Genomic DNA, 57,671 nt, shown 5'->3' with positions numbered 1-57,671 from the left:
AGGTATGCCGACCGGCCCCGGGCCCGGACGGGCGCGGAGCGGCGGCGACAGGTTCAGCGGTGCCTGAGGACGTGCGGCGGAGCGAGGGGAGGGTGATGCGGTGTGGTGGAGGTGAAGTCACGCGAGGAACAGTGCTCGAACGCCCTCAGAACAGGCGTGAGCAGGGAGAAATCCGGACAGCAGAGGGTCAGCTCAACAGGAAGAGGACCACACGCGACCGAAGTCGATGTGGGAGCGGGTGACCAGCCACTGCTGCGAATACATGGGGCCAGTGGAACAGGCATCCGGGTGCGCGTCAACTGACGTGAGACATACGGCTCAGAGTGTGGACAGGCTTGACAGCGCGCCGTGTTCACCGCTTATCTCGGAGGCGGACCGGCGCTGAGGGGCCCGGTCCGTGTGTGGTTCGTGGTGTGAAGGTACGCCCCGTGTTCGATCTCAGCATCCACGGAGCCCTCGCATGCCCCCGCAGACCGATCTGCTGCCTCCCTCGTCCTCCGCGCCACCACCCGTCAAGAACGACGGCGACGACGCGGTTCCCCGCATCGTCCCCGTACGCCGAACGGGCCGCTGGACAGCGGCTGTTGCCGTGCTCGTCCTGCTCGCGCTGGCGCTGAACTCGGTCATCCGCAACGAGGCCTTCGAGTGGGACGTCGTCATCTCCTACTTCGCCACCGCCTCCGTCCTGCGCGGGCTCTGGCTCACCCTGTGGCTCACCGCCGTCGTCATGGTGCTCGGCTTCGCGCTCGGAGCGCTCCTCGCCGTGCTCCGCCTCTCCGGCAACCCCGTTCTGCAGGCGGTCAGTTGGGGGTACGTCTGGCTCTTCCGGTCCACGCCGATCCTGGTCCAGCTGCTGTTCTGGTTCAACATCGGCGCCCTGTACCCGCAGATCCTCGGCGTCTCCACCGTCACCCTCCTCGGCCCGGTCACCGTCGCCGTCGTCGGACTGACCCTGCACGAGGCCGCGTACGCCGCCGAGGTCGTCCGCGGCGGCATCCTCTCCGTGGAGCGCGGCCAGATCGAAGCCGCGCAGTCCCTCGGGCTCGGGCCCTGGCGGCGCTTCCGGCGGATCGTGCTGCCGCAGGCGATGCGCTCCATCGTCCCGCCGGCCGGGAACATGCTGATCGGCACGCTCAAAGGCACCTCGATCGTCAGCATCATCGCCGTGCAGGACCTGCTCTACTCCGTCCAGCTCGTCTACCACCGCACCTACCAGGTCATCCCGCTGCTCCTCGTCGCCACCCTCTGGTACGCGCTCGTCACCTCGCTGCTGAGCATCGGCCAGCGCTATGTGGAGCGCTACTACGCGCGCGGCACGGCGGGTGCCCGATGAGCGCCGTGCCCACGCTCGTGGTGATAGGCGGCGGCCCGCGCGGCACCGGCGTCATCGAGCGCATCGCCGCCAACGCCCGTGAGCTGTACGGAGATCTGCCCCTGGACCTCCACCTCGTCGACCCCTATCCGGCCGGTGGCGGGCGGATCTGGCGGCCGGACCAGTCGCCGCTGCTCTGGATGAACTCCATGGCCGAGGACGTCACCATGTTCACCGACGAGACGGTGGAGCTGGCCGGGCCGGTCGTCGCCGGACCGGCCCTGCACGCCTGGGCCGAGGGCGTCCGCGTCGGGCGCGTCACGCCGGACGCCGAGCCCGCCGTCCTGGCAGAGATCCACGGCCTCACCGGCCAGGACTTCCCCAGCCGGCGGCTCCAGAGCGCCTACCTCCGCTGGACCTACCGGCGCGCCCTGGCCGCCCTGCCACCCTCCGTCACCGTCCACGAGCACCGCACCACCGCCCTCGCCGTCACCGGCCCGCGCGGCTCCCGCCAGCGCGTGAGGCTGAAGGACCGCACCGAACCGCTCCTCGCCGACCTCGTCGTCCTGACCGTCGGCCACCTGGACGCACAACAGGAGCCGGAACAAGCCGAGTTGAGCGACTTCGCGGCGCGGCACGGACTGCTCCACCTGCCGCCCGACTTCACCGCCGACACCGACCTCACCGCGCTGCCCGCCGGCGAACCGGTCATCGTCCGCGGCTTCGGCCTCGCCTTCGTCGACCTGATGGTCCTGCTCACCGAGGGCCGCGGCGGCCGCCACGAGAACGGCGTCTACGTGCCGTCAGGGCAGGAGCCCGTGCTGTACGTCGGATCGCGGCGCGGCGTCCCGTACCACTCGAAGATCGGCTACCCCTGGACCGGCGAACGCCCTCCGCTGCCGCGCTACTTGACGCTCACCTGGGCCGATGGGCTGCTGAGCCGGACCGGGCCGCTCGACTTCCGGCGGGATGTCTGGCCGCTGGTCGCCAAGGAGCTCGGCCACGCCCACTACCACCGGCTGTTCACCGCCCACCCCGAGCGCACCACCCTGGACCCCGAGGTCTTCGACGCGAAGTACGCCGCCGCCGACCCCGGCAGCGCCGAGCTGGCCGACCTCGTCGCCGGTGCCGTACCCGACCCCGCCGACCGGCTCGACCTGGACGCGCTCGACCGGCCGCTGGACGGTGTGACGTACGAGAGCGGCGAGGCGCTCCAGGACGGGCTGCGCGACTACATCACCGCCGACCTGACACGCCGCCACGACCCGGAACACAGCACGGACCTCGCGGTCTTCCTCGGACTGCTCTCCGCCTACGCGCAGCTCATCCGGCTCGGTGACATCGGCACCTGGTGGCACGGCTTCTTCAGCTACCTCGCCTCCGGCCCGCCAGGACCCCGCCTGGAACAGCTCCTCGCGCTCTCCCGGGCCGGCGTCGTCCGCTTCCTCGGCGCCTCCATCACCGTGGAGGCCGACGAGGAACGCGGCGTCTTCCGGGCCTCCTCCGCCACCGTGCCCGGCGAGCACACCGAAGCCCGCGCACTGGTCGAGGCTCGCCTGCCGGACCCCTCGCTCCGCCACACCGCCAGCCCGCTGCTGCGCACCCTGTACGAGGGCGGGGCCGCCGTCACCGACACCGGGCTGCTCTCCGTGGACCCGGCGGACAGCCGCGTCGTCGACCGCGAGGGCCGCCCGCACCCGCGCCGCTTCGCGCTCGGCCCGTTCACCACGGCCCGCAACAGCGGCGCCTTCACCCGGCCCCGTACCGGCGGACCCGCCTTCCGGCAGAACGACGCCACCGCCCGCGCCGCCCTCACCTTCCTGCGTGACCTCTCCTGTCGCGGCCGCCTGGCCTCCTGAACCCGCCGCAGACCTTCCCGCAACCCCGCTCCCAAGGAACCCCGCCATGTCGCTGAACAGCGATCCACCCATCGATCCATCCGCCGGAACGCCCGACGGCCCGGCCACGAAGAAGGCCGGCCCCGGAGCCGACCACGGAGAGCTGACCGTCGTCCCGGCCCGCCACCCCTGGCGCTGGGTCGCCGTCGCCGTGACCGCGGTCCTGGTCGCCCAGTTCATCAACGGGCTGGTCACCAACCCCGGTTGGGAATGGGACGTCTTCGCACAGTTCTTCACCGCGCCGGTCATCCTCAAGGCCATCTGGCTCACGCTGCAACTGACCTTCTATGGCACGGTCCTCGGCTTCGCGCTCGGTATCGTGCTGGCGTTCATGCGGCTGTCGGCCAGCCCGTTCCTGCGGACGGTCGCGTACGGCTACATCTGGGCGTTCCGCTCGATCCCGCTCGTCGTGCAGCTGCTGTTCTGGTTCAACCTGGCGTATCTGTACAAGGAGTTGCAGTTCGGCATCCCGTTCGGGCCGGGCTTCTTCACCTTCGACACGATGAACCTGGTCGGCGCGGTCAGCGCGGCCGTCCTCGGCTTGGCGCTGCACCAGGCGGCGTACGCGGCGGAGATCGTACGCGGTGGCGTACTGGCCGTCGGCAGCGGCCAGTTGGAGGCGGCGGCCGCCCTCGGCATCCCCAAACTCCGGCAGCTGCGCCGGATCGTGCTGCCGCAGGCGATGCGCTCGATCCTGCCCGACGCGGCCAACGAGATCATCTCGCTCTTCAAGGGCACCTCGATCGTCTCCGTCATGGCGATCGGCGAACTCTTCTACCAGGTCCAGGTCGTCTACGGCCGCAGCGGCCGGGTCGTCCCGCTGCTGATGGTCGCCACCGCCTGGTACATCCTCCTGACCACCGCCCTCTCGATCATCCAGTACTACGTCGAACGTCACTACGCGAAGGGGGCCGTGCGATGAGCGCAACCGGCGAAGCCATGGTCGAGATCCGCTCCGTACACAAGAACTTCGGCTCGCTGGAGGTGCTGCGCGGCGTCGACCTGTCCGTGCGGCCCGGCGAGGTCACCGTCATCCTCGGCCCCTCCGGCTCCGGCAAGTCCACGCTCCTGCGGACCATCAACCACCTGGAGAAGGTCGACCAGGGCTGGATCAGCGTCGACGGCACCCTCGTCGGCTACCGCAGGGACGGCAATAAGCTCTACGAACTCCGCGAGCGCGAGGTGCTGCGCCAGCGCACCAAGATCGGGTTCGTCTTCCAGAACTTCAACCTCTTCCCCCACCTCACCGTGGTGGAGAACATCATCGAGGCGCCCGTCTCCGCCCTGCGCCGGCCCCGCAAGGAGGCCGTCGCGGCGGCGGAGAAGCTGCTCGCCAGGGTCGGCCTCGCCGACAAGGCCGCCGCCTATCCGGCGCAGCTCTCCGGCGGCCAGCAGCAGCGCGTCGCCATCGCCCGCGCCCTGGCGCTGGAGCCGAGGCTGCTGCTCTTCGACGAGCCGACGTCCGCGCTGGACCCGGAGCTCGTCGGTGAAGTCCTCGACGTCATCAAGGACTTGGCGCACGGTGGCACCACGATGATCGTCGTCACCCATGAGATCGGCTTCGCCCGTGAGGTCGCCGACACCGTCGTCTTCATGGACGAGGGCCGGATCGTCGAACAGGGCCCGCCCTCCGACGTCCTGGACCACCCCACCCAGGAACGCACCCGAGCGTTCCTCTCGAAGGTTCTCTGAACCGCCTTCATGTCCCTTTCATCCGCACCATCCACAAGGAGTACGTACGTGTCCGTCCGCCGCAGCATCACCCTCGCCATCGCCACGCTCACCGCCACCGGACTGCTCACCGCCTGCGGCAACTCCGACGCCTCCACCGACGTGGCCGCGTCCAAGGACAAGAAGGACACCGGGATCAACACCAGTCCCGACCAGGACCGCCTCAGAGGCAAGAAGGTCGACGCCATCGCCGACCTCGTCCCCGAGGAGATCCGCAAGCGCGGCACGCTGAAGGTCGGGGCGAGCGCGGACGCCGTGCCGCCGCTCGGCTTCTACGCGACCGACGACAAGACCCGGATCGGCTCCGAGATCGACATCGCCACCCTGGTCGTCGACACCCTCGGCCTGAAGCCGGAGTTCGAGCAGGTCTCCTGGGAGAACCTCTTCGTCGGCCTGGACAGCTCCAAGTTCGACGCGGTCCTCTCCAACGTCACCGTGACCGAGGAGCGCAAGGAGAAGTACGACTTCGCCGCCTACCGGCTCGACAACCTCGCCTTCGAGGCGAAGAAGGGATCCGGCTGGAAGGTGAGCGGCCCGGCCGACGTCGCCGGCAAGACGATCTCGGTCTCCTCCGGCACCAACCAGGAGAAGATCCTCGTCGAGTGGAGCGAGGAGAACGTCAAGGCCGGGCGGAAGCCGGTGGAGATCAAGTACTTCCAGAAGGAGAACGACTACTACCTGCCGCTCCAGTCGGGCCGCATCGACGCCCACCTCGGCCCGAGCCCGTCCGCCGCCTTCCACGTGGCGACGGCCGGCCAGAGCGAGATCGCCGGACAGATCTCCGGCGCCGGCGGCGGCCTCCAGGGCAAGATCGCCGCGACCACCAAGAAGGACAGCGGCCTGGTCAAGGCCTACGCCGCCGCGATCGACCACATCATCGAGGACGGCTCGTACGGCAAGGTCCTGGAGCGCTGGGGGCTGACCGGCGAGGCCGTGGAGAAGTCCGAGATCAACCCGCCCGGCCTGCCCAAGACCAAGAGCTGACCCGCCTGGCGGCGCCTTGCCGGCCGGTGCCGTGGACCCGGCCCTGACCGACGAGGCGCCCGCCGGGGTCTCGCGGGACCGGCACCGTCCGGCCGGTCCCGCGAGACCCGGCCGGTCTTCCGCTCAGGGGTCTCAGGGTGTCTCCGGTCCGACCGGAGCGCACCCGCGCCGCCGATGACCGCCGGAGGTCTCCTGCCGGTGGCCCTCGCGCCGCCGATGACCGCCGGAGGTCTCCTGCCGGTCCGGTCCGGTCCGGGCCCGCTGCCCCGGCCGGCAGGACACCTCCGGCGCGAGGCCCCCGCCCCACCCGTCGACCCGAGAGGTCCCGCCATGTCCGCCCGTACACCCCTCCACCTGGCCGCCGAGATCGGCGGCCCGCCGCACTACGACGCCGGCCACTACCTCCGCCTCGCCACGCTCGCCGAGGACGGCGCCCTCGACTACGTCACCCTCGGCGACTCCTTCGCCCGCCCCGGCCTCGACGCGCTCGCCGTCCTCGCCCGCGTCGCGCCCGCCACCGACCGCATCGGCCTCGTCCCGACCGTCACCACCACCCACACCGAGCCCTTCCACGTCTCCTCGGCCCTCGCCTCCCTGGACTGGGTCAGCAACGGACGCGCCGGCTGGCACGTGGAGGTGTCCACCACCGAGGCGGAGGCCCGGCTCTTCGGCCGCCGCTCCGCCGCCCCGCCCGCCGCGCTCTGGCAGGAGGCCGGCGAGGTGGCCGACGTCTCCGCCCGGCTCTGGGACAGCTGGGAGGACGACGCGGAGATCCGGGACACCGCGACCGGACGCTTCATCGACCGGGACAAGCTGCACTACGTCGACTTCACGGGCGCCACCTTCATGGTGAAGGGCCCCGCCATCGTGCCGCGCCCGCCGCAGGGCCGCCCCGTCACCGTCATCGACGCCGTCGGCGCGCCCGCGAAGGAGGCGGCCGCCCGGCACGCGGACGTCGTCCACATCCGGGCCACCACCCCCGAGCAGGCGGCAGCGCTCCGGGACGAGCTGCGCGCCAAGGCGGCCGCCCACGGGCGCGACCCCGACACGCTGCGGGTCCTCGTCGCGCTCACCGTCGACCTCGGCGACGTCGAGAGCGCTCCCGAACCCGGGCTGGAGAGCGGCCCCCAACTCGCCGCACGCGGAACCTACTTCCGGGGCGGCCCGGTCGACCTCGCCGACCTGGTCGCCCAGTGGCACCGCTCCGGCGCGGCCGACGGCTTCCACCTCACGCCCATCACCCCCGAGCGCGACCTCGAAAGGATCGTCAACGGCACCGTGGCCCTCCTCCAGCACCGCAGCCTCTTCCGCACCTTCCACCCCGGCGGAACCCTGCGCGAACACCTGGGCCTCGCCCGGCCCGCCAGCCGCTACGCGCGCACCGAAGCCGCATCGGCCTCGCCAGCCTCGTCGGCCTCGCCAGCCTCGTCGGCCCCGTCGGTCTCGTCGAAGGAGGCCTGACCATGCCCCGCACCATGCATCTGGCCGCGCACTTCCCGGGCGTCAACGCCACCACCGTGTGGGCCGACCCCCGCTCCCGCAGCCAGATCGACTTCTCGTCCTTCGTCCATCTGGCCAGGACGGCGGAGCGCGGCAAGTTCGACTTCTTCTTCCTCGCCGAGGGGCTGCGGCTGCGCGAGCACAACGGGCGCGTCCACGACCTGGACGTGGTCGGCCGCCCCGAGTCGCTGACCGTGCTCAACGCGCTGGCCGCCGTCACCGAGCGGCTCGGCCTCGCCGCCACCGTGAACGCCACCTTCAACGAGCCCTACGAACTGGCCCGCCGCCTCGCCACCCTCGACCACCTCAGCGCGGGGCGCGCCGCCTGGAACGTGGTGACCTCCTCCGACGCCTTCACCGGGGAGAACTTCCGCCGGGGCGGCTACCTGGACCGCGCCGACCGGTACACGCGAGCCGCCGAATTCGTCGCCACCGCCCGCGAGTTGTGGGACTCCTGGACGCCCGGCGGCGAGTCCCGGCCCTTCGCGCACGAGGGCGAACAGTTCACGATCTCCGGCGAGTTCACCGTACCCCGCTCCCCGCAGGGCCACCCGGTGGTCATCCAGGCCGGGGATTCCAGCGAGGGCCGGGAGTTCGCCGCGTCGGCCGCCGACATCATCTTCACCCGGCACGGCACCTTGGAGGCGGGCCGGGACTTCTACGCCGACGTCAAGGCCCGGCTCGCCGCGTACGGACGTGAGCCCGACGACCTCAAGATCATGCCCGGCGTCACCGTGGTGATCGGCGACACCGACGCCGAGGCGCAGGAGCGCGCGTACGAGATCCGGCGCCAACAGGTCTCGCCGCAGAACGCGATCCTCGCCGCCGAGCAGCTCTGGGGCCGCGACCTCTCCGCGTACGATCCCGACGGCCCGCTCCCGGAGGTCGACCCGGTCCTCGACTCGGGCCTGGTCAAGGGGCGGGTCCTGCACGGTGACCCGGTCGGCACCGTCGCCCGGTGGCGTGCGATCTCCGAGGCCAAAGGGCTCTCCCTGCGGCAGACGGTCATCGAGACGACCACCCGGCAGTCGTTCATCGGCTCGCCACGGACGGTCGCGGCGGAGCTGACCGCGTTCGTCGACGAGCGGGCGGCCGACGGCTTCATCCTCGTACCGCATCTCACCCCGGGCGGCCTGGACGACTTCGTCGACCGGGTCGTCCCGCTCCTCCAGGAGAGCGGAGCATTCCGCTCCGAATACTCCGGCTCCACGCTGCGGTCGCACCTCGGCCTCGCGGAGCCGGTGTGGAAAGGTTGATCGCATGAGCACGGACGCACAGCAGCACCAGCAGGCCGGAGACCCGGACGCCGCACAGGAGTGGCAGCGGTGGCACGAGGAGCGCGTCCTCGCGGTCGCCGCCCCCTACGGCCCGCTCTCCCTGATCGGAACCCACTGGCTCTCCGACCACGCGGACGGTCGAATTCCGGCCGTCCCGGGCCGGTGGCGCGAGGGCGGTGACGAGGTGGTGCTGACCGCCACCGCCGAGGACGGCATCGTTGTCGACGGCAAGCCGCTGACCGGCGAGGTCCGCCTCTCCGCCGACCGCGGCCCCATCGACGACTCCCGGGTGGCGCAGGGGGTTCGGCGGCTGGTGGTGCTCCGCCGCGAAGGGCTCTGGGCGGTACGGGACTTCGACCCGGACTCACCATCGCGGCACGCCTTCTCGACCATCGACGCGACCCCGTACGACCCGGACTGGGCGCTGCCGGGGACCTTCCGGCCGTACGGCGAGGAGCGGGCCGTACGGGTGCCCAACGCCGACGGGGTCGAGCGGGGTCTCGGGCTCGGCGGGGAGATCGCCTTCACGGTGGCCGGGGACGAGCACACGCTCCAGGTGGCGGTCGAGCCGGACGGCTCGCTGTGGGCCGTCTTCGCCGACGCCACCAGCGGGAACGGCAGCTACCGCTTCCGCTTCCTGCGCCCCGGTCCGCCCGCCGCCGACGGCAGCGTGGACGTCGACTTCAACCGCGCGCTGCTGCCGCCGTGCGCCTTCGCCGATCACTTCATCTGCCCCTTCCCGCCCCCGGGCAACACCCTCACCGTGGAGGTCCCGGCGGGGGAGCGGAACCGCCTGGACGCCTGAGCCGCGAACCCCGTACGGCCACCCCGGCCCCCGGCAGCCCGAGCGCTGCCGGGGGCCGGGGTGCGGGTGGGGCGTGGGTGGCCGAAAGGCATGCTTGCGTCTCCTGTCCGGACGCCTCGATACTCCCGTCAGCGATTGTCAGGGGCACGGCAACTCCGGAATCCGGACAGGCCCCCGACTGCGCCTCACGGGCCCGCCACCCCACAGGAGGGCCCCCGATTCCCCTCGGAGGAACCCGAAGTGAGGATCAAGCGCACCAACCCCCGCCACAACCAGGCGAGACGCGTCCGTACCACGGCCGTCCTCGCCGGACTCGCCGCCGTCGCGGCGTTCACCGTCCCCACCGCCAGTGCCGAACCCACCGGAACGTTCAGCGCCACCCAGCTGTCCTCCGCGAGCGACGCCGTGCTCGGCGCCGACATCGCGGGCACCGCCTGGAACATCGACCCGAAGACCAACCGCCTCCTGGTCACCGTGGACAGCACGGTCACCCAGGCGGAGATCGCGAAGATCAAGAAGGCCGCGGGCGCCAACGCCTCCGCCCTGAAGATCGAGCGCACGCCCGGCACGTTCAACAAGCTGATCTCCGGCGGCGACGCGATCTACTCCAACACCGGACGCTGCTCGCTCGGCTTCAACGTCCGCAGCGGCTCCACCTATTACTTCCTGACCGCCGGACACTGCACCAACGGCACGGGCACCTGGTACGCCAACTCCGCCCGCACCACCGTGCTCGGCAACGCCTCCGGCTCCAGCTTCCCGAACAACGACTACGGCATCGTGCGCTACACGAACAACAGCATCCCCAAGGACGGCACGGTCGGCGGCCAGGACATCACCAGCGCCGCAAACGCCACCGTCGGGATGGCCGTCACCCGCCGCGGCTCCACCACCGGCACCCGCAGCGGATCGGTCACCGGCCTCAACGCCACGGTCAACTACGGCGGCGGCGACGTCGTGTACGGCATGATCCGCACCAACGTCTGCGCCGAGCCCGGCGACTCCGGCGGCCCGCTCTACTCCGGCACCCGGGCGATCGGTCTTACCTCCGGCGGCAGCGGCAACTGCTCCTCCGGCGGTACGACCTTCTTCCAGCCGGTCGTCGAGGCCCTGAACGCGTACGGCGTCAGCGTCTACTGACCGGCCCACCGGGCCACCCGACCGGCGCACCAGGTCCCCCTGCCGAGGTACCGGTCACGCCCGGCGCTGTCCGTACATACGAGCCCCCGTCCGGAATTCCGGACGGGGGCTCCCGCGCGCCCCCCGGCTCTTGAGAGGATGGCGCCACGACCGGTCGCACGGGTAGCGCCGACACCAGGGGGTCCCAGGTCCGTGAATCGCATCGGCATCACCGGTCACCGCTCCATCCCCGACGAAGCCCGGACCCATGTCCTCGCCGGTCTGCGCGCGGCCCTGTGCGGACTCGACGGCGCCACCGAGGCGCTCTCCAGCCTGGCCGTCGGCGCGGACCAGCTCTTCGCCGGCCTCGCACTCGACTGCGGCGCCAAGCTGACGGTGGTCATCCCCAGCGGCGACTACGAGGCCTGCTTCGAGTCCACCGCCGACCTGGACCGCTACCGCCTCCTCAAGTCCCGCGCCGCACAGGAGGTCCGGCTCGGCTTCCCGCACTCCACCGACGAGGCGTACTACGCGGCCGGCGCCTACATCGCCGACCACTGCGACCTGCTGCTCGCCGTCTGGGACGGCCGCCCGGCCCGGGGCCTCGGCGGCACCGGCGACATCGTCGACTACGCCCGTACGCTGGGCCGCCCGGTCACCGTCATCTGGCGGGACGGCGTGGAGCGCGGCTGACGGGCTACTCAGGTGCGGCGCCGACGACGGCCGCTCAGGTGCGGTGCCGCACCAGCCAGTCCGTGTGCTCCGGCGAGACGATCCGCTCGGTCTCGAAGACCGCCACCGGCCACTGCCGCTCGGTGAGCGTGGTCTCCATCGCCGCCTGCATCGACTCCAGGTCGTCCTCCACCAAGGAGTGCGCGGAGATCAGCGGATGGTGGCGGCGCAGCTCGTTCCAGGCGAGACAGGCCGCGCCCGCCGCCGAGAGCACCCCGGTCAGCCCGAGCGAGCGCCCCGCCCCGAAGATCTGCGCCACGCTCAGCGCCAGCGCCGGCAGGGTCAGCGCCACGATCGCGCCGGACCAGACGAGAGCCCCGCGCCGGGAGACCAGCCGCCGTCTGCGGTACCACCGCCGCTGCTCGATCAGCCGGTCCCGTACATACGTCTCCTTGCGTACGGTGAAGGCCTTGTCCCGTAACTCCCGCATGGATTCCGTGATGACCGACCCGTCGGCGTCCGTCATCTCCTCGCGCGGATCGGCCCAGCCCACCTTCCTCAGCTCCTGGAGCCCTTCCTCCAGCCGGTTGGCGAAGAGCGCCTCGGGGTGGTGGGTCGCACTCTCGAAAGGCGAGCCGTGGACCGCGTAACGCCAGCAGAGGGACTTGATGAACTCCGCAGCGGAGCGGTTGAGTTGCCAGTGCGACTTTGCTTTCCGCCGGGAGCCGAGGTAGGTCGTGAACAGGACACCCAGATACGCCAACACCGCCGCCCCGTAGAGCAGTCGGACGGCGAGACCGTCGTCGGCGTGCCACGGGAGCGCCGCGGGCACCGAGCCGGCCACGAGCAGCGCCAGCTGGACGCGGGTGGTGTTCACGGCCTCGCGCTGCCGGGACACGGCGATGGCGTCCGTACGGTGGAAGAGTGCGGGCAGGTCGGCGTTCCTGAAGACCATGCTCTGAAGAGGTCCGGGAATCGCCGTCATGTTCACTCCCGTATCCCATGTAGTCGGGGCTCCGTTGTCGGAATGAAAGATTCCGAACCATTTGGAGCAGTCCCGTATGTCACTCGGCTTACGAGGGTGCGACACGAGTTGCACACCTAGGTCATGAGAGTAAAGTCGTGCCGCCAGGCACTGCAATGGTGCACCTGCCGGTGTTGCCCCCCTGACCGGAACGAGCCCCCCTAGGACGGCCGTGAAGACCTATGCATCATCCCCTCTCTTCGCTGATGCGAAGAAGAGCCGTGTGCCGCTCGCCAAGATCGACCTTTCCGGTGGCTCCGCCGCTCGGAAACTTGCGCGAGTGATCCCCACGGCCGACGGCCGCACCTCCCGGATTTCCACCTTCAACTCGGCTCTCTGAAGCGCTCCGCACGGTCGGATTCCGGTGCGGAACACTGCACTAGACTGAGGGAATGACAGGACCCGCGGTCCCCTTCCGCGAAATCGTTCTGAAGGTTCACAGCAGATGCGATCTGGCCTGTGACCATTGTTATGTCTACGAACATGCTGATCAGAGCTGGCGAACCCGCCCCAAGGCAATCTCTGACCATGTCGTTTCCCGGACGGCTCGACGCCTGGCCGAACACGCCAGGACCCACGCCCTGCCCTCCGTGACAGTGATCCTGCACGGAGGGGAGCCCCTGCTCGCCGGACCGGCCCGACTGCGCCGCGTCTGCGAGGAGTTCACCTCGGCCCTCGCGGGCATCGCCGAGCTGGATCTGCGGATCCACACCAACGGCCTCCAGCTGAGCCCCCGTTACCTCGACCTCTTCGACGAGTTCGACGTCAAGGTGGGCATCTCCCTCGACGGCGACCGCGCCGCCAACGACCGCCACCGCCGCTACGCCGACGGACGCAGCAGCCACCCGCTGGTCCTCAAGGCCGTGGAGCTGCTCCGGCAGGAGCGCTACCGCCATCTCGACCTCGGCCTCCTCTGCACGGTCGACATCGCCAACGACCCGGTCGCGGTCCTCGACGCGCTCACCGGACTCGAACCGCCGCTCATCGACTTCCTCCTCCCGCACGCCACCTGGGACGAGCCCCCGCCGCGCCCCGACGGATCTCCCACCGCCTACGCCGAGTGGCTCCTCACCGTCTTCGACCGCTGGCAGGAGCAGGGCCGCCCGGTGCCGGTCCGCCTCTTCTCCTCGGTGCTCTCCACCCTGAGCGGCGGCCCCAGCCTCACCGAGTCCCTCGGGCTCGCCCCCACGGACCTGGTCGTCGTCGAGACCGACGGCCAGCTGGAGCAGGTGGACTCCCTCAAGAGCGCCTACGAAGGCGCCGCGGCCACCGGGTTCGACGTCTTCACCCACAGCTTCGACGAGGTCGCGGCCCACCCCGGCGTCCGGGCCCGCCAGCTCGGCCTGGCCGGGGTCAGCGAGACCTGCCGCCGCTGCCCCGTCGTACGCTCGTGCGGCGGCGGCCTCTACACCCACCGCTACCGCCCGGCGAACGGGTTTGACAACCCGTCCGTCTACTGCGCCGACCTGGCCGCGCTGATCCGGGGCATCGAGGACCGTACGGCCGCCGCCACCGAGTCGCCCGCCGTCCGCGACCCGGACGAACTACTCGCCGCCCAGCAGGATCTGACCCGCACCCTGCTCGCCGCCCTCCACGACGGCCTCGGCGGCAGCGGCGGGGAGGTCTGGGAGTCGGCGTGGGCGCTCGCCGCCGAGCTGGAGGCGGACCCGGCCGGGCAGGAGGGCCTGGACCTGGTCCTCGCCCACCCCTACACCCGCACCTGGCTGCTCGACGCGCTGGAGGCGGTACGGGCCGGCCGGCCGGTGCACGGTCCTCCGGTGGAGCGGCTCGCCGCCACGGTGGCCGCCGCCGCCGTGCACGCCGGGCTCGACCTGGCCGTCCCGGTGGTCTACCGCGACGGCCGCCTCTTCCTGCCGACGCTCGGCGAGGTCCGGATCGGCGGGGCGGAGGAGACGGGCACGGCGGTGGTGCGGGCCGAGGGGGAGGGGTTCGCCGTCCGTGCCGAAGGCGGCTCGGTGCTGCACATCGCGCGCGGAGCCGGGGAGAGCTCGCAGTGGTCGCCGGTACGCCGTCTCGCGGCGGCCGGGCCCGTACGCGTGGCCGACGGACCCGGACCCGGACCCGGACCCGGTCCCGTACACGTACTGGACGATCTCGATCCGTACCGCTCCTGCTTCGACACGCCCGCCGCCGAGCGCTTCTCCCCGCAGGCCGCCGACGCCTGGTCGGTCTCTCTCGCCGCCGCCTGGGAGCTGCTGGCGGCGGCCGTTCCGGAGCAGGCGGCCGAGGCGGCGGCCGTGCTCACCACCTTCACGCCGCTCACCACCTTCACGCCGCTCGCCGACGGCCCGCCGGTCCGGGCCGGGCGCCATGGGTACGGGGCGCTCGGCATCGCGGCCGCCGGTGATGCCCAGGCCCTGGCGATGGCTCTGCTGCGCGGGTTCCGGCGGGCGAAACTGCGGGCGCTGGCCGAGGTCGCGGACCTGTACGCCTCGGACGGTTCCTGGGATCATCGGATGCCCTGGCAGGAGGAGGGGGAAGAACCCGTTCCGTTCTCCCGGCTGCTGTCGGAAACGTACGAACGGGTCGGGCTCGGCCTCTTCGCACCTCAGTTCCTCGCCGGGGTCCCGCAAGCGCTCGACCTGATCGAAGAGGCGGCCGAAACGACCGTCGACGGAAAACAATTGCTCGCCGCGATGCGTAAAGAGATCAACGGTACACACGGGACATCCGGGAGGAACGGTTGCAAGACCGCTACGGAGTCCGCCGCAGTGCGGTGAACACGGGAACGGTTGACTGAAAAGTAGCGTTCAATGACCGAACGGCAGGGGGGTGGAGCGGAGTCCGCTCCGGAATGATGAATTCGCTCGCATTCCTTTCCTACTCCTCGGGTGCGAGTGCTCACACAGGACGGGGGTCGTGTGCACGCATCGACGCAGCAGCGAGCGGCGGACCATCGGCCGTACTTCTTTCTGAGTTACGCCCACACGCCGGGCCACGGCAGCGGAACGGACCCCGATATGTGGGTCGAGCGCCTTTTCCGTGATCTCTGCGGCCATGTGCTGGCCATGACGGATCTGCCCGCCGGTGCGTCCCCCGGCTTCATGGACCGCGAGATACGCTCCGGCGAGGGCTGGTCGGAGCGGCTCGGCGAAACGCTCGCCACCTGCCGGGTCTTCGTCCCGCTGTTCTCACCGCGCTACTTCGCCAGCGAGATGTGCGGCAAGGAGTGGCACGCCTTCGAGCAGCGGGCCATCCACCACCGGGCCCGCTCCAACCAGCCCGCCGAGGCGATCGTCCCGGCCCTGTGGGTGCCGGTGCCGCCGAGCCAACTGCCGGGCTCCGCCGAGCGGTTACAGTTCAACCACCGTGACTTCGGCGACCGGTACGTCACCGACGGCCTCTACGGCCTGATCAAGCTCAGACTCTTCGCCCAGGAGTACGAACGGGCCGTCTACGAACTGGCCAAGCGCATCGTTCGGGTCGCCGACACCGTCCGCATCGACACCGGCAGACCCGTCGACTACCGCCTCGCGCCCAGCGCCTTCGGCTCCCCGAGCAGCGGGGTCGGCGCTCCCCGGCCGATGCGGATCACCATCGCCGCGCCCACCCGCCACGACCTGCCCGACGGGCGCATCGGCGACTACTACGGCGACCACCCGCAGGACTGGAACCCCTACCACCCGGCCGCCGCCCGCCCGCTGGCCTATGTCGCCGAGGAGCTGGTGCGCTCGCTCAACTACCAGGCGCAGATCACCTCGTTCGACGAGGAGTCGGGCCGGCCCGAGGGAAAGTCACCGCCCACCACCCCGGAGATCCTCCTCGTCGACCGCTGGGCGCTCCAGGACGAGGACCGCCGCCGCAGGCTCGCCGCCTTCGACGCGGAGGACCGGCCCTGGGTGACCATGGTCGTGCCGTGGAGCCGCGAGGACCACCAGAGCCGGGCCGCCGAGGCCGAACTGACCGAGAAGCTCGAAGCGACCATGCCGGCCAAGATGCGCCACGGACGGGCTTTCTGCCGCGCCGCGGCCCGCGGCGTGCCGACCATGGAGGCGTTCGGCCAGATCCTGCCGCAGGTCGTCGAGGTGGCCGCCCAGCAGTATCTGCGGCACGCCACCGCCTACCCGCCGGTCACCGGCGGAGGACACGGCGAACGGACCCGGCTCACCGGCCCCATGGGCAACACCAGCTACACACCCGACCCGCACGACCCTGCGACGGAAGCGGAGGACCTATGAGTGCCGGTCGTGACGGGCGCATCGTCACCTTCTACTCGTACAAGGGCGGCACGGGGCGCACCATGGCCCTGGCCAACACCGCCTGGATCCTCGCCGCCAACGGCAAGCGGGTGCTGGCCGTCGACTGGGACCTGGAGGCGCCCGGTCTCCACCGGTTCTTCCACCCCTTCCTCGACCCCGCCACCCTCGGCGCCACCACCGGCGTGATCGACCTGATCACCGAGTACGCGTGGGCCGCGACCAGCCCCGCCCAGCGCGCCGAGGACTGGCACCGCGACTACGCCCGCATCCAGCCGCACGCCGTCTCGCTGACCCCGGAGGCGCTCGGCTGGGAGTTCCCGCAGGGCGGCACGCTCGACTTCGTCTCCGCCGGACGGCAGAACCGCGAGTACAGCGCCACCGTCTCCACCTTCGACTGGGACAACTTCTACGACCGGCTCGGCGGCGGCCACTTCTTCGACGCGCTGCGCGAGGACATGAAGGCCAACTACGACTACGTCCTCATCGACAGCCGGACCGGCCTCAGCGACATCGCCGACATCTGCACCGTCCACCTCCCGGACGCCCTGGTCGACTGCTTCACCCTCAGCGACCAGTCCATCGACGGCGCCGCCTCCGTGGCCCGCCAGATCGCCGAGCGCTACACCGGCCGCCCCATCTCCATCTTCCCGGTCCCGATGCGCATCGATGAGGGCGAGAAGGAGAAGGCGGACGCCGGAAGGGCGCTGGCCCGGCTCAAGTTCGACCGGCTGCCCCGCGACCTGTCCGGCGACGAACTCACCGCCTACTGGGGCGCGGTGGAGATTCCGTACCGTCCGTACTACGCGTACGAGGAGACGCTGGCCACCTTCGGCGACGAGGCCGGGCTCACCAACTCCCTCCTCTCCGCCTTCGAACGGCTCACCGCCGTCATCACCGACCGCGAGATCACCTCCATGCCGCCGGTCGGCGAAGAGGTACGCCTGCGGATCCGCGACGCCTTCACCCGCCGCCGCCCCGCCCTGCCCGCCGACCTCTTCCTCAGCTATGTGGCGGAGAACCGGATGTGGGCCGACTGGATCGAATCGGTCCTCACCCGGGCCGGCTTCCGGGTCGTCCCGCGCGACGTCTCCGCCGAACCGGTCGCGCCGGTACCGGCGGCCACTCCCGAGAACGCCGCCCGTACGGTGGTGCTGCTCTCCAACGCCTACCTCAAGTCGCAGCGCGCGGTCGACCTCTGGGAGCGGGCCGTCGCCGAGGACCCGGGCGGCGGCCGGCGCCAGCTGCTGCCGCTGCGCGTCGGGGACGTACGCCTCTCCGCTCCGTACATCGACCGCAACCCGGTCGACCTCTTCCGGCTGGACGAGGTGCACGCCACCGCCGCCCTGATGCGCGCCCTGGACCGTCCGGTGCAGCCCGCCGACGGCGTCTCACCCGGACCGCGCTTCCCCGGCACCGTCCCCAGGATCTGGAACGTACCGCCCCGCAACCCCGGCTTCACCGGCCGCTCCCTCGTCCTGGAGCGGATGCGCGACCAGCTCGGCGGCGGGATGGCCGTGGTCCTGCCGCAGCCGCAGACGCTGTACGGACTCGGCGGCGTCGGCAAGACCCAGGTCGCCCTGGAGTACGTGCACCGCTTCATGGCCGACTACGACCTGGTCTGGTGGATATCGTCCGAGCAGGGCGACGACGTGGTCGCCTCGCTGGCCGAACTCGCCGTCCGGCTCGGCGCCCAGGGCGGCGAGGACATGGCGGCCGCCTCGCAGGAGGCCGTCGACCTGCTGCGGCGCGGAGTGCCGTCGGAGCGCTGGCTGCTGGTCTTCGACAACGCCGACGACCCCGAGACGCTGCGCCGCTACTTCCCGCAGGGCGGCTCCGGCCACATCCTGGTCACCTCCCGCAACCAGAGCTGGTCCCAGCACGGGGACGCGCTGCCCGTCGACGTCTTCCTGCGGGAGGAGTCGGTCGAGCACCTCCAGCGCCGGGCCCCGGGGCTGAGCGACGAGGACGCCGACCAGGTGGCCACCGCCGTCGGCGACCTGCCGCTCGCCGTCGAGCAGGCGGCGGCCTGGATCGCGGAGACCGCCACCCCCATCGACACCTATCTCGAACAGCTCGCCCGCCAGGCGCCGCAGGTCCTCGCCCTCAACCAGCCCGCCGGCTACCCGGAACCGGTCGCCGCGACCTGGAACATCTCCATCGCCCGGCTCAAGGACCGCTCGCCCGCCGCGGTCCGCCTCCTCCAGCTCTGCGCCTTCTTCGCCCCCGAGCCGATCTCCGCCAATCTCCTCTACAGCAAGGAGATGATCGAGGCGCTGAAGCCGTACGACTCCTCGCTCCAGGAGAAGCTGGTGCTCGGCCGGGTCATCCGCGAGATCGGCCGGTTCGCGCTGGCCAAGGTCGACCAGGTCTCCAACTCCATCCAGGTCCACCGCCTCGTCCAGGCGGTGATCAAGGCCCAGCTCAGCGAGGAGGAGCAGCGCGAGGCGCGCCACGTCGTCCACCGCATCCTGGCCGGCGCCCGGCCCGACGACGACGAGCCGATCGACAACCCGGAGACCTGGCCGCGCTTCGCCGCGATCTGGCCGCACCTCGGCCCCTCCGACGCCCGCAACTGCAAGGAGCCGGAGACCCGCAGGCTCCTGATCGACCGGGTCCGCTACCTGTGGAAGCGCGGTGACATCAGGACCGCGGGGGCGCTCGGGGAGGAGCTGCGGGAGGTCTGGCAGGAGACGCTGGGCGAGCGGGACCTGCAGTACCTCTATCTCTGCTTCCACCTCTCCAACATCCTGCGCACACGCGGGCGTTACGTGGAGGCCAAGGAGCTCGACGAGTTCACGCTGGACCGGCAGCGGGAGGTGCTCGGCGCCGAGCACCCGCACACGTACATGACCACCAGCAGCCTGGCGATCGACCTCGGGCTGCTCGGGGACTACGGGCGGGCGATCGAGCTGGCCACCGAGGCCCACGAGGGCTTCGGCCAGATCTTCCACGACGCGCACCCCAGGACCCTGGCGGCCGCCAACAACCTGGCGCTGAACCTGCGGAGCATCGGCCAGTACGCGCGGGCCCGCGAGATCGACCAGGACGTCTACGACCGGCGCACCGAGGTGCTCGGCGCGAAGCACCCGTACTCCCTCTCCTCCGCCATGAACCTCGCCCGCGACCTGCGCGAGGTCGGCCGGTACGAGGACTCCGTCGGCCTCCTCAGCCGTACGTACGAGAGCTTCAAGGAGACGCTCGGCCGCACCTACCCGACGACGCTGAGCGCGGCCAAGAGCCTGGCGGTGTCGCTGCGGCGGGCCGGGCGGTTCGAGGACGCGCACCGGCTGACGGTCGCCACCCGCGCCCGGTACCGGGCCAAGTACACCTCCGCCAACCCCGATTCGCTGGCCTGCGACCTCAACCTGGCGGCCGACCTGTTCGCCGCCGGGGACGCGGTCCAGGCCCGGGACACCGCGCAGGAGGTGGTGGACCAGTACATGAAGGTGCCGGGGGAGAAGCACCCGTACACCCTGGCGGCCCAGAACAACCTGGGCGTCTACCTCTCGGGGACCGGGGAGGCGGAGCGGTCGGAGCAGATCCTGAAGCTGGTGGTGGCCTCGATGCGGGAGCGGTTCGGCCGGGAGCACCCGAACACCCTCTTCTGCGTGATGAACCTGGCCAACGCCACGGCGGACCGCGGCGACCTTCCGCTGGTGCTGGAGACGGAGCAGCGGCTGGCGGTGCAACTGCGCCAGGCGCTGGGGGCCCACCACCCCGAGACGCTGGCGATGATCTCCAACATGGCGGTCACGCTGGACGCGATGGGGCGCGGGGAGGAGGCGGCGCAGGTGCGGGCCGAGCTGCTGGGCGAGCTGTCCCGGCAGCTCGGCGACGAGCACCCGCTGACCCAGATCGCCCGGGACGAGCGGCGCTTCCGGCGGGAGCTGGAGCCGCTGGCGGTGTGAGGCCGGTCCTTCCGGCAGCGCGTCCGGTCAGCCCGCCGCCGTGGCGGGCAGCGGCTCGCCCGGGTCCTCCCGTTCGTCCAGCAGCCAGTTGAGGATGCGCGGGAGGACGGAGAGCGCGTCGAAGTGCGCCGCCGCCGGTTCCAGTACGGCGGTGGCGCCCGGGATCTGCCCGGCGAGCCAGCGGGAGTGGCCCACCGGCGAGAACACGTCCTTCACCCCGTGCCAGAGCAGCACCCGGCCGGTGATGTGGGCCGGTTCGAACCCCCAGGGGCTGCAGAACGCGATCGCGTCGTCGATCCAGCCGTACGCCGAAGTCCGCAGCCCCTCACTGTAGTTGCGCAGCAGCATGGACCGGATGCCCGCGTCGTTGACCACCATCCGGTCGGAGTCGGTCAGCTCCCGGCGCAGATCGTCCAGGAGCCGGACCGGGTCCTGCCGGATCTGCGCCGAGCGGACGATGAAGGACTCCGCGAGGGAGTCCGGGTCGGCGGCGGCCGTGGAGTACGCGAGCACGTTGGACGCGGCCATCCCGTCGAACCAGTCGAGACCGGCCGCACCCCACGGCGCCAGCGTGACCAGAGCGGCGGTACGGGTCACCCGCTCGGGCAGCAGCGCCGCGCAGGCCAGCGCGTGCGGGGCCCCGCCGGAACGGCCGACCACGGCGAACCGCTCCAGCCCCAGCGAGTCGGCGATCGCCCGGACGTCCTCGACGACATCGCCGACCCGGCGGCCCTCCTGCCGGTCGCTGCCGCCGTATCCCGGCCGGTCGTACGTGATCAGCTGCGTACGGCGCTGATAGAGGACCATGCCGCGAGGAGCGGGTCCGAGCCGGCTGCCCGGCGTCCCGTGGAGCAGGAACACCGGTCTGCCCCGGGGGTCGCCCAGTCGCTCCACCGTCAGATGCCGCCCGTCCGCCGCGCGCACCCGATTGCGCACCCGCGCCTCCCCAGCTCGGTCCCCCCGGCGTCTGCCGACTTTTCGATGATGACCCATCAGGGCGGCAACCGGCACTCCATATCGACGCCTTGTCGACGCCTTGTCGATGTCCGCTCGGCCCGTTGGAGGGGCGAAAACCAGACAGGACTAGTCCTCACCCAGGGACCGCCACCGGTTGCACCGGGTGTTCGCGAACGGAACCGACATGGCATGACCCCGGGTAAGTGAACATGGCGCGGGTGAAGCGTCGGTGTCGTGTGCACGTCTGGAAGTCGGCCTTGTGTGCTACCGGACCCCCTAGGAATAGTGGGCGCCCCATCCTCCGTGTACGAGCACCCCACATGCTCCGTGCACGGCCCCACAGGAGGTCGAAGTTGAAGCATCGACGCATATCCAGGAAGCGCGCGACGGTAGCCGGATCGGCCGTCGTCGCCCTGGTCGTAGCGGGTTTCACGTTCCAGAGTGCGAACGCCAGCGATGAGGTACCCGAGTTCACGGTCAAGACGCTCAACGCGGACGCGGCCGGAAAGCTCGCCACCACGCTCGACCGGGACCTGGGCGCGGACGCGGCCGGCTCCTACTACGACACGACGGCGAAGGCCCTCGTCGTGAACGTCGTCGACGAGGCCGCCGCCGAGCAGGTCCGTCAGGCGGGCGGCAAGGCCAGAGTCGTCGAGAACTCCCTCGCCGCGCTGAAGTCGGCCCGGCAGACCCTCACCGACAAGGCGACGATCCCGGGCACCTCCTGGGCCGTCGACCCGGTGAGCAACAAGGTCCTCGTCACCGCCGACAGCACGGTCGACGGCGCGGCCTGGAAGAAGCTCTCGGCGGTGGTCGAGGGTCTCGGCGGCAAGGCCGAACTCAACAAGGCGGCGGGCGAGTTCAAGCCGCTGATCGCGGGCGGCGACGCGATCTTCGGCTCCGGCTCCCGCTGCTCGCTCGGCTTCAACGTGGTCAAGGACGGCGAGCCGTACTTCCTGACCGCCGGCCACTGCACCGAGGGGGTCACCAGCTGGTCGGACAGCCAGGGCGGCGGGGAGATCGGGGCGACCGAGGGCTCCAGCTTCCCGGAGAACGACTACGGCCTGGTCAAGTACACCTCGGACACCGCGCACCCGAGCGAGGTCAACCTCTACAACGGCTCCACCCAGGCGATCACCCAGGCGGGCGACGCGACGGTCGGCCAGCAGGTCACCCGCAGCGGCTCCACCACCCAGCTGCACGACGGTGAGGTCACCGCGCTGGACGCCACGGTCAACTACGGCAACGGCGACATCGTCAACGGCCTCATCCAGACGACGGTCTGCGCCGAACCGGGCGACAGCGGCGGCGCCCTCTTCGCAGGCGACACCGCGCTCGGCCTGACCTCGGGCGGCAGCGGCGACTGCTCCTCGGGCGGTACGACGTTCTTCCAGCCGGTCCCTGAGGCGCTCGCCGCCTACGGGGCCGAGATCGGCTGACGTAACACGGCACGGCACCGCATCAAGGAGAGGCCCCCGGCGCGAGCCGGGGGCCTCTCCCGTGCCTGCGCTCAGGCGGCCGGGCGGGTGGAGTCCGCCGTGGCCGGCGCGATACCGAAGGCGCGTACGGCCTGGTAGTAGGTCCAGGCGGTGCTGTTGCAGGAGGTCCGCTTCGCGCCGGAGTAGGCGGCGCACACGCGCTTGAGGTCCTCGTAGAAGGCGGAGTCGATACGGGCCTTGTTGGCGGAGAACGTACCGGCGGCCTTGTAGTTCCGGTAGCCGAAGTCGTGGCGGGCGCAGGAGGTCTGGAAGGGGAAGCCGAAGGGGTTGTCGGGGGAGCTGCTGCAGTAGTCCGTGGACCAGTCGAAGCCGTACGCGGACCAGGCACCCTGGTTGTTGCGGGCGGCGTTCCAGGCGTTGTGGCTGGAGGCGCTCGTCTGGGTCCAGGAGCTGAGCACCTGGGGCTTGTCGGCGGGGGCGGCCGAGGAGGGGGCGGCGCTGATCAGGGTGAGCGGGAGCGACAGGGCGACGGCGGCGAGCGGAGCCGTGAATCGACGACGCATGAGCGATCTCCGTGGGGGTGGGAAGGAGTGGTCCTGGCCGTGCTCCTCGTCGGTTGGACGAGGCCGCTCCAGAATGTCGTCATGTACCTGTCATGCATAGCCGTTGAGCCGACCTGACATCAGGAATTGGGCAGAACGTCGGACGGGGCCGCCGGAGAGGCGGCCCCGTGAACGGACGGCGGAGCTTTCAGACGGCCGTCGACCCACCGGACGGTGACGACGCCGCCTCCAGGCTCTCGCCATCCGGCCCGCCCCGCCGCCGCATCGACAACAGCAGGGTCAGCGCCGTCCCGGCGACCGCCCACGCGGAGAGCACCAGCAGCGGCCCGGTGACCGCGTTGCCCCGGAAGTAGGCGATCGAGCGGGCCACCCAGGTGCCCGCGCCCGGCGGCAGGGCCGGGCCGATCGCGCGCCAGAAGTCCGGGAGCATCGGCAGCGGGAAGGCGCCGCCCGCGCTCGGGTTGCCCGCGATGACGATGATCAGGACGGCCAGGCCGATCCCGACGATGCCGGTGAGGGCCTCCAGGGCCAGCGTGGTCATCCCGACCGAGAAGACGACCAGGGCGCCGAGACCGGCCAGGCCCCAGACGCTGCCCGGCAGCGCACCGAGGATCGGCCCGATGATCACCGCGCCACCGATGCCGCCGGCGACCGCGTACACCGCCATCACCGCCGTCCGGATCAGCGCGCGCTGCCGGTTGGCGGGCTTGGTGCCGGCGCTGATCGCCAGGATCGACGCGCAGAGGTAGCCGCCGACGCACCAGCCGACCACCAGGTAGAAGGATGAGAGCCCGTCGAAGTCGTCGGCCGAGGCCGGCGCCACGTCCACGGTCCGTACGGTCCGCTGCTGACCCGCCTCGACCTGGGTGAGGATCCGCTCCAGAGCGCTGGACAGCACGGTCCCGCCGCCGGAGGCGACCAGCAGGGTGTCGGTGCGGCCCTGGGGCGAGACGATCAGGGCCCCGTCGATCTCCCGGTTCATGATCTGCTTCCGCGCCTCGGCCTCGCTGCTTACCGCCCGGGGATCCAGCGGACCGCCGGGCAGCCCGTCGAGCTGGGTGACGAGCTGCTGGGACATCTGCTGCGGGGCCACCACTCCGAAGGCCACATCGGTCGGCTTCGGCTTGTGCAGCGCGCCGACGTAGGACGCGATGAACAGCAGCTGCAACCCGAGTACGCCGATGACGAGCAGGGCGGCCCGCGGAGTGACGGCGTTCTTCACCTCATCGACGAAAGTCATGCCCCTACGGTCCGGGCGGGACGGTGTCCGCGCAGGTGGGGTGGGGCCGAATGGCTCAGGGGTGGACGGGGGCGCCGTGGTGCTCCGCACGCCGAATATCGTACGAATGTTCGAAGCTGGTCTATGGTGGAGGGCAGGGGGTGGTGAGTGACGGAATGGTCGGAGCGGTTCAGGAGGTGCGCATGTCCGGTTTCACGCATCTCCATACCGTCTCGGGGTTCTCCCTGCGGTACGGGGCCTCGCACCCCGAGCGGCTCGCCGAGCGGGCCGCCGAGCGGGGGATGGGCGCTCTCGCGCTGACCGACCGCGACACCCTCGCGGGGGCGGTCCGGTTCGCCAAGGCGTGCCGGGCGGGGGACCGCGAGGTGCGGCCGCTCTTCGGGGTGGACCTCGCGGTGGCCTCGTACGGCTCATACGGGTCGTACGGCTCGTGCGGGGAGGGGGCCGGCCGGCACGCTGTGCGCCCGCGCACCCCCGCGCGCGGGGGTGCCTTTGTCGATGAATCCGCACCCCGTGTCACCTTCCTCGCCCGGGACGGTGCACGCGGCTGGGCCGAGCTGTGCCGGCTCATCACCGCCGCCCATGCGCGGGGTTCCGCCGATCCGCTCGACGGGTCCGGGCCGCCCGATGTCACCGGGCCGCCCCTGGTCGGCCGGGAAGCGCTGCCCGCCGACGGGCTGACCGTGCTGCTCGGGCCCGCCTCCGAGGTGGGCCGGGCACTCGCCGCGGGCCGACCCGACCGGGCCGCCGCGCTGCTCGCGCCCTGGCGGGAGATGTACGGCGACGACCTGCGCCTCGAAGCCGTCGACCACGGCCGCCCCGGCGCCGGGGCCGGATCGCTGCGGCTGGCCGCCCGTACCCTCGGCTTCGCCGCCGACCAGGGCGTACGGGCGGTGCTGACCAACGCCGTCCGGTACGCCGACCCGGGCCAGGGGCCCATCGCCGACGTGCTCGACTCCGCCCGCCGGCTCGTCCCTCTCGACCCGCGCCGCTCGCCCCTGGACAGCGGTGAGCGCTGGCTCAAGGGCGAGGGCGTGATGCGGGAGACCGCCGAGCGGATCGCCTCCGCCGCCGGTCTCGGCCGGGGCGCCGCCGCCCGGCTGCTGGCGGAGACCCGGCACACCGCCGACGCCTGCCGGGTCGACCCCGCCGCCGACATCGGGATGGGCTCCATCCACTTCCCCGAGCCGCACCTGGTCGGCGCCGGCCGCCGTACCGCACAGCGGGTGCTCACCTCCCGTGCCGCCGCCGGAATGGTGCGGCTCGGCCACGACCGCAACCGCGCGTACTGGGACCGGATGCGTGAGGAACTGGACATCATCGCCCACCACGGCTTCGCCTCGTACTTCCTGACGGTCGCTCAGGTCGTGCGCGACGTAAGGGAGATGGGCATCCGGGTCACCGCGCGCGGCTCCGGCGCGGGCTCCCTGGTCAACCACCTCCTCGGCATCGCCCACGCCGACCCGGTCGAGCACGGACTGCTCATGGAGCGCTTCCTCTCCAAGCGCCGCTTCGTCCTGCCCGACATCGACATCGACGTCGAATCGGCCCGCCGGCTCGACGTCTACCGCCGGATCATCGAACGCTTCGGCTCCGGACGCGTCGCCACCGTCGCGATGCCCGAGACCTACCGGGTGCGCCACGCCATCCGTGACGTCGGCGCCGCGCTCTCCATGGACCCGGCCGAGACGGACCGGCTCGCCAAGGCGTTCCCGCACATCCGGGCCCGCGACGCGCGCGCCGCGATGGAGGAGCTGCCCGAGCTGAAGGAGGTCGCGCGGAGCCAGGACCGGTACGGCCGGCTCTGGGAGCTGGTGGAGGGCCTGGACGCGCTGCCGCGCGGCGTCGCCATGCACCCGTGCGGGGTACTGCTCTCGGACGCCGGGCTGCTGCACCGTACGCCGACCATGCCCACCAGCGGTGAGGGCTTCCCGATGTCCCAGTTCGACAAGGAGGACGTGGAGGACCTCGGGCTGCTCAAACTCGATGTGCTGGGCGTACGGATGCAGTCGGCGATGGCGCACGCCGTCGCCGAGGTGAAACGCGCCTCGGGTACGGAGGTGGACCTGGACGCCGTACCGCCGGGCGACCCGGAGACGTACCGGCTGATCCGCACCGCCGAGACGCTGGGCTGCTTCCAGATCGAGTCGCCCGGCCAGCGCGACCTGGTCTCCAGGCTCCAGCCCGCCACCTTCCACGACCTGGTCGTCGACATCTCGCTGTTCCGGCCCGGGCCGGTCGCCGCCGACATGGTGCGGCCGTTCATCGAGGCCCGGCACGGCCGCGCGCCGGTCCGCTACCCCCACCCTGACCTGGAAGAAGCTCTGAGCGGCACTTACGGCGTGGTCGTCTTCCACGAACAGATCATCGAGATCGTCGCCATCATGACCGGCTGCGGCCGGGGCGAGGCCGACCGGGTGCGGCGCGGACTCTCCCACCCCGAGTCGCAGGGGCTGATCAAGGTCTGGTTCGCCCGGCAGGCGGCGGCTCGGGGGTACGACGCCGAGGTGATCGCCCGGACCTGGAAGATCATCGAGGCGTTCGGCAGCTACGGCTTCTGCAAGGCGCACGCCGTCGCGTTCGCCGTACCGACGTACCAGTCGGCCTGGCTCAAGGTGCACCACCCGGCCGCCTTCTATGCCGGTCTGCTCACCCACGACCCGGGGATGTACCCGAAGCGGCTGCTGCTCGCGGACGCGCGGCGGCGCGGCGTGCCGGTGCTGCCGCTGGATGTGAACCGGTCGGCGGTCGCTCATCGAATCGAACTGGTGTCTGATGAGGGGGATCGGAAGGAGGCTTGGGGGCTGCGGCTCGCGCTCTCCGACGTCCATGGCATCAGCGAGGCCGAGGCCGCCCGGATCGAGGAGGGGCAGCCGTACACCTCGCTGCTGGACTTCTGGCAGCGGGCCCGCCCGGGCCGCCCGGTCGCCGAACGGCTGGCGCAGGTCGGTGCGTTGGACGCCTTCGGGGCCAACCGCCGCGATCTGCTGCTGCACCTCTCCGAGCTCCACCGTGCCCATCGGAGCTCCGGTTCGGGTGCCCACGGCGGGCAGCTTCCGCTGGGGGACGGACACCGTACGGGCTCCGTCGGGCTGCCCGACCTCAACGAGGCGGAGCGGCTGAGCGCCGAGCTCGGGGTGCTGAGCATGGATGTCTCCCGCCATCTGATGGGGGATCACCAGGCCTTCCTGGACGAGTTGGGCGTGGTCTCCGCCAAGCGGCTGCGCGAGGCCCGGCACGGGGAGACCGTGCTGGTCGCCGGGGCCAAGGTGGCCACCCAGACGCCACCGGTCCGCTCCGGCCGCCGGGTCATCTTCACCACCCTCGACGACGGCAGCGGCCTGGCCGACCTGGCGTTCTTCGACGACAGCCACGCCGCCTGCGCGCACACCGTCTTCCACTCCTGGCTGCTGCTGGTACGCGGAGTGGTGCAGCGGCGCGGCGCGCGCAGCCTGAGCGTGGTGGGCCAGGCCGCCTGGAACCTCGCCGAACTGGCCGAACTGCGCCGCACCGGAGGGCTCGACGCGGTGGCGGCCCGGCTGGCGGAGGGGCAGCGGGAGGAGGGCGCGGAGGAGGCGGAACCCGGGCCTGGACGTCGTATACGGATGGAGACCGGTTACGAGATGAACCCCTGGGCCGACCTTCAGCCACCCGGCGAAGGGCCGCCCACCGGAAGGAAGTTGTGGCACCGGTCGCAGGGGAGCGCGGGATGACGGAAGGTCCGGGAGGAGTTCTGGGGGAGTGCGTGATGGCGGAGGACCCGGCAGGCGTCCTGAGGGAGTGCGTGGTGGCGGAGGATCCGGCAGGCGTCCTGGGGGAGTGCGTGGTGGCGGAGGATCCGGCAGGCGTCCTGTACCTGCGGTTCCGCAGGACCGCCGGCGGGCCACCCGACAGCGCCGGCTACACCGGCCTGCTCGCTCTGCTCGGCGCCTTCACCCCGCTCGTCGAGGCCGCACCGCCGGACGCGGCGCTCGCCGATGTGGGCGGCGCGCTGCGCTACTTCGGCCGGGACGCGCAGGGCCTGGCCTCGGTGATCCGGGTCCGGGCGCTCGCCCTGCACGGTGTGGACTGCTCGATCGGGGCGGCGGCCAACCCCATGGTGGCCCGGATGGCCGCCCGGCGGGCCGCGCCCGGGACCACCTTCGTGGTGGACCGGGGCGAGGAGGCGGCCTTCCTCGCGCCGCTCCCGGCCGCCGCCCTGGACGGTGTCGGGGCCGCCACGGCGCGCACCTTGTGCGGTTACGGGCTCGACTCCGTCGGCCGGATCGCCGCCGCACCCCTGGCCACGCTCCAGCGCATCACCGGCGTACGGACCGGGCGCGAGCTGTGGGAACGGGCGCGGGGCATCGACCGTACCCGGGTCGTCCCGAACGCCGCCGCCCGCTCCCTCGCCGCCGAACGCTCCTTCCCCCGCGACGAGTTGTCGCCCGAGCAGCACCGCCGCGCCCTCCTCTCGCTCACCGAGGAGCTGGGGGCGCGGCTGCGGGGCGAGGGGCAGGTGTGCCGGTCGCTGGCGGTCTCGGTGCGGTACGCGGACCGGACTGGCTACGCCACGCTGACCCGGAGCCGGACGCTGGGGGAGCCGACCGCGCACTCGGCGGCGCTCACCGCGCTCGCCTACCGGATCCACGAGTCCTTCGGGCTCCAGCGGGCCCGGGTGCGGGGGATCGCGCTGCGCGCGGAGGGGCTGGTCGACGCGGACCGGGCCTCCCGCCAGCTCACCTTCGACCCGGCGGACGAGCGGTCGCGCCGGATCGAGGAGGTGGCGGACCGGCTGCGGGAGAGGTTCGGGCCCGGTGCGGTGAAGCCGGCCGGACTCGCGGCCTGAATCACGTGGTTGACGCCCGTACTCGATCTACGGTGAGGCCGCGCCATTTTTTACCGACGCGTAACTTCCCACCGAACCTTACTCGTGCGTAATTTGGCATGAGCACACAAAGCTTGTGGTCCGGGCCACAGGGCGCACCGCCATCGCACCTCCCTTGAGCCGCAAGGAGACCACACGATGCTGCCCTGGTTCCGTGCTGCGCGCGTTCCCCGCACGCGCAGCGTTTTCGCCGCCTTCCTCCTGGCCGTCACCCTCCTGGTCGCCCCCACGGCGACAGCGGCGGCGGCCCCCAGCGCCGCGGCGGCCACCTCACGTGGCTGGAACGACTACTCCTGCAAGCCTTCCGCTGCCCACCCCCGCCCCGTCGTCCTGGTCCACGGAACCTTCGGGAACTCGATCGACAACTGGCTGGTCCTCGCGCCCTACCTGGTCAACCGGGGCTACTGCGTCTTCTCCCTCGACTACGGCCAGCTCCCCGGCGTGCCGTTCTTCCACGGCCTCGGCCCCGTCGACAAGTCCGCCGAACAGCTCGACGTGTTCGTCGACAAGGTGCTCGCCTCCACCGGAGCGCCGAAGGCCGACATCGTCGGCCACTCCCAGGGCGGCATGATGCCGAACTACTACCTGAAGTTCCTGGGCGGCGCCGCCAAGGTCAACGCCCTGATCGGCCTCGCCCCGAGCAACCACGGCACCACCCTGCTCGGCCTCACCAAGCTGCTGCCGTACTTCCCCGGCGTCGAGAAGTTCATCAACGACAAGACCCCGGGCCTCGCCGACCAGGTCGTCGGCTCGCCCTTCATCACCAAGCTCACGGCGGGCGGCGACACCGTACCCGGCGTCCGCTACACCGTCATCGCCACCAAGTACGACCAGGTGGTGACCCCGTACCGCACGCAGTACCTGGACGGACCGAACGTACGCAACGTCCTGCTCCAGGACCTGTGCCCGCTGGACCTGTCCGAGCACGTGGCGATCGGGACCATCGACCGGATCGCCTTCCACGAGGTGGCGAACGCCCTGGACCCGACGCGCGCGACCCCGACCACCTGCTCCTCGGTCATCGGCTGACGCACGGCGTACGAAGCGCACGGGCCGAGGTCGCTGTCCGGTGGGGGCGGACAGCGACCTCGGCCCGTTTTCATGCCGTACGGCGTGGGTCAGCGGCTGTGGCGACCGGTGGAAGCGGTGGCCCGGCGACGCTGCGAGGAGAACAACACGGCGGCGCCGACGGCGAGTACGGCGGCCCCGCCCATCGCGAGATACGTGCTGCTGCTCGACCCACCGGTCTCGGCGAGCACGTCCTCCTGCCCGGCCGCGTTGGCCTGCGGCGCGTTGCCCTCGTCGGCGGGCTTGGGCGCAGCCTCAGCCTCAGGCTCGGCGGCCGGAGCGGCGGGAGCGGCGGCGTTGACCTTCGCTCCGGTGTTCGCGTCGTCGTCACCGTGCCCGTTGTGCTCGACGGAGGACTTTTCGGCGCCTTCGGTGATGGCGTCCTCGGAGGGCGCGGAGGGAGCCGGCGCCGGAGCCGCTTCCTCGTTCTTCGGCGCCTCCCCGGCGGGCTTCTCCTCCTGAGCGCCATCGCCACCCGCACCGCCCGTCCCCGCCGACCCGCCGCCGAAGACCACGTCGGAGCAGGCGTAGAAGGCCTCGGGGGAGTCGGAGCGCTGCCACACCGTGTAGATCAGCTGCCGCCCCGTCGCGTTCGGGATGGTCCCGTCGAAGACGTACGAACCGTCCACCAGTGCCGGGTCGGTGGCCTGGGCGAAGGGCTTCGCCTCCAGGTCCGACCAGGCCAGCGGCTTCGTCGGGTCGTAGCCGGGCTTGGTGAGGTACAGCTCGAAGGAGCCCTTGTGCGGGGCGGTGGCCCGGAACTTGAAGGTGTGGTTGCCCGCCTTCACGGGCGAGGCCGGCCAGTCGGCGCGCGGCAGGTCGAGCCCCTTGAACTTGTCGTTGGCCGCACTGCACAGCTTGCCGTCCGGGATCAACTCACGGTGCTTTCCAGCTGCGTTGGCGATGTTCACGCCGTTCCAGTCGTACAGCGCCTGCGTCCCACCGGCCGCGACCGCCGCCTTGCACGCCGCCGACACCGGGCTCTCCGGCCCCTCCGCGAAGCACGCGGACACCCGGCTCACCGGGTCGGTGAGCGAACCGTGGGCCATCGCCGGAGTGGCGGTCAGCCCGGAGAGCGCGAACGGTGCGAAGCCGAGGGCGAGGATTCCGGCGGCCTTGCGACGAGCGGTCATGGAGGGTTCTCCTTCAAAGCGGCACAACGGTGGGGCGCCGGGCCCTGAATCCGTCCCGGCGCTCAGCAAGCTAGCCGCTCGAAAGGGCCAAAAAGCCTGCTGGGACGGGGTGGAGGGGATCCTTATGGTCGCTTTAAGGAGGGGCTAAGAGGGTGCTCAGGTGGGGGCTGCCGAAGTGAAGAGCCGGAGAGCACAGTCCTGCTGATGCGGGATGCCGACGATCATCCGAGAAGGGAGGGCCGACGGTACGGGATTCGGTTGGGAGGCCCGGACACCGCTACGCGGCTACTCCTGGACCACCGTGTGCCCGGAAGAGGTGTCCGAGGGGGGAACCTCACGTGCCCTCACCCGATCCACCGATACCGCCGCTCCGGCCGCCCCGTCCCCCCGTAGCGCAACGTCACCTCCGCCCGGCCCGTCCCCACGAAGTGCTCCAGGTAGCGGCGTGCGCTCACCCGGGACAGGGCGCCCGCCTCCGCGCACTCCGTGGCGGACAGGCCCTCCGGGCGGGCGCGGAGGGTGCGTTCCACCAGGTCGGCAGTGGGGGCGGCCAGGCCCTTGGGGAGTTCGCGGGAGCCGGGTGGGCGGGTGCCGAAGATCTGGTCCACGTCCTCCTGGCGGGCCTCGCCCAGTTCGTCCAGGCGGGTGCGGAGCGCGGCCACGTGGCGCAGTTGCTCCTGGAGGGCGGGTCGGCTGAACGGCTTGATCAGGTAGTGCAGGGCCCCGGCCCGCAGCGCCGCCCGGATCACCCCCGCGTCCCTCGCCGCCGTGATGAACAGGGCGTCCGTGCTGGGGCGTGACGCGTCCCGCTCCTCCGCCGCGCGCAGGGCCCGCAGGACGTCGATCCCGTCCATGTCGGGCAGGTAGATGTCCAGCAGCACCAGGTCGGGGCGCAGCCGCTCGGCCGCCCGCAAGGCCTCGGCACCGTTGTGGGCCACCCCGACGACCGTGAAGCCGTCCATTACGGACACATAGCGGCTGTGCAGTTTCGCGACCATGAAGTCGTCGTCCACCACCAGCACCGTTGTCACGCCGCCACGCTAAGCCGCGACCGCAACGACCACAACGTCCGTTGATTCCGGAAGAGAGACAGGTTCTCAACGCGCGGGCAACATGTGGGCCACTTCACAGCGAAAGGCGGAACCCGTGCGACTACGCACCCCCATCGCCCTGCTCGGAGCCGCACTGCTCGTGCTGGTGGGGCCACCCCTGCTCGCCACCGGCGACGGCTCCGACACCGGCACCCAGATCCCCGGGCTCCGCTTCATGGTCCCCAACACCCCGGGCGGTGGCTACGACATCACCGCCCGCACCATGGCCAAGAACGCCGAGGACGCCGGACTCACCCACAACATCGAGGTGTTCAACCTCCCCGGAGCCGGCGGCACGGTCGGCCTGACCCGGCTCGTCGGCGAGCACGGCAACGGCAAGCTCGCCCTCTCCATGGGCCTCGGCGTCGTCGGCGCCGTCCACACCAACAAGTCCCCGAGCACGCTCGCCGACACCACCCCCATCGCCCGGCTCACCGAGGAGCCGGACATCGTGGTGGTCGGTAAGGACTCCCCGTACCGCACCATCGGTGAGCTTCTCGCCGCCTGGAAGAAGAACCCGGCCGCCGTGCCGGTGGGTGGTGGATCTTCGCCCGGCGGGCCCGACCACCTCGCCCCCATGCTCATGGCGCAGGCCGCCGGGATCGCCCCGAAAGCGGTCAACTACGTCCCGTTCGACGGCGGCGGCGAACTCCTCGCCTCCGTCCTCGGCAACAAGGTCGGCTTCGGCGTCTCCGGCCTCGGCGAGTACCGCGACCAGATCGAGGCGGGCGAGCTGCGGCTGCTCGCCGTCACCGGCCCGAAGCGGGTCCCCGGCATGGACGCGCCCACCCTGCGCGAGGCCGGACTCGACACCGAGTTCACCAACTGGCGTGGCATCGTCGCCCCGCCCGGCCTCTCCGACGCCGAACGCACCAAGCTCATCGGACTGGTCACCAAGTTGCACGCGTCGAAGGAGTGGAAGGAGTCGAGGGAGAAGAACGGCTGGGACGACGCCTTCCTCGCCGGTGACCCCTTCGGTGACTTCCTCGCCGAACAGGACCGGCGCGTCGCCACCGTGCTGAAGGAGCTGGGGCTGTGACCACCGAACCCACCGGCCCCCAAGGGCCCGCCGAACCCGAAGGCTCCGCCCCGAAGCAGGACACCACCACCCGCTCCTGGCTGCGCGACCACTCCGAACTCGGCGTCTGCGTCCTCCTCCTCGCCATCGGCACCCTCGTCCTCACCGACGCCCTCACCATGAGTGTCGACATCGCCCAGCGCGGCCCCATCGGCCCCCGTACCGTCCCCTTCGTCGTCGGCTCGGCGCTCCTCCTGGTCGCCGTCCTCCTCGCCGTCGACGTCCTGCGCGGCGGGCGCGGCGAAGCGGAAGGCGGCGAGGACGTCGACCTCGACGAACCCGCCGACTGGCGCACGGTCCTCCTTCTGAGCGGCGTCTTCCTCGCCACCGCCGTCCTCATCGGCCCCCTCGGCTTCCCGATCGCCGGAGCGCTCCTCTTCTGGGGGTCCGCCTACGCGCTCGGCAGCCGCCACCTCGACCGCGATCCGCTCATCGCCGCCGTCCTCTCCCTCGCCACCTACTTCCTCTTCGACAACCTGCTCAGCGTCCCCCTTCCGGGCGGCCCGCTGATGGGAGTGATCTGACCGATGGACTCCCTCAACTCCCTCATCGACGGGTTCGGTACGGCGCTCACGCCGGCCAACCTGCTCTGGGCCGCGCTCGGCGTCCTGCTCGGCACCGCGATCGGTGTGCTGCCCGGCATCGGACCCGCCATGGCCGTGGCGCTGCTGCTCCCCGTGACGTACGGACTCGACCCGACCGGCGCGTTCATCATGTTCGCCGGGATCTACTACGGCGCGATGTTCGGCGGCTCCACCACCTCGATCCTCCTCAACACCCCCGGCGAGAGCGCCGCCGTGGTCGCCGCGATCGAAGGCAACCCGATGGCGAAGGCCGGACGCGGCGCGCAGGCGCTGGCCGCCGCCGCCATCGGCCACTTCGCGGGCGGCATGATCGGCACGATCCTGCTGGTCGTCCTCGCTCCGACGGTCGCGTCGCTCGCCATCGGCATCGGAGCGCCCGACTACTTCGCGATCATGGTGCTGGCCTTCATCGCCGTCACCTCCGTCCTCGGCGCCTCGCGCATCCGGGGACTGGCCTCCCTGCTCATCGGTCTGACCATCGGACTGGTCGGCCTCGACCAGATGACCGGGCAGCAGCGCCTCACCTTCGGCTCGCTCCAACTGGCCGACGGGGTCGACGTGGTGATCGTCGCGGTCGGCCTCTTCGCCATCGGTGAGGCCCTCTGGGTCGCCGCCCATCTGCGGCGCTCCACCGGCGAGGCCATCCCCGTCGGCCGCCCCTGGCTCGGCCGGGACGACCTCCGCCGCACCTGGAAGCCCTGGCTGCGCGGCCCGCTCATCGGCTTCCCGTTCGGCGCGATACCGGCGGGCGGCGCGGAGATCCCCACCTTCCTCAGTTACGTCACCGAGAAGCGGCTCTCCAAGCACCGCGGCCAGTTCGGCAAAGGGGCCGTCGAAGGCGTCGCGGGACCGGAGTCGGCGGCCTCCGCCTCCGCCGCCGGAACCCTCGTCTCCATGCTCACCCTCGGCCTGCCCACCACCGCCGTCGCCGCCGTGATGCTCGCCGCCTTCCAGCAGTACGGGATCCAGCCCGGGCCCCTGCTGTTCGAGCGCGAACCCGAGCTGGTCTGGGGCCTCATCGCCTCGCTCTTCGTCGGCATGGTGCTGCTGCTCGCGCTCAACCTGCCGCTCGCCCCCGTCTGGGCCAAGCTCCTGCGGATCCCGCGCCCCTACCTCTACGCGGGCATCCTCTTCTTCGCGGCCGTCGGCGCGTACGCGGTCGGCGGCGAGTCCCTGGACCTGGTGATCCTTCTGATCATCGGCCTGATCGGGTTCGGGATGCGGCGGTACGGGCTGCCGGTGCTGCCCGCCGTCATCGGCGTGATCCTCGGCCCGGCCGCCGAGCAGCAGCTGCGGCGCGCACTCCAGATCAGCGACGGCAGCGTGACCGGACTCGTCAACACCCCGTTCTCCATCACCGTCTACGCGATCGTGGCGCTGATCCTCGCCTGGCCGCTGGTGTACCGGCTGACCGTCGTGCGGCCGCGGAACGGCCGGAAGGAGAAGGAGGAAACCGGCACTGTCAGTGGTGGCTGAGAGTATCGATGGCATGACGACGATCGACTGGGACGCGGCGGCCGGATCCTTCGACGAGGAGCCCGACCACGGGCTTCTCGACCCCGCCGTGCGCGACGCGTGGGCCGGCCGGCTGGAGAGCTGGCTGCCCGCCCGCCGCGCTGACGTGCTGGATCTGGGATGCGGTACGGGGAGTCTCTCGCTGCTCGCCGCCGGCCAGGGCCACCGGGTCACCGCCGTGGACCGGTCACCGAGGATGGCCGAGCTGGCCCGCGCCAAGCTCGCCGGGACCGGCGCCGAGGTCCTCGTCGGCGACGCGGGCCTGCCGCCGGTGGGGGAGCGGGCGTTCGACGTGATCCTGGCCCGGCACGTCGTCTGGCTGCTGCCCGATCCGGCGGCCGCCCTGGCCCACTGGTTCGGGCTGCTGAAGCCGGGCGGCCGGCTGGTCCTGATCGAAGGCGTGTGGGGCGGTGTCGGGCTCTCCGCCGAGCGGATCACCGCTCTGCTCGCCCCGCACACCGAGCGCGTCCACCACGAGGACCTGGCCGGTGACGCGCGGCTGTGGGGCAAGGAGGTCGACGACGAGCGATACGCCCTGGTGGCCCGCGCCGAGCCGCCTCACCGGCACACGGAGGTCGTCGACGTCCACCTGATCCTGCGCCGGGGCCCGGACGTCCTGCTCGCCCGCCGCGCCGACACCGGTTACGCGGACGGCCTGCTGCACATGCCCTCCGGCCACGCGGAGGACGGCGAGGACGTCCGCGAGGCGATGATCCGGGAGGCCGCCGAGGAGATCGGTGTCGTCCTGGACCCCGACGAGGTGCGGGTCGCCCTCGTGATGCAGCACCGGGGACCCGGCGGAGGGGCGCGGATGGGCTGGTTCTTCGTCGCGGAGTACGACGTGGAGCACCCGCCGCACAACGCGGAGCCGGAGAAGTGCTCCGAGCTGGACTGGTTCCCGCTGGACGCCCTGCCGGACGACATGGTCGCGTACTGCCGTGCAGGCCTGGACGGCTACCGGTCGGGTGAGCACTTCATGCTCCACTGGCACGAGGACGGCGACCCGATCGCCCACCGCCCGGACGGCCCCCGCCGCGCCGTGGCACTCCCGCCCGCCGCCGAGCGGACCGGCCGGGTGCACCACATCGAGCTGTGGGTGCCCGACCTCGTGGGCGCGGAGCGCCGGTGGGGCTGGCTGCTGACCCGGCTCGGCCATCTCCCGTACCAGCGCTGGGCGAGCGGCCGCAGCTGGCGGCGCGGCGAGAGTTACGTGGTCGTGGAGGCGTCGCCCGACCTCTCCGCCGACCACCACGACCGCCGCCGCCCGGGCCTCAACCACCTGGCGTTCCACGTCGCGGGCCGGGCCACGCTGGACGCCCTGACGGCCGAGGCACCGTCGTACGGCTGGCGGCTGCTCCACCCCGACCGCCATCCGTACGCCGGTGGCCAGGGGCACTGCGCCGCCTATCTGGAGGACGAGGCCGGATACGAGGTGGAGCTGGTCGTGACGTCGGAGCCGCGGCCCTGAAACCCGGGCCCCGCCCTGAGCCCCCGACCCGGGCCCCGCCCTGAGCCCCGATCCTGAGCCTCGACCCTGAAGCACCCTTGCCAGTGGGGTGAGGCGTGCGTCAGGCCAGCAGGCCCGCCAGCCCCTCCCTCCGGGCCAGCTCCTCCAGCTCGTCCAAGGCTGCGGCCGCCGCCCCGGCCGCCTCGGGGTCGCGTACGGCCAGGCCGCTCGCCTCGAACTCGTCCTCGTCCAGCCGCAGTACTGAGGAGCCGTCCGCCGACACCCACAGGTCCAGGTCCAGATCCTCGACCACCAGCACTCCGGCGGCCAGGATCACGGGCCGGGTGATGTCGCAGTACCAGCCCTTCAGCTCGCCGTCACCGGTGCGGACCTCCTTCACCGCGAACCACCGGTCCCGCCAGTAGTGCTCGGTGAAGACATCGCCCGGCTCGAACCGTACGAAGCCGAAGTCCCGGACTCCCGGCGCGGCCCACGGCGCCCGGACCGTGACCCGGATGCCGTCGTCACGGACCAGCTCCGCCGGATACCTGATCTTCGTGCGGCCGGCCTTGGTCAGGGCCACGACCACGCCCTTGGACCGGGGCGCACGGGGCTCAGCCGAGAGTGCGGGCATGGCGGATCTCCGTGGCGCAGACCGTGTAGCCGAACCACTTGTTGATGGCGAGCATCGGGCCGTTGCCCGTGTCGTTGGCGGTGTAGGCGTCCGTGTAACCGGCCGCCCGCGCCCGGTGCAGCGAGTCGTTCTTCGCCAGCTTGGCCAGGCCCCGGCCCCGGACGGCCCGCAGCGTGCCGGTCATGTTGCTGGAGTACGTCCGGTGGCCGTCGGTGCCGGCCGCGCTGAACGCCGCCACCTGACCGTCCACCAGGACCACCGTGGTCAGAGCCGCGTCGAAGGTCGGGTGGCGCCAGATGGTCGCCAGCCAGTCCTCGTAGTCGTCCAGCTCGGTGGGGATGTCGCTCGGCTCGTCCAGGGTCACCTGGGCGTCCGCGTCGAAGAGCGGCCGCGGATCGTCGGCGAAGTCGGAACCCGGCCTCAGCTCGACGCCCGGTGGAACCTCCGGGAGCGGCGGCAGGACGCCGTTCGCCAGGTCCAGGTGCTGGAAGTGGGCGGAGCGGCCCGGCCGGTAGCCCCGGCCACGCGCGAACTCCAGGCTCTCCGGGGTCTCCAGCACCCAGGCGTGCACGACCGTGGCCCCCGCCTGCGCCAGATGCTCCTCCGCCGAGCTCAGCAGCAGCGAGCCCGCCCCGTGGCCGGTGTGGCCGGGGAGGACGTGCGGGGTGCAGGAGCCCTGACCCGGCTCCGTGCTGTCGTGGGCGATACCGGCCTGCGCGGTGCCGATGATCTCGCCGTCCCGCTCGGCGACCAGCAGCCGGTAGTGCCGGTCCGGATGGGCGTGGGCCAGATCGTGGGTGATCTGCTCGGGGGTGGACACCAGATACGGGACGGCCGCGCGCCGGACGCGGGTCCACGCCTCCGCGTCGGATGGCCGGAAGTCGCGCACGATGACTGTCATGCGGCGGAGGTTACGCGCGAGCGCGCCGCGATCGCCTCCCCTTTTTTCCCCACCGTGAGACCGCCCGTGAGGGAGAATCGGCGGGTGACTGAGAAGATCGTCCTGGACCCGGACTCCGGCATCGCCCCGTACGAGCAACTGCGCACCCAGCTCTCCGAACTGGCCCGCTCCGGCGCGCTGCCCGTCGGCCACCGGCTCCCGACCGTACGCGGCTTCGCCGAGGAGCTGGGCCTCGCCGCCAACACCGTGGCCAAGGCCTACCGCGCGCTGGAGGCCGACGGCGTGATCGAGACCCGCGGCCGGAACGGGACCTTCGTCGCCGCCGCCGGAGGAGCGGCCGAGCAGAAGGCGGCGACCGCCGCACAGCTGTACGCCGAGACCGCCGAGCGACTCGGCCTCACCCGGCAACAGGCCCTGGCACTGGCCAAGGACGCGGTGCGGGCCGCGTACGGGGACTGAAGCCCGCTCCCGTACCGGCTACGGACAGCCGTGCCCCGTGCCGGCTACGGACAGCCGTGTCCCGTACCGGCTCTCGCACCCATCCCCGTACCACCTGCAGATCCCGCACGACCTACAAATACAGCCCCGCGTCCGCCCCCGCGTCCTGCTTCGGCACCGACGCGGGGCCGATGCCCCGGCGCAGCGCGTACAGCTCCGCGAGCGAGCTGCCCTCCCGGCTCACGCCCTCCTCCGTGCCCAGCCAGGCCACCGACTCCGGGCGGGTCAGCGGGCCCACCTCGATCCGGGCCAGGCAGCGGCCCGGCCGGACGACCGCCGGGTGCAGCCGCTCCAGGTCCTCGTTGGTGGTGACGCCCACCAGCACGTTCCGGCCCTGGCCGAGCAGACCGTCCGTCAGGTTCAGCAGCCGGGACAGCGCCTGGCCCGCGGTGTGCTTGGCCTCGCCGCGGATCAGCTCGTCGCAGTCCTCCAGGAGCAGCAGCCGCCACCGGCCCTTCGCCGTGCCGTCGTCCTCACCGATCGCGATGTCCATCAGATAGCCGACGTCGTTGAAGAGCCGCTCCGGGTCCAGTACGCAGTCGACCTGGCACCAGTCGCGCCAGGACCGGGCCAGCGTGCGCAGCGCGGAGGTCTTGCCGGTGCCGGGCGGCCCGTGCAGCAGGAGCAGCCGGCCCGCGATGTCGTCCGGGGTGACCTTCATCAGCCGGTCCATGGCATCGGCCACCGGCGCGGTGTAGTTGGGCCGTACCTCGTCCCAGCTTCCGGCGGCGATCTGACGCGTGGTGCGGTACGGGCCGCGGCGCGGCGAGACGTACCAGAAGCCCATGGTCACGTTGTCCGGCTGCGGCTCCGGCTCGTCCCGCGCGCCGTCGGTCGCCTGCCCGAGGACCTTCTCCGCCAGCTCGGCGGTGGTCGCGGTGACCGTGACGTCCGCGCCCCGGCTCCACCGCGAGATCAGCAGGGTCCAGCCGTCGCCCTCGGCCAGCGTGGCGCTGCGGTCGTCGTCGCGGGCGGACCGCAGCACCGAGGCGTGCGGCGGCAGCAGGGTCGCTCCGGCCTTGACCCGGTCGAGGGAGGAGCTGTGGGAGTACGGCTGCTCGCCCGTCGCGAAACGGCCGAGGAAGAGCGCGTCGACGACGTCGGACGGGGAGTCGCTGTCGTCGACGGTGAGCCGGATCGGCAGAGCGGACTCGGGGTTGGCAGACATGGCGCCCATGATCCGGCACGGGACCACCCCACGCACCCAGGTTTCATCAGCCCGGCCCACCACCCGTCACCGGCGCGTCAAGGCGCGCGCGTTGAACTCCGGACGGCGGACGGAAGCACTCGCCACTTATTTTTGGCATGAACACTTCCAGCGAGCCGGGTGCGCTGCTACTACGGAGTAACGCAGTTACCCCTGCTCAAGGAGTCCCCCATGAAAATGTCCAGACTCGTGGCGTTCTCGTCCTCGCTCCTGCTCGGTGCCGCCCTCGCCCTGACCGGTGCGGGGATCGCGAACGCCGACTCCTCCGCCCGAGCCGTCGACTACGTCGCCCTCGGCGACTCGTACTCCTCCGGCGTCGGCGCCGGCAGCTACGAGAGTGCCAGCGGCGACTGCAAGCGCAGCACCCGCGCCTTCCCCAGGCTCTGGGTCAACGCCAACTCCCCGTCCAGCTTCGCCTTCACCGCCTGCTCCGGCGCCCGGACCAACGACGTCACGAGCAGTCAGCTCGGACCGCTCAACGCCTCCACCGACCTCGTCTCGATCTCCATCGGCGGCAACGACGCGGGCTTCGCCGACGTCATGACGACCTGTGTCCTGCAGTCCGAGGCCACCTGCCTCAACCGCATCGCCACCGCCCGCGCCTACGTCGACTCGACCCTGCCCGCCCGGCTCGACTCCGTCTACTCCGCCATCAAGGCCAAGGCCCCCTCGGCCCGCGTCGTCGTCCTCGGCTACCCCCGCTTCTACCAGCTCAGCGGCAACTGTGTGGCCGGCCTCAGCGAGAGGGAGCGCTCCGCCATCAACGGCGCCTCCGACCACCTCAACACCGCCACCGCCAAGCGCGCCGCCGACCACGGATTCACCTTCGGTGACGTCAGGACGACCTTCACCGGACATGAGATCTGCTCGGGCAACTCCTGGTTGCACAGCGTGAACTGGCTCAACATCGGCGAGTCCTACCACCCCACCGCCGCCGGACAGTCGGGCGGATATCTGCCGGTCTTCAAGTCGGCTGCCTGACAGGAGAGTTGAACGGCGAACCAGCTTCCCGGGCGGGAGGATCCCGGACGTCGGATCCTCCCGCTCCGTCGAACAATCCATCCGAACTGTCCGAAGTCGCCCGGGAATCGGGCGGATTCGGTAACTGGTCGTCAACCTCCGTATAGGTGTGCTCGTCCCGCAGGCGGGATACCCGTGTGTCACCGTGGGGCGATAGGGTTAACCTGCCCGGACCGGGTGCCCTCGTACGGGTGGGGAGTGACATGGAACAGATAACGGTGCGGAGCAGGCCGCGGGTGCCTGCCATCACATGCGGAAGCGGTGCGACCAGTACGCGCCTCGACCGCCATCTCGCGGTGCTCGGCGGCCCTGTCGTCCCGCAGCGCGAGTCGGCGGAAGCGACGCTGCTGATGCGCGAGCTGACCTCGCGTGACGCCGCGCACACCCGCCGGAGCAGGAGCGCCCGTGTGTCGCTCTTCGCCCCGCTGCGGCGACTGCGGCGTTCGCTCTTCGGCAGCCGCCACTGACCGACGCCACGTCGACCACGGGGCCGGCCCACCGCTCGGGGCGGCCCTACCGCTCGTGCGCCCCGTTGTTCGGCGTGGCTCAGGCGATCACTCCGTCCCGGCGCAGCGCCGATGTCTGCTCGTCCGTCATCCCCAGGGCTCGCAGCAGCGCATCGGTGTGCTCACCCAGCGCCGGTACGGCACCCATCGAAGGTTCCGGGCCGCCCGGCAGAGTGATCGGCGGCAGCAGCGCCCGCAACGGCCCCACCGGTGACTCCACTTCCCGCCACCGGTCCCGCGCCGCCAGCTGCGGGTGCGCCGCCACACCGGCCACCGTGTTCAGCCGGGCACACGCGATGCCCGCCGCGTCCAGCGCGTCCAGCGCCTCCTGACCCGTCAGCCGCGCCAGTGCCTGCCCCACCACCTCGTCGGTCCGCTTCCGGTTGGCGGTGCGCGCGGTGTTCGTCGCGAAGTCCGGATCGTCGGCCAACTCCGGCCGTACGAGAACTTGTTCGGCGAGCCGCCGCCATTCCCGGTCGTTCTGCACGGAGAGCAGCACCTGTTCACCGTCGGCCGTGCCGTACGCGTCGTACGGGGCGATCACCGAGTGCGCGAGGCCCGTACGAGGCGGAGTCGCGGACCCGTGCATCCCCTGGTGCAGCGGATGGCCCATCCACTCGGCCAGCGCGTCCAGCATGGAGACCCGCACCGGCCCGCCGCGCCCGGTCGTCCCGCGCCGCAGCAGCGCCGCCAGCACCCCGGAGAACGCGTACATGGCCGCCGCGATGTCCGCCGCCGGAATGCCCGCCTTCACCGGCTGCCCGGCGGTCCCGGTGACCGAGACCAGGCCCGCCTCGCACTGCACGAGCATGTCGTAGGCCCGCTTGTGCGCGTACGGGCCGCTCTCCCCGTACCCGGAGATGTCCACGGCCACCAGCCGCGGGTGCGCCGCGCAGAGCGTGGCGGCGTCCAGCCCGAGCCGGGCCGCCGCGCCCTGGGCCAGATTCTGTACGAACACATCGGCCCCGGCGACGAGTTCACGCACCACCGCCAGGCCGCGCGGGTCCTTCAGGTCGACGGCGAGCGACTCCTTGCCGCGGTTGCACCAGACGAAGTGCGAGGCGAGACCGCGGGCCGCCGTGTCGTAGCCGCGCGCGAAGTCGCCGCCGTCCGGGCGCTCCACCTTGATCACCCTGGCCCCGAGGTCGGCGAGCTGACGGGTGGCGAAGGGAGCGGCGACGGCCTGTTCGACGGCCACCACGGTGATGCCGTCGAGGGGGAGGGGCGATGTGTTCATGGCCCCGTGCTTACCTTGTGCATCGCGCATCTGCCACTCCCGCCCCCGACAGAAGGCTCACGGCGGGCTCACGGCAGGCTCACAGCAGCGCGAACTGCCCTTCCGGCCCCTCCTCCTGGTGACCGAGCACGGAGGCCGGCCGCCGTGCGGAGGCCGGGACCGGCAGCACTCCGGCCGCCCGCAGCTCGTCCCGGGAGATCAGCGGTGCCTGCTCCAGCCGGGCCCGCAACGCCGCCTGCCGGGGCCGCAGACCGTCCAGGAGGGCCAGTACGGTGATGAGCTCCAGCAGCTCCGAGGTCCACTCCGGGATCCACCCGCGCGCCCCGACCGCGTCCAGCCCGCCCCCCTCGGGCCCGTCCCCGGACGCCCCTTCGGGCACCGCGCCCACCGCGGCCGCCGCCCGGCGCTCGAACCAGAGCTCCACCACCCGTACCCCGCTCACCGTGAACTCCCAGGCCCCCGCGGGCACCGGCGAGATCCGGCCGTCGCCGACCACCAGCGCCTCGGCCTCCGCGTCGTACGCGATCCCGGTGGGCCGGGCCTGCAGCGCCGCCCGCACATAAGGCCTGCGCCCGCCCGGCAGCCGGGGCCGCTCGCCGTCCCGGGCCCCGCGCAGGTGCAGCCGTACCAGCTCCCGGCCGAGCTCCACCCCGGCCGCCCACACCTCGGCGTCGGCGGGCAGCGGGACCCGGCAGCCGGACGGGGAGGGCAGGGCGGCGGCGAGGATCCAAGCCAGTACGGACTCGGGGTCGGCCGCCTCCGGCCCCAGCCGCGCACGCAGGACGTCCAGCAGGCCGGGTGCCAGGTTCGGGTCGGTGGCGCCGGGGCGCCGGTACAGCGGCCGGATCCGGCCCGGACGTCCGGCGGGGGAGTGGCCGTCGGGGAGCAGGTGGGTCACGGAGAGGGCGGGCCCGGCGGTGGTCTGGGGCACGTGACCGTGCTCGACGGCGAAGAGCTGCCGCTCGTCGCCGACCCGCCACAGCTCCGGCCGGGCCGCGTCGATCAGCCGGTGGTCGGGGAGCAGCCACTCCTCGTCGAACGGGCCGTGCGCGATCCGTACGGGGTCGGGACAGGCGCCCGGTTCGCGGGCGAAGCGGCCGGTGCTGGTGCCGGTGTCGGTGCCGGTGGTGGACCGGCCGGGCAGTGCGGCGACCGGCGTGTGCGGCGTACGGGAGCGGCTCGGGCGGAACAGCCGCTCCTGCTCGGCGCCCTCGGCGGCGGCGAGGCGCTCCCAACGGGCCCGGAGCGCGGCGGGATCGGGGCCGCTCACCCAGGCCCGGCCGGTTCGCAGCGGCCGCACCGACCACGGCATCAGCTCGTCCAGCTCCACGGCCGCCGAGTCCTCGCCCGATCCGGCCGCCGTCGCCGCTCCCGCCGCCGCGGTCCTGCGCGCTGCCACCGAGCCGTCCTCCCGTGTCCGCTGCCCTTGCCTCGGCCGGCCCTGTCCGCCGTGACCCGTTCGCATCGTAACGGCGGAGACGGGCACCCCGTAGGGGGCGTCCTAGTGGGCCTCCACCGTCACGGAGAACGAGAACCGGTCGCCCCGGTAGCGGATCCGGGCCACATCCACCACGCGGCCCTCCTCGTCGTACGTCACGCCCGTGTAGTGCAGGATCGGGCTGAGCAGCGGGACCTGGAGGAGTTCGGCGGTGACCGGGTCGGCGAGGCGGGCCTCCACCGTGTCGGTGATCCGGGAGATGCGGACGCCGACGACATCGCGCAGCACCTTGGTCATCGGCCAGCGTTCGAGGTCCGCCACGTCGATGCGGGCGGCGATGTCGGAGCGCACCGCGTTCTCCGCCCAGTTGGTCGGCTCGTCGCTCTCGCCGTCGCGGCGCAGCCGCCGGTAGCTGACCACCTCGCCGCAGTCCGGGAAGAACTCGGCCAGGTCGCCCGGAACCGGCACCGGACCATGGCCGAGAACCGTCGTCGCCTCACCGGACTGCTGGGCGACGATCGCGTCGACCGAGCCCAGCAGCCGGACCGGCGAGACCCTCCGGGCGCGCGGCTCGATGAAGGTGCCGCGCCGCCGGTGCCGGCTGATCAGCCCCTCCGTCTCCAGCTCCTTCAGCGCCTGCCGCATCGTGAGCACGCTGACCCCGTAGTGCCCGGCGAGCTGCTCCTCGGTGGGCAGCCGGAGGGAGGCGTCCTGCGGCCGGCCGAGTATGGAGGCCCGCAGCGACTGGGAGACCTGGTACCAGAGCGGCAGCTTCCGGTTGAGGACGAGCGAGTCGGGCGCGAAGGCGGGCGGGTGGGGCCTCCCCGCCGAGTTCGCCTCGGCCCCCGCGCCCCCGAGCGTCTCCGAGCCCCCGGGCGTCCCCGTCTCGGCACTCGTCGTCTCATGGCTCTCTGTCACGTCGTCGTCCCCGTCCCGCACTCCGGGCCCCTCCGGCCGCCTGTGGCCCGTCGCTACGGCCGGAAGTTGCGGCTCAGACCCTGCCACACGTCGTCGTAACCGCGCTGCAGATGGTCGGCGCCGGCCGCCTGCGAGGTCGCGATGATGGGCCAGCGGGTCTCGAACATGAAGGCCAGGCCGTCGTCGATCTTCTGCGGCTTCAGCTCCGCCGCGCTCGCCCGGTCGAAGGTCTCCCGGTCCGGTCCGTGCGCCGACATCATGTTGTGCAGCGAGCCGCCGCCGGGGACGAAGCCGTCGGCCTTCGCGTCGTACGCGCCGTCGATCAGCCCCATGTACTCGCTCATCACGTTCCGGTGGAAGTACGGCGGCCGGAAGGTGTCCTCGCCGACCAGCCAGCGCGGCGCGAAGACCACGAAGTCGACACCGGCCAGACCCGGGGTGTCGGACGGCGAGGTCAGCACCGTGAAGATCGAGGGGTCGGGGTGGTCGTAGCTGATCGAGCCGATGACGTTGAACCGGTGCAGGTCGTAGACGTACGGCGTGTGGTTCCCGTGCCAGGCGACCACGTCGAGCGGCGAGTGGTCGTACGTCGCCGACCAGAGGTTGCCGCAGAACTTGTTGACCACCTCCACCGGCCGGTCCTCGTCCTCGTACGCGGCGACCGGGGCCAGGAAGTCCCGGGCGTTGGCAAGCCCGTTGGCGCCGATCGGCCCGAGGTCCGGCAGCACGAACGGACGGCCGTAGTTCTCGCAGACGTACCCGCGTGCCGTCTCCTCCAGCAGCTCCACCCGGAAGCGGACGCCGCGCGGGATCAGCGCGACATGGCCCGGTTCGGCGCGCAGCAGGCCCAGTTCGGTGCGGAGCAGCAGGCCGCCGCGCTCCGGGACGATCAGCAGCTCGCCGTCGGAGTCGCTGAACACCCGGTCCGTCATGGAGGAGTTGGCGTGGTAGAGGTGCACGGCCATTCCGGTGCGCTGGGCGGCGTCACCGTTGCCGCCGAGCGTCCACAGCCCCCCGATGAAGTCCGTGCCCGGCGCGGGGTCGGGCAGCGGGTTCCAGCGGAGGCGGTTCGGGTCCGGCACGGAATCGGTGAAGGGTGCCGTGCGCAGGCCGCCGTTGTCGGTCCGGGTGAAGGCCGGGTGTACGGCGGAGGGGCGGATCCGGTAGAGCCAGGAGCGGCGGTTGTCGGCGCGGGGCTCGGTGAAGGCGGAGCCGCTCAGCTGCTCCGCGTAGAGGCCGAGGGGGGCGCGCTGGGGGGAGTTACGGCCGTGCGGCAACGCCCCCGGCACCGCCTCCGAGCTGTGCTCGTTGCCGAAACCCGAGGAGTACGTCAGCCCCTCCGCCGTCTTCCTCGCCTGCTCGATGCCGCTCATCCCGCACTCCCGGTGACCGTGAAGCCCTTGGATCCGCCGGACAACGAATCCTATGGAACACCGTAGGAATAGGAGGCGGGCGCGTCAACGGCTTGGATCACGCCATTCGGGGGGTCCGGGCGCCGGTCAGGGGCGTGAGGTGGCTTCCGAGGGGCTTGCGGAGGGCGCCCGGGGCGTGCACGGCATCATGGGTCCCGTGCCCCACCCGAACCCGAACCTCCGCCGCGCCCCCGTGCAGCAGCGCAGCGCCGACCGGCTCGCCCGGATACTCGACGCCTGCGCCGGACTGCTCGACGAGACCGGTTACGAACAGCTCTCCACCCGTGACGTCGCGTCGCGCGCCGAAGTGCCCATCGGCTCCGTCTACCGCTTCTTCTCCAACAAACGGGCCCTGGTCGAGGCCCTCGCGCTGCGCAACCTGGACCTCTACGCCGAGCGCATCACCGCCCGGCTCGACGCGCTCCCCGCCGACGACTGGCGGGGCGCGATCGACGCGGTGCTGGACGAGTACCTGGCGATGAAGCGGACCGTGCCCGGCTTCGCGCTGGTCGACTTCGGGCCTCCGGCGCCGGACCAGGACGCGGGCGACGACGCCAACCTGCGCCTCGCGGGCCGGCTCGCCGAGCTCCTGGCCGGACACCTCGGCCGCGACCCCGGCCCGGAGCTGCTCCGGGCCATCCTGGTGAGCGTCGAGGCCGCCGACGCGCTGCTCCAGCTCGCCTTCCGCACGGACCCGTCGGGCGACCCGGCGATCGTCGCCGAGACCCGGACGCTGGTCCTGGCGTACCTCGCGCAGATCCTGGACTGAGAGGGCGGGGCGTCGGCTCGCTGCCGGAGTGCACGCGCTCCAGCACCTCCCCACCATGCGTACCGGTCGGTATGCTCGCGGTGCCGTCAGCGTCGCCATCGCCGTCCCTCCGGTCGGCGCCGGCACCGCCGTCACTGCCGCCACCGCCGTCGCCCCGGGGAGGGCCCCATGTCCCACGACTCCCGTACAGCACCGCGTATCTGCCCGCTCTGCGAGGCCACCTGCGGCCTCACCCTCACCATCGAGGGGACGACCGTCACCGGGGCGCGCGGCGACCGGGACGACATCTTCAGCCGGGGTTTCATCTGCCCCAAGGGCGCGTCCTTCGGAGGTCTGGACGCCGACCCCGACCGGCTGCGCGTCCCGCTCGTGCGCGGGGAGGACGGCGAGTTGCGGGAGGCGTCCTGGGCCGAGGCGTTCGACCGGATCGCCGCCCGCATACCGGCCCTGGTCGAAGCCCACGGCCCGCGGGCCGTCGGTGTCGTCCTCGGCAACCCCAACGTCCACACCATGGCGGGCTCCCTCTACCCGCCCCTGCTGCTCGCCGCCCTCCGCGCCCGCAACGTCTTCACGGCGAGCACCCTGGACCAGATGCCCAAGCACGTCTCCAGCGGGCTCCTCTTCGGTGACGCCAACGCCATCCCCGTACCGGATCTCGACCGCACCGGCCACCTCCTCCTGATCGGCGCCAACCCGCTGGAGTCCAACGGCAGTCTCTGCACCGCCCCCGACTTCCCCGGCCGCCTCAAGGCGCTGCGCCGGCGCGGTGGCACGCTCACCGTCATCGACCCGCGCCGCACCCGGACCGCCCGCCTCGCCGACCGGCACGTGGCGATCCGGCCGGGAGCCGACGCGCTGCTCCTCGCCGCGATGGCCCACGTGCTGCTCCAGGAGAAGCTCGCCGACCCCGGCGTACTCGCCGAGCACCTGGAAGGCGCGGACGAACTCGCCGCCGCCCTGGCCGACTTCACGCCGGTCGCGGTCGCCGCCGCCTGCGAGGTGGACGCGGCCACCATCACCGCCCTCGCCCGCGAACTGGCCGCCGCTCCGACCGCCGCCGTCTACGGGCGGATCGGCAGCTGCACCGTCGAGCACGGGACCCTCGCCAGCTGGCTGGTGGACGTCCTCAACATCCTCACCGGCAACCTGGACCGCCCCGGCGGCGCGCTGTTCCCGCTCTCCGCCACGGCCCGCGCACCGCGCGAAGCCGCCCCCGGCAACGGCTTCGCCCTGGGCCGCTGGACGTCCCGGGTCTCCGGCCATCCCGAGGCCAAGGGCGAACTGCCCGTCGCCGCACTCGCGGAGGAGATCGAGACGCCCGGCGAGGGCCGCATCCGTGCCCTGGTCGTCCTCGCCGCCAACCCCGTCCTCTCCGCCCCGGACGGCGACCGGCTCGACGCGGCGCTCGCCGGCCACCTCGACTTCATGGTCAGCGTCGACCCGTACCTGAACGAGACCTCACGCCACGCCGACGTCGTCCTGCCCCCGCCGCCGCCCTCGCAGAGCGCCCACTTCGACTTCGCGTTCAACTCCTTCGCCGTGCACAACCAGGTCCGCTACACCCGCGCCCCCGTCCCGCTGGAGGACGGGCGGATGGACGAGAGCGAGATCCACGCCCGGCTGATCCTCGCGGTGAGCGGGATGCACGGCGCCCCGCCCTCCGCCGTCGACGACCTCGCCATCACCACCGCGCTCACCAAGGCCGGCGCCCCGAAGGAGCTGGCCGGCGAACTGACCGGCGACAGCGGGCCCGAACGCCGCCTCGACCTCATGCTCCGCCTCGGCCCGTACGGCCTCACGCTGGACCAGCTCCTCGCCCACCCGCACGGCATCGACCTCGGCCCGCTGAAACCCCGCGTCCCGGAGATCCTGCGCACCCGCTCCGGCCGCATCGAACTGCTCCCCGCACCGATCGCCGCCGACCTGCCCCGCCTGCGCCGGGCGCTGGGCGACCGGCCCGCCCCGCTCGTCCTCGTCGGCCGCCGCCATCTGCGCTCCAACAACAGCTGGATGCACAACGTCGGCTCGCTCAGCGGCGGTTCCAACGTCTGCACGCTCCAGATCCACCCCGACGACGCGGCCCGGCTCGGGCTCATGGACGGGGCGACCGTACGGATCGAGTCGGCCGGCGGCGGGATCGAGGCTCCGGCCGAGATCACGGACACCGTACGCAGCGGAGTGGTGAGCCTCCCGCACGGCTGGGGCCACAGCCGTCCCGGCACCCGGATGGCGGTGGCCGCCGCCCACCCCGGGGTCAACGTGAACCAGCTGCTGGACGGCACGCTCCTGGACCCGCTGTCCGGCACCGCCGTGCTGAACGCCATTCCGGTGACGGTGACCCCGTCCCCGTAACGCTCTCCGTAACACCACCGCGTTGACCTGGGGTTTTGCTCGTATTGCTCACGCGTCAACGTCTTGTTAACTCTTCGAGGAGGCCCCTAACGTCGTCCGGACCGACCGCCGAGACCGGTGGGAGTTCAAGGATGAACGTTAGGTAACCCCCATGCTGACAATCCTCGGCTTCGCCATGATCGCGACCTTCCTGGTCCTGATCATGACGAAGAAGATGTCGCCGATCGCGGCGCTGGTACTGATCCCCGCACTCTTCTGTGTCGCCGTCGGACAGGGAGCGCAGCTCGGCGACTACGTCATCGACGGCGTCGGCAACCTGGCGCCGACCGCCGCCATGCTGATGTTCGCCATCGTCTACTTCGGCGTGATGATCGACGTCGGCCTCTTCGACCCGATCGTCCGGGCCATCCTGCGGTTCTGCAAGGCCGACCCGATGCGGATCGTCGTCGGTACGGCGGTGCTCGCCGCGATCGTCTCGCTGGACGGCGACGGCTCCACCACCTTCATGATCACCGTCTCGGCGATGTATCCGCTCTACAAACGCCTGAAGATGAGCCTGGTCGTCATGACCGGTGTGGCCGCCACGGCGAACGGCGTCATGAACACCCTGCCCTGGGGCGGCCCCACCGCCCGCGCCGCCACCGCGCTCAAGCTGGACGCCTCCGAGATCTTCGTCCCGATGATCCCGGCGCTGGCCGTCGGACTGCTCGCCGTCTTCCTGCTCTCGTACGTGCTGGGGCTGCGCGAGCGCAAGCGTCTGGGCATCCTCACGCTGGACGAGGCGCTGGTACGGGAGCCGGAGCAGGAGACCGTCATGGCGGGGGCGGGCGGTGGTGCGGGCGTCGGTGCGGGCGGCGAGGACCGTCTGCGCAAGGGCTCCGGCGGCACGGGCTCGGCGGACCTCACGCGGGACGATGACGAGGAGAACGCCGACGACGAGGAGGAGTTCAAGGGCCTCGACCCCAACCGCTCCACGCTGCGGCCCAAGCTCTACTGGTTCAACGCCGGTCTCACCGTCGCCCTGCTGACGGCCATGATCATGGAACTGATGCCGATCCCGGTGCTCTTCCTCCTCGGCGCCGCCCTCGCCCTCACCGTCAACTTCCCGCACATGCCCGACCAGCGGGCCCGGATCGCCGCCCACGCCGACAACGTCCTCAACGTCTCCGGCATGGTCTTCGCCGCCGCCGTCTTCACCGGCGTCCTCACCGGCACCGGGATGGTCGAGCACATGGCCGACTGGGTCGTCGGTGCCGTGCCGGACGCGATGGGCCCGCACATGGCGATCGTGACCGGGCTGCTCAGCCTGCCGCTCACCTACTTCATGTCCAACGACGGCTTCTACTTCGGCGTCGTCCCCGTCCTCGCCGAAGCAGGCGCCGCCCACGGCGTCTCGCCGCTGGAGATCGCCCGCGCCTCGCTGGCCGGCCAGGCCCTGCACATGTCCTCGCCGCTGGTCCCCGCCGTGTACGTGCTGGTCGGTATGGCGAAGGTGGAGTTCGGCGACCACACCCGGTTCACCGTGAAGTGGGCGGTGCTGACCTCGCTGGTGGTGCTCGGGGCGGGCATCCTGTTCGGCACGATCTGATGTCACGCGCGCGAGGGCCCGGGGCCGGGCTCGGCAGGGGTTCTGCCGGGCTCGGCAGGAGCTGGCTGCTGCGCCTCGTCATCGCCTTCGCCTTCGGGCAGGGGGCGGTGTCGATGGCGCGGCCCGCCGTCTCCTACCGGGCCCTCGCGCTGGGTGAGTGGGGTCTCCCCTGCTCGAACGAAGCTGAGAGCTTGGGGAAGAGACGGCGGTCGGGGTCATCGCCGGGGTCTACGCCCTGCTGCCGCTGTTCGCGGCCGTCCCGATCGGCCGCCGCACCGACCACGGCCGGTGCGCGCCCCTGCTCCCGATCGGCGTGGTGCTGATCTCCGGCGGCTGCGCGCTCAGCGGGGTCGTCTCCTCGCTGCCCGCGATGGCCGCCTGGAGCGGGGTGATGGGCCTCGGCCACCTCTGCTTCGTGATCGGCGCGCAGTCGATCGTGGCCCGGCAGTCCGCCCCGGCCGAACAGGACCCCAACTTCGGCCACTTCACCATCGGCGCCTCGCTCGGCCAGCTGGGCGGCCCGATCGCCGCGGGAGCGCTGATCTCCGGAGAGAGCGGTGCTCTCGGCCGTACGAGCGCCCTCGCGCTTCTCGTCTCGGCAGGGGTCTGCGCGGTCGCGCTCACCTCGCTGTGGCGCATCGAGCACCGGCGTACGCCCGGCGCCGGGCCTGCCACGAAGAAGGCCGCCGCCAAGGCCCCGGTCACCAGGATCCTCGGTGCGCGGGGTGTGCCGGCCGGGATCTTCATCAGCATGGCCGTCCTCTCCGCGACCGACATCCTCACCGCCTACCTGCCGGTCGTCGGCGAACACCGGGGCATCGCGCCGGCCATGGTCGGGCTGCTGCTCAGCCTGCGGGCCGCCGCCACCATCGCCTGCCGCCTGGTGATGACCCCGATGCTGCGGCTGCTGGGCCGGACGGCCCTGCTGACCACCAGCTGCCTGCTGGCCGGCCTGCTCTGCGCGGGCATGGTCCTCCCGGTCCCCGTCCCGGTGCTCGCCGCCATGCTGGCCGCACTCGGCTTCTGCCTCGGCGCCGGCCAGCCGCTGTCGATGACCACGGTGGTCCAGGCCGCACCCGCCGAGGCCCGGTCCACCGCCCTGGCCCTGCGCCTCACCGGCAACCGGCTCGGCCAGGCCGCCGCCCCTGCCGCCGCCGGCCTGATCGCGGGTACGGCAGGTGCGGCGGCCCCGTTCGCGCTGCTCGGGGGGCTGCTGCTGGCGGCGGCGGGGCTGGGCCTGCGCGGCGGACGAACGGCCCGGGCCACCTCCGTACCGCCCGAGCCCACGCCCGTACAACAGACCGAGCCCACGCCCGTACAACAGCCGGAGCCCACGCCCGTATCCCCGGAGCCCACGCCCGTACGCGAACGGGACCAGGCGGACGACGCGTCCCTGGCCGACCGGAACCGTTCGTGAGACACCAACCCCGTACGCCCCACGCGTCCCAACCTTCGCGCGAGTCATTCCCACACCCCGCCCGGTGGGCTAGCTTCCCTCCACAGCCGCTCCCCACCGCGACGCCACACCTCTTCATCCCGGGGACACCTCATGACGCGCGCCATCTCCCTGCACCACGTCAGCAAGAGCTACGGACGGGACCGGCGTGCCGTCGACCGGTTCACGCTCTCCATCGAGCCCGGCGAGTTCGTCGTGCTGCTCGGCCCCTCCGGCTGCGGCAAGTCGACCGTGCTGCGCATGATCGCGGGCCTGGAGGAGATCAGCGAGGGCGAGCTGCTGCTGGACGGCGAGTTCGCCAACCACATCCCGCCGCGGACACGCGGTATGGCCATGGTGTTCCAGAACTTCGCGCTGTACCCGAGCATGACCAACCGCGCCAACATCGGCTTTCCGCTGAAGCTGGAGAACCCGCGCGAGGACAGCACCGCCCGGATCGAGGCCACGGCCCGGATGCTCGGCATCGAGCACGTACTCGACCGCTACCCGGCCCAGCTCTCCGGCGGGGAGCGCCAGCGCGTGGCGATGGGCCGGGCGATCTCACGCCGGCCGTCCGTCTTCCTGATGGACGAGCCGCTCTCCAACCTGGACGCCAAACTCCGCAACCATCTGCGCGCCGAGATCGCTCTGCTCACCCGGGAACTCGGCGTCACCACGGTCTATGTGACGCATGATCAGGCAGAGGCGATGTCGCTCGGCGACCGGGTGGCCGTGATGCGCGGCGGCGTCCTGCAACAGGTCAGCCCGCCCCGCGAGGTCTACGCGCTGCCCGACAACGTCTTCGTGGCCGCGTTCATCGGCACGCCGCGCATCAACCTCCTCCAGGCCGTCGTCCACGCGCCGTTGGAGGGCCGGATGTCGATCGACCTCGGCCGTCAGCGGCTCGCGCTGCCCGAACCCCTCAGCCCCGACCACCAGTTGCTCCGCATCCAGCAGGGCCGCCGGATCATCGTGGGACTGCGCTCGGAGGCGGTCCGGATCGCCCCGCCCAGCCACGCCCGCCCCGGCGAGGTGGCGCTCAGCGGGATCGTGGAGCACGTCGAGTACCAGGGCCACGAGGCGCTGGTCCACCTCGACACCGGTTCGCGGCCCGCCGTCGTCCCGGACCTCGAATCGGCCCGGCCCCGGTCCATGCCCCGCCGCCGCAGAGCCGCCGCGGCCCGCTCCGGAGGCAGCGCACAAGGCGCGCTCGGCGTCCTGGACCGGCTGAAGGGGCGGGCCGGGGCACGGATCAGCGGCCCGGTCGTCACGCTCGACGAACCCGCCCCGGACCCCACGGCGGTCCGCACCCCGGACCGGCCCTCCGTCATCTCCGGCGACCTGGTGGTGCGCACCGGCCCCGACATGCGCCTGCGGACCGGCGGCCAGGTGCCGCTGCTGGTGGACCTGGCCCACCTGTACGTCTTCGACCACTACGGCCGCCGCATCTGCCCGCTGCCGCAGGACGTGCCGGGGCTGGACGGCTGAGGGGCCCTCCTCCTCGGACCTCCCGGGGGCGTGCGCCTCCCGGCGTGACCGGCGTCTCCGGAAGCTCCCTGGCGCCGGAAAACTAACGGCGCTAGTTTGGGCGGTCGGGGCAGACGACAGTACGTCGGCGTCGTGCACAACCCGTCCGGGAGGAAACAGCCATGAAGGCCCATGACCAGATGTACATCGGCGGCGCGTGGCGGCCCGCCGTCGGCCAGGACACGATCGCGGTCGTGAACCCGGCCGACGAGCAGCTCATCGCCCGCGTACCGGCGGGCACGGCCGAGGACGTCGACGCGGCGGTGCGGGCCGCGCGCGCCGCGTTCCCCGCGTGGGCCGCCACCCCGCCCGCCGAGCGCGCCGCCCGCCTCTCCGCGCTGAGCGACGCGATGGCGGCCCGTAAGGACGAGATGGCCGAGACGATCACCGCCGAGCTGGGCTCGCCGCTGCCGCTCTCGCAGATGGTCCACGCCGCCGTGCCGGTCCTGGTCGCCGCTTCGTACGCCGAACTCGCCGCCTCGTACGCCTTCGAGGAGAAGATCGGCAACTCCACCGTCCTCATGGAGCCGGTCGGCGTCGTCGGCGCGATCACCCCCTGGAACTACCCGCTCCACCAGATCGTCGCCAAGGTGGCCCCGGCCCTCGCCGCCGGCTGCACGGTCGTCCTCAAGCCCGCCGAGGACACTCCGCTCACCGCCCAGCTCTTCGCCGAGGCCACCGAGGCGGCCGGCCTGCCGCCCGGGGTCTTCAACCTGGTCACCGGCCTCGGCCCGGTCGCCGGACAGGCGCTCGCCGAGCACGAAGGCGTCGACCTCGTCTCGTTCACCGGATCGACCGCCGTCGGCAGGCAGATCGGCGCCACCGCCGGAGCCGCGATCAAGCGCGTCGCCCTCGAACTCGGCGGCAAGTCCGCCAACGTGATCCTGCCCGGCGCCGACCTCGCCAAGGCGGTCAACGTGGGCATCGCCAACGTGATGACCAACTCCGGCCAGACGTGCAGCGCCTGGACCCGGATGCTGGTCGACGCCGAGCGGTACGACGAGGCCGTGGAGCTCGCCGCCCACGCCGTCCTCAAGTACGCGCCCGGCGAGCGGGTCGGCCCGCTCGTCAACGCCAAGCAGCAGGCCCGGGTGAGCCGTTACATCCAGAAGGGGATGGACGAGGGCGCCCGGCTGATCGCCGGAGGCCCCGCCGCACCCCTGCCGACCGGCTACTACGTCAGCCCCACCGTCTTCGCCGACGTCACCCCGGACATGACCATCGCCCAGGAGGAGATCTTCGGCCCGGTGGTCTCGATCCTCCGGTACGAGGACGTGGACGACGCCCTCCGTATCGCCAACGACACGGTGTACGGGCTCGCCGGAGCCGTGTGGGCGGCCGACGACGAGCAGGCGGTGGCCTTCGCCCGCCGCATGGACACCGGACAGGTCGACATCAACGGCGGCCGGTTCAACCCGCTGGCCCCGTTCGGCGGTTACAAGCAGTCGGGCGTGGGGCGCGAGCTGGGGCCGCACGGTCTGGCGGAGTACCTCCAGACCAAGTCGCTCCAGTTCTGACCCCCGTAACCCTTTCTTCGTAAGGAGCCTGTTCGTGGTCCGCGCCGCCGTACTGCCCGCCGTCGGAGCTCCGCTGGAGATCACCGACATCGTCCTGCCGGAGCCCGGCCCCGGCCAGGTGCGCATCGCGCTCGCCGCGGCGGGCGTCTGCCACTCCGACCTGTCCCTGTCCAACGGCACCATGCGCGTCCCGGTGCCCGCCGTCCTCGGCCATGAGGGCGCCGGTACGGTCCTGGCGGTCGGGGACGGCGTCACGCATGTCGCGCCCGGCGACGGCGTGGTCCTCAACTGGGCGCCCTCCTGCGGCGCCTGCTTCCACTGCGGGATCGGCGAGGTCTGGCTCTGCGCCGACGCGCTGAAGGGGACCGCCAACCTCCACGCCCGTACGGCGGACGGCACCGACCTCCACCCCGGCCTCAACGTGGCGGCCTTCGCGGAGGAGACCGTCGTCGCCGCGAACTGCGTGCTCCCCGCCCCCGACGGAATCCCGCTCACCGACGCCGCCCTCCTCGGCTGCGCGGTCCTCACCGGCTACGGGGCCATCCACCACAGCGCCCGGGTCCGCGAAGGCGAGAGCGTGGTCGTCTTCGGGATCGGCGGCGTCGGCCTCGCCGTCCTCCAGGCGGCCCGGATCGCGGGCGCCTCCAGGATCATCGCGGTCGACGTCTCCCCGGCCAAGGAGGAGCTGGCCCGGCAGGCCGGCGCCACCGACTACGTCATCGCCTCCGCCACCACCCCGCGCGAGATCCGCAAGCTCACCGGCGGCCAGGGCACGGACGTCGCGGTGGAGTGCGTCGGCCGGCCCGCGACCATCCGGGCCGCCTGGGAGTCCACCCGGCGCGGCGGCCGTACGACGGTCGTCGGGATCGGCGGCAAGGACCAGGAGGTCACGTTCAACGCCCTGGAGATCTTCCACTGGGGCCGTTCCCTCACCGGCTGCGTCTACGGCAACAGCGACCCGGCCCGCGATCTGCCGGCCCTGGCCGACCACATCCGCGCGGGCCGCTTCGACCTGTCGATGATGGTCACCGAACGCATCGCGCTCGACGGCATTCCCGCCGCCTTCGACAACATGATCGCGGGCAAGGGCGGCCGGGCCCTGGTCGTCTTCTAGTTCTGGAGCGCTGCTAGTAGTCCGTCGTCCGGGAGGTCGAGGCGACCGGTCCGAGCAGCCGGGTGTCCATCTCGCCCTCCTCGAACAGCCGGGAGGCCGGGCCCACGATCAGTGGGTCCGGCACCCCGACCACCTCGGGGTCCTTGCCCGGGTAGTCGAAGCGGTC

At 72.0% G+C, this 57,671-nt stretch carries 45 protein-coding genes and 1 pseudogene (1 of these 46 running past the window's edge); 32 read left to right on the top strand and 14 right to left on the bottom strand.

Annotated features, from left to right (window positions below):
- The first annotated feature begins 460 nt into the window (after nucleotides 1-460).
- The 10 genes from ACQP09_RS05155 to ACQP09_RS05110 all read left to right on the top strand — a co-directional run bounded on the left by ACQP09_RS05155 (nucleotide 461) and on the right by ACQP09_RS05110 (nucleotide 11,319).
- A complete protein-coding gene (locus tag ACQP09_RS05155) occupies nucleotides 461-1,333 on the top strand; it encodes an amino acid ABC transporter permease (protein ID WP_433396332.1) in 873 nt (290 codons plus the stop codon).
- The gene (locus ACQP09_RS05150) at nucleotides 1,330-3,171 is read left to right on the top strand and encodes an FAD/NAD(P)-binding protein (RefSeq protein ID WP_433396330.1); all 1,842 of its coding nucleotides are present in this window, start codon (nucleotides 1,330-1,332) and stop codon (nucleotides 3,169-3,171) included. Before ACQP09_RS05155 ends, ACQP09_RS05150 begins: the two co-directional genes overlap by 4 nt.
- A gap of 46 nt (nucleotides 3,172-3,217) precedes the next feature.
- Complete coding sequence (locus tag ACQP09_RS05145) at nucleotides 3,218-4,132, top strand: amino acid ABC transporter permease (protein ID WP_433396329.1); 915 nt, start codon at nucleotides 3,218-3,220, stop codon at nucleotides 4,130-4,132.
- 17 nt (nucleotides 4,133-4,149) lie between these two features.
- On the top strand, nucleotides 4,150-4,902 hold the full coding sequence (locus ACQP09_RS05140) for an amino acid ABC transporter ATP-binding protein (protein WP_404068589.1): 753 nt from the start codon (nucleotides 4,150-4,152) through the stop codon (nucleotides 4,900-4,902).
- Between the two features lie 48 nt (nucleotides 4,903-4,950).
- On the top strand, nucleotides 4,951-5,925 hold the full coding sequence (locus ACQP09_RS05135) for an ABC transporter substrate-binding protein (RefSeq protein WP_433396327.1): 975 nt from the start codon (nucleotides 4,951-4,953) through the stop codon (nucleotides 5,923-5,925).
- A gap of 330 nt (nucleotides 5,926-6,255) precedes the next feature.
- Nucleotides 6,256-7,386 (top strand): LLM class flavin-dependent oxidoreductase, encoded by a 1,131-nt coding sequence (locus ACQP09_RS05130; protein WP_433396325.1) that lies wholly within the window; start codon nucleotides 6,256-6,258, stop codon nucleotides 7,384-7,386.
- A 2-nt stretch (nucleotides 7,387-7,388) separates the two neighbouring features.
- Nucleotides 7,389-8,681: an NtaA/DmoA family FMN-dependent monooxygenase gene (locus ACQP09_RS05125; protein ID WP_433396324.1), complete on the top strand. Its 1,293-nt coding sequence runs from the start codon at nucleotides 7,389-7,391 to the stop codon at nucleotides 8,679-8,681.
- Between the two features lie 4 nt (nucleotides 8,682-8,685).
- Nucleotides 8,686-9,507: a DUF1684 domain-containing protein gene (locus ACQP09_RS05120; protein WP_433396323.1), complete on the top strand. Its 822-nt coding sequence runs from the start codon at nucleotides 8,686-8,688 to the stop codon at nucleotides 9,505-9,507.
- Nucleotides 9,508-9,747: 240 nt separating this feature from the next.
- The gene (locus ACQP09_RS05115; protein ID WP_433396321.1) at nucleotides 9,748-10,647 is read left to right on the top strand and encodes a S1 family peptidase; all 900 of its coding nucleotides are present in this window, start codon (nucleotides 9,748-9,750) and stop codon (nucleotides 10,645-10,647) included.
- Between the two features lie 192 nt (nucleotides 10,648-10,839).
- Complete coding sequence (locus tag ACQP09_RS05110) at nucleotides 10,840-11,319, top strand: hypothetical protein (RefSeq protein ID WP_432147660.1); 480 nt, start codon at nucleotides 10,840-10,842, stop codon at nucleotides 11,317-11,319.
- 34 nt (nucleotides 11,320-11,353) lie between these two features.
- Here ACQP09_RS05110 and ACQP09_RS05105 read toward each other — a convergent pair whose 3' ends face one another.
- Nucleotides 11,354-12,283 carry a DUF4231 domain-containing protein gene (locus ACQP09_RS05105; protein ID WP_433396319.1) on the bottom strand — a complete coding sequence of 310 codons (930 nt, stop codon included), beginning with the start codon at nucleotides 12,281-12,283 and terminating at the stop codon, nucleotides 11,354-11,356.
- A 211-nt stretch (nucleotides 12,284-12,494) separates the two neighbouring features.
- Here ACQP09_RS05105 and fxsA point away from each other — a divergent pair, with 211 nt between their 5' ends.
- The 4 genes from fxsA (at nucleotide 12,495) to fxsT (ending at nucleotide 20,450) form a co-directional block, all read left to right on the top strand.
- Nucleotides 12,495-12,662 (top strand): FxSxx-COOH cyclophane-containing RiPP peptide, encoded by a 168-nt coding sequence (fxsA, locus tag ACQP09_RS05100; RefSeq protein WP_432147662.1) that lies wholly within the window; start codon nucleotides 12,495-12,497, stop codon nucleotides 12,660-12,662.
- 52 nt (nucleotides 12,663-12,714) lie between these two features.
- A complete protein-coding gene (gene fxsBH / locus ACQP09_RS05095; RefSeq protein ID WP_433396317.1) occupies nucleotides 12,715-15,063 on the top strand; it encodes a radical SAM/SPASM protein FxsBH, inactivated beta-hydroxylase extension form in 2,349 nt (782 codons plus the stop codon).
- A gap of 141 nt (nucleotides 15,064-15,204) precedes the next feature.
- Nucleotides 15,205-16,521 carry an FxsC protein gene (gene fsxC, locus ACQP09_RS05090; RefSeq protein ID WP_433396315.1) on the top strand — a complete coding sequence of 439 codons (1,317 nt, stop codon included), beginning with the start codon at nucleotides 15,205-15,207 and terminating at the stop codon, nucleotides 16,519-16,521.
- A complete protein-coding gene (gene fxsT, locus ACQP09_RS05085) occupies nucleotides 16,518-20,450 on the top strand; it encodes an FxSxx-COOH system tetratricopeptide repeat protein (RefSeq protein WP_433396313.1) in 3,933 nt (1,310 codons plus the stop codon). Before fsxC ends, fxsT begins: the two co-directional genes overlap by 4 nt.
- Before the next feature lie 27 nt (nucleotides 20,451-20,477).
- Here fxsT and ACQP09_RS05080 read toward each other — a convergent pair whose 3' ends face one another.
- Nucleotides 20,478-21,386 carry an alpha/beta fold hydrolase gene (locus tag ACQP09_RS05080; RefSeq protein WP_433396312.1) on the bottom strand — a complete coding sequence of 303 codons (909 nt, stop codon included), beginning with the start codon at nucleotides 21,384-21,386 and terminating at the stop codon, nucleotides 20,478-20,480.
- A 374-nt stretch (nucleotides 21,387-21,760) separates the two neighbouring features.
- On the opposite strand from ACQP09_RS05080, the gene ACQP09_RS05075 reads away from it, so the two are divergent.
- Nucleotides 21,761-22,846: a S1 family peptidase gene (locus ACQP09_RS05075; RefSeq protein ID WP_433396310.1), complete on the top strand. Its 1,086-nt coding sequence runs from the start codon at nucleotides 21,761-21,763 to the stop codon at nucleotides 22,844-22,846.
- Nucleotides 22,847-22,917: 71 nt separating this feature from the next.
- On the opposite strand, the gene ACQP09_RS05070 is transcribed toward ACQP09_RS05075, so the two are convergent.
- Both ACQP09_RS05070 and ACQP09_RS05065 read right to left on the bottom strand, forming a co-directional pair.
- Complete coding sequence (locus tag ACQP09_RS05070) at nucleotides 22,918-23,409, bottom strand: phospholipase (protein ID WP_433396309.1); 492 nt, start codon at nucleotides 23,407-23,409, stop codon at nucleotides 22,918-22,920.
- Between the two features lie 187 nt (nucleotides 23,410-23,596).
- The gene (locus ACQP09_RS05065) at nucleotides 23,597-24,649 is read right to left on the bottom strand and encodes a DUF3533 domain-containing protein (RefSeq protein ID WP_433396307.1); all 1,053 of its coding nucleotides are present in this window, start codon (nucleotides 24,647-24,649) and stop codon (nucleotides 23,597-23,599) included.
- Nucleotides 24,650-24,831: 182 nt separating this feature from the next.
- Here ACQP09_RS05065 and ACQP09_RS05060 point away from each other — a divergent pair, with 182 nt between their 5' ends.
- From ACQP09_RS05060 to ACQP09_RS05050, 3 genes are all read left to right on the top strand, one after another.
- A complete protein-coding gene (locus tag ACQP09_RS05060) occupies nucleotides 24,832-28,362 on the top strand; it encodes a DNA polymerase III subunit alpha (protein ID WP_433396305.1) in 3,531 nt (1,176 codons plus the stop codon).
- A 113-nt stretch (nucleotides 28,363-28,475) separates the two neighbouring features.
- Complete coding sequence (locus tag ACQP09_RS05055; protein WP_433406495.1) at nucleotides 28,476-29,477, top strand: DNA polymerase Y family protein; 1,002 nt, start codon at nucleotides 28,476-28,478, stop codon at nucleotides 29,475-29,477.
- A gap of 177 nt (nucleotides 29,478-29,654) precedes the next feature.
- Nucleotides 29,655-30,545 (top strand): esterase/lipase family protein, encoded by an 891-nt coding sequence (locus tag ACQP09_RS05050; protein ID WP_433396304.1) that lies wholly within the window; start codon nucleotides 29,655-29,657, stop codon nucleotides 30,543-30,545.
- 89 nt (nucleotides 30,546-30,634) lie between these two features.
- On the opposite strand, the gene ACQP09_RS05045 is transcribed toward ACQP09_RS05050, so the two are convergent.
- Together ACQP09_RS05045 and ACQP09_RS05040 are read right to left on the bottom strand one after the other, a co-directional pair.
- Nucleotides 30,635-31,717, bottom strand: coding sequence for a lytic polysaccharide monooxygenase auxiliary activity family 9 protein (locus ACQP09_RS05045; protein ID WP_433396302.1), 1,083 nt, complete (start codon nucleotides 31,715-31,717; stop codon nucleotides 30,635-30,637).
- A 344-nt stretch (nucleotides 31,718-32,061) separates the two neighbouring features.
- Complete coding sequence (locus tag ACQP09_RS05040; RefSeq protein ID WP_433406494.1) at nucleotides 32,062-32,715, bottom strand: response regulator; 654 nt, start codon at nucleotides 32,713-32,715, stop codon at nucleotides 32,062-32,064.
- Nucleotides 32,716-32,863: 148 nt separating this feature from the next.
- Between ACQP09_RS05040 and ACQP09_RS05035 the strand changes: the two genes are divergently transcribed.
- From ACQP09_RS05035 to ACQP09_RS05020, 4 genes are read left to right on the top strand one after another with little or no spacing between them, the layout of a single operon-like run.
- Entirely contained in the window at nucleotides 32,864-33,847 is a 984-nt protein-coding gene (locus tag ACQP09_RS05035) for a Bug family tripartite tricarboxylate transporter substrate binding protein (RefSeq protein ID WP_433396301.1), read from the top strand.
- Nucleotides 33,844-34,410: a tripartite tricarboxylate transporter TctB family protein gene (locus ACQP09_RS05030; protein ID WP_433396299.1), complete on the top strand. Its 567-nt coding sequence runs from the start codon at nucleotides 33,844-33,846 to the stop codon at nucleotides 34,408-34,410. The genes ACQP09_RS05035 and ACQP09_RS05030 overlap by 4 nt, the downstream gene beginning before the upstream one ends.
- A 3-nt stretch (nucleotides 34,411-34,413) precedes the next feature.
- Entirely contained in the window at nucleotides 34,414-35,946 is a 1,533-nt protein-coding gene (locus ACQP09_RS05025; protein ID WP_433396297.1) for a tripartite tricarboxylate transporter permease, read from the top strand.
- A gap of 13 nt (nucleotides 35,947-35,959) precedes the next feature.
- Nucleotides 35,960-37,453, top strand: a complete 1,494-nt coding sequence (locus tag ACQP09_RS05020; RefSeq protein ID WP_433396296.1) for a trifunctional class I SAM-dependent methyltransferase/NUDIX hydrolase/VOC family protein — start codon at nucleotides 35,960-35,962, stop codon at nucleotides 37,451-37,453.
- Nucleotides 37,454-37,553: 100 nt separating this feature from the next.
- On the opposite strand, the gene ACQP09_RS05015 is transcribed toward ACQP09_RS05020, so the two are convergent.
- Together ACQP09_RS05015 and ACQP09_RS05010 are read right to left on the bottom strand one after the other, a co-directional pair.
- On the bottom strand, nucleotides 37,554-38,066 hold the full coding sequence (locus ACQP09_RS05015; protein WP_433396294.1) for a DUF402 domain-containing protein: 513 nt from the start codon (nucleotides 38,064-38,066) through the stop codon (nucleotides 37,554-37,556).
- Nucleotides 38,047-38,967 (bottom strand): N-acetyltransferase family protein, encoded by a 921-nt coding sequence (locus ACQP09_RS05010; RefSeq protein WP_433396292.1) that lies wholly within the window; start codon nucleotides 38,965-38,967, stop codon nucleotides 38,047-38,049. The genes ACQP09_RS05015 and ACQP09_RS05010 overlap by 20 nt, the downstream gene beginning before the upstream one ends.
- An 84-nt stretch (nucleotides 38,968-39,051) precedes the next feature.
- Here ACQP09_RS05010 and ACQP09_RS05005 point away from each other — a divergent pair, with 84 nt between their 5' ends.
- Entirely contained in the window at nucleotides 39,052-39,426 is a 375-nt protein-coding gene (locus ACQP09_RS05005) for a GntR family transcriptional regulator (protein WP_433396290.1), read from the top strand.
- 112 nt (nucleotides 39,427-39,538) lie between these two features.
- On the opposite strand, the gene ACQP09_RS05000 is transcribed toward ACQP09_RS05005, so the two are convergent.
- A complete protein-coding gene (locus ACQP09_RS05000; RefSeq protein WP_433396288.1) occupies nucleotides 39,539-40,633 on the bottom strand; it encodes a DUF5925 domain-containing protein in 1,095 nt (364 codons plus the stop codon).
- Between the two features lie 210 nt (nucleotides 40,634-40,843).
- Between ACQP09_RS05000 and ACQP09_RS04995 the strand changes: the two genes are divergently transcribed.
- Both ACQP09_RS04995 and ACQP09_RS04990 read left to right on the top strand, forming a co-directional pair.
- Nucleotides 40,844-41,653, top strand: a complete 810-nt coding sequence (locus tag ACQP09_RS04995; protein WP_433396286.1) for an SGNH/GDSL hydrolase family protein — start codon at nucleotides 40,844-40,846, stop codon at nucleotides 41,651-41,653.
- A gap of 242 nt (nucleotides 41,654-41,895) precedes the next feature.
- On the top strand, nucleotides 41,896-42,159 hold the full coding sequence (locus ACQP09_RS04990; RefSeq protein ID WP_026242095.1) for a hypothetical protein: 264 nt from the start codon (nucleotides 41,896-41,898) through the stop codon (nucleotides 42,157-42,159).
- A 79-nt stretch (nucleotides 42,160-42,238) separates the two neighbouring features.
- Here ACQP09_RS04990 and ACQP09_RS04985 read toward each other — a convergent pair whose 3' ends face one another.
- The 4 genes from ACQP09_RS04985 to hmgA form a co-directional block, all read right to left on the bottom strand.
- Entirely contained in the window at nucleotides 42,239-43,435 is a 1,197-nt protein-coding gene (locus tag ACQP09_RS04985; RefSeq protein WP_433396284.1) for a CaiB/BaiF CoA transferase family protein, read from the bottom strand.
- Nucleotides 43,436-43,514: 79 nt separating this feature from the next.
- Complete coding sequence (locus ACQP09_RS04980; protein WP_433396282.1) at nucleotides 43,515-44,834, bottom strand: type ISP restriction/modification enzyme; 1,320 nt, start codon at nucleotides 44,832-44,834, stop codon at nucleotides 43,515-43,517.
- Nucleotides 44,835-44,936: 102 nt separating this feature from the next.
- Nucleotides 44,937-45,791 (bottom strand): GntR family transcriptional regulator, encoded by an 855-nt coding sequence (locus ACQP09_RS04975; RefSeq protein ID WP_433396280.1) that lies wholly within the window; start codon nucleotides 45,789-45,791, stop codon nucleotides 44,937-44,939.
- Between the two features lie 53 nt (nucleotides 45,792-45,844).
- Complete coding sequence (hmgA, locus tag ACQP09_RS04970; RefSeq protein WP_433396278.1) at nucleotides 45,845-47,164, bottom strand: homogentisate 1,2-dioxygenase; 1,320 nt, start codon at nucleotides 47,162-47,164, stop codon at nucleotides 45,845-45,847.
- 187 nt (nucleotides 47,165-47,351) lie between these two features.
- Between hmgA and ACQP09_RS04965 the strand changes: the two genes are divergently transcribed.
- The 7 genes and pseudogenes from ACQP09_RS04965 to ACQP09_RS04935 all read left to right on the top strand — a co-directional run bounded on the left by ACQP09_RS04965 (nucleotide 47,352) and on the right by ACQP09_RS04935 (nucleotide 57,505).
- Entirely contained in the window at nucleotides 47,352-47,972 is a 621-nt protein-coding gene (locus tag ACQP09_RS04965) for a TetR family transcriptional regulator (protein WP_433406492.1), read from the top strand.
- 168 nt (nucleotides 47,973-48,140) lie between these two features.
- Complete coding sequence (locus ACQP09_RS04960; protein ID WP_433396276.1) at nucleotides 48,141-50,324, top strand: molybdopterin-dependent oxidoreductase; 2,184 nt, start codon at nucleotides 48,141-48,143, stop codon at nucleotides 50,322-50,324.
- Nucleotides 50,325-50,475: 151 nt separating this feature from the next.
- Nucleotides 50,476-51,912 (top strand): CitMHS family transporter, encoded by a 1,437-nt coding sequence (locus tag ACQP09_RS04955; RefSeq protein ID WP_433396275.1) that lies wholly within the window; start codon nucleotides 50,476-50,478, stop codon nucleotides 51,910-51,912.
- A pseudogene (locus tag ACQP09_RS04950) lies at nucleotides 51,912-53,329 on the top strand (MFS transporter). The gene ACQP09_RS04955 and the pseudogene ACQP09_RS04950 overlap by 1 nt, the downstream one beginning before the upstream one ends.
- 132 nt (nucleotides 53,330-53,461) lie before the next feature.
- Nucleotides 53,462-54,835 (top strand): ABC transporter ATP-binding protein, encoded by a 1,374-nt coding sequence (locus ACQP09_RS04945; RefSeq protein ID WP_433396273.1) that lies wholly within the window; start codon nucleotides 53,462-53,464, stop codon nucleotides 54,833-54,835.
- 161 nt (nucleotides 54,836-54,996) lie between these two features.
- Nucleotides 54,997-56,391 carry an aldehyde dehydrogenase family protein gene (locus ACQP09_RS04940; protein WP_433396271.1) on the top strand — a complete coding sequence of 465 codons (1,395 nt, stop codon included), beginning with the start codon at nucleotides 54,997-54,999 and terminating at the stop codon, nucleotides 56,389-56,391.
- Between the two features lie 34 nt (nucleotides 56,392-56,425).
- A complete protein-coding gene (locus ACQP09_RS04935) occupies nucleotides 56,426-57,505 on the top strand; it encodes a Zn-dependent alcohol dehydrogenase (RefSeq protein WP_433396269.1) in 1,080 nt (359 codons plus the stop codon).
- Between the two features lie 13 nt (nucleotides 57,506-57,518).
- Here the strand turns inward: ACQP09_RS04935 and ppk2 are convergent, their stop codons facing one another.
- Nucleotides 57,519-57,671 carry the 3' portion of a polyphosphate kinase 2 gene (gene ppk2 / locus ACQP09_RS04930; RefSeq protein WP_433396267.1) on the bottom strand. It continues 858 nt past the right edge of the window, so the window shows 153 of its 1,011 coding nt (coding positions 859-1,011); the start codon falls outside the window, past its right edge — the gene reads right to left on this strand; it ends in the stop codon at nucleotides 57,519-57,521.

Origin of the sequence: Streptomyces sp. CA-146814, from assembly GCF_050942385.1 — a bacterium.
Classification (GTDB): domain Bacteria; phylum Actinomycetota; class Actinomycetes; order Streptomycetales; family Streptomycetaceae; genus Streptomyces.
This window is presented reverse-complemented; position numbering and strand designations above follow the sequence as displayed.

Excerpts from the sequence above, each read along its gene's own strand:
- ACQP09_RS05155 (WP_433396332.1), top strand. The coding sequence starts at position 461 with ATGCCCCCGCAGACCGATCTGCTGCCTCCCTCGTCCTCCGCGCCACCA.
- ACQP09_RS05150 (WP_433396330.1), top strand. The coding sequence starts at position 1,330 with ATGAGCGCCGTGCCCACGCTCGTGGTGATAGGCGGCGGCCCGCGCGGC.
- ACQP09_RS05145 (WP_433396329.1), top strand. The coding sequence starts at position 3,218 with ATGTCGCTGAACAGCGATCCACCCATCGATCCATCCGCCGGAACGCCC.
- ACQP09_RS05140 (WP_404068589.1), top strand. The coding sequence starts at position 4,150 with ATGGTCGAGATCCGCTCCGTACACAAGAACTTCGGCTCGCTGGAGGTG.
- ACQP09_RS05130 (WP_433396325.1), top strand. The coding sequence starts at position 6,256 with ATGTCCGCCCGTACACCCCTCCACCTGGCCGCCGAGATCGGCGGCCCG.
- ACQP09_RS05125 (WP_433396324.1), top strand. The coding sequence starts at position 7,389 with ATGCCCCGCACCATGCATCTGGCCGCGCACTTCCCGGGCGTCAACGCC.
- ACQP09_RS05120 (WP_433396323.1), top strand. The coding sequence starts at position 8,686 with ATGAGCACGGACGCACAGCAGCACCAGCAGGCCGGAGACCCGGACGCC.
- ACQP09_RS05105 (WP_433396319.1), bottom strand. The coding sequence starts at position 12,283 with ATGACGGCGATTCCCGGACCTCTTCAGAGCATGGTCTTCAGGAACGCC.
- fxsBH (WP_433396317.1), top strand. The coding sequence starts at position 12,715 with ATGACAGGACCCGCGGTCCCCTTCCGCGAAATCGTTCTGAAGGTTCAC.
- fxsT (WP_433396313.1), top strand. The coding sequence starts at position 16,518 with ATGAGTGCCGGTCGTGACGGGCGCATCGTCACCTTCTACTCGTACAAG.
- ACQP09_RS05070 (WP_433396309.1), bottom strand. The coding sequence starts at position 23,409 with ATGCGTCGTCGATTCACGGCTCCGCTCGCCGCCGTCGCCCTGTCGCTC.
- ACQP09_RS05065 (WP_433396307.1), bottom strand. The coding sequence starts at position 24,649 with ATGACTTTCGTCGATGAGGTGAAGAACGCCGTCACTCCGCGGGCCGCC.
- ACQP09_RS05060 (WP_433396305.1), top strand. The coding sequence starts at position 24,832 with ATGTCCGGTTTCACGCATCTCCATACCGTCTCGGGGTTCTCCCTGCGG.
- ACQP09_RS05050 (WP_433396304.1), top strand. The coding sequence starts at position 29,655 with ATGCTGCCCTGGTTCCGTGCTGCGCGCGTTCCCCGCACGCGCAGCGTT.
- ACQP09_RS05045 (WP_433396302.1), bottom strand. The coding sequence starts at position 31,717 with ATGACCGCTCGTCGCAAGGCCGCCGGAATCCTCGCCCTCGGCTTCGCA.
- ACQP09_RS05040 (WP_433406494.1), bottom strand. The coding sequence starts at position 32,715 with ATGGTCGCGAAACTGCACAGCCGCTATGTGTCCGTAATGGACGGCTTC.
- ACQP09_RS05025 (WP_433396297.1), top strand. The coding sequence starts at position 34,414 with ATGGACTCCCTCAACTCCCTCATCGACGGGTTCGGTACGGCGCTCACG.
- ACQP09_RS05020 (WP_433396296.1), top strand. The coding sequence starts at position 35,960 with ATGACGACGATCGACTGGGACGCGGCGGCCGGATCCTTCGACGAGGAG.
- ACQP09_RS05015 (WP_433396294.1), bottom strand. The coding sequence starts at position 38,066 with ATGCCCGCACTCTCGGCTGAGCCCCGTGCGCCCCGGTCCAAGGGCGTG.
- ACQP09_RS05010 (WP_433396292.1), bottom strand. The coding sequence starts at position 38,967 with ATGACAGTCATCGTGCGCGACTTCCGGCCATCCGACGCGGAGGCGTGG.
- ACQP09_RS05000 (WP_433396288.1), bottom strand. The coding sequence starts at position 40,633 with ATGTCTGCCAACCCCGAGTCCGCTCTGCCGATCCGGCTCACCGTCGAC.
- ACQP09_RS04995 (WP_433396286.1), top strand. The coding sequence starts at position 40,844 with ATGAAAATGTCCAGACTCGTGGCGTTCTCGTCCTCGCTCCTGCTCGGT.
- ACQP09_RS04990 (WP_026242095.1), top strand. The coding sequence starts at position 41,896 with ATGGAACAGATAACGGTGCGGAGCAGGCCGCGGGTGCCTGCCATCACA.
- ACQP09_RS04985 (WP_433396284.1), bottom strand. The coding sequence starts at position 43,435 with ATGAACACATCGCCCCTCCCCCTCGACGGCATCACCGTGGTGGCCGTC.
- hmgA (WP_433396278.1), bottom strand. The coding sequence starts at position 47,164 with ATGAGCGGCATCGAGCAGGCGAGGAAGACGGCGGAGGGGCTGACGTAC.
- ACQP09_RS04965 (WP_433406492.1), top strand. The coding sequence starts at position 47,352 with ATGGGTCCCGTGCCCCACCCGAACCCGAACCTCCGCCGCGCCCCCGTG.
- ACQP09_RS04960 (WP_433396276.1), top strand. The coding sequence starts at position 48,141 with ATGTCCCACGACTCCCGTACAGCACCGCGTATCTGCCCGCTCTGCGAG.
- ACQP09_RS04955 (WP_433396275.1), top strand. The coding sequence starts at position 50,476 with ATGCTGACAATCCTCGGCTTCGCCATGATCGCGACCTTCCTGGTCCTG.
- ACQP09_RS04945 (WP_433396273.1), top strand. The coding sequence starts at position 53,462 with ATGACGCGCGCCATCTCCCTGCACCACGTCAGCAAGAGCTACGGACGG.
- ACQP09_RS04940 (WP_433396271.1), top strand. The coding sequence starts at position 54,997 with ATGAAGGCCCATGACCAGATGTACATCGGCGGCGCGTGGCGGCCCGCC.